General features: G+C 65.9%; 62 protein-coding genes, 2 tRNA genes and 1 riboswitch (1 of these 65 running past the window's edge). Of the genes, 29 read left to right on the top strand and 35 right to left on the bottom strand.

Features of this window, described 5'->3' with window-relative positions; genetic code table 11:
• Window positions 1–157, top strand: partial view of an MFS transporter gene (locus AUL30_RS08470; protein ID WP_062227446.1) — the 3' end only. Its footprint begins 1,001 nt before the window's first position; 157 of the gene's 1,158 nt are visible here — the last part of the coding sequence; its start codon lies off the left edge, out of view; it ends in the stop codon at window positions 155–157.
• On the opposite strand, the gene AUL30_RS08465 is transcribed toward AUL30_RS08470, so the two are convergent.
• From AUL30_RS08465 to AUL30_RS08440, 6 genes are all read right to left on the bottom strand, one after another.
• Window positions 154–1,074 (bottom strand): manganese catalase family protein, encoded by a 921-nt coding sequence (locus tag AUL30_RS08465; RefSeq protein ID WP_062227445.1) that lies wholly within the window; start codon window positions 1,072–1,074, stop codon window positions 154–156. The genes AUL30_RS08470 and AUL30_RS08465 overlap by 4 nt on opposite strands.
• 137 nt (window positions 1,075–1,211) lie before the next feature.
• Complete coding sequence (locus AUL30_RS08460; RefSeq protein ID WP_062227444.1) at window positions 1,212–2,276, bottom strand: NAD(P)-dependent alcohol dehydrogenase; 1,065 nt, start codon at window positions 2,274–2,276, stop codon at window positions 1,212–1,214.
• 117 nt (window positions 2,277–2,393) lie between these two features.
• Window positions 2,394–2,792: a (R)-mandelonitrile lyase gene (locus AUL30_RS08455; protein WP_062227443.1), complete on the bottom strand. Its 399-nt coding sequence runs from the start codon at window positions 2,790–2,792 to the stop codon at window positions 2,394–2,396.
• Between the two features lie 50 nt (window positions 2,793–2,842).
• Window positions 2,843–3,844: a Bug family tripartite tricarboxylate transporter substrate binding protein gene (locus AUL30_RS08450; RefSeq protein ID WP_062227442.1), complete on the bottom strand. Its 1,002-nt coding sequence runs from the start codon at window positions 3,842–3,844 to the stop codon at window positions 2,843–2,845.
• A 141-nt stretch (window positions 3,845–3,985) separates the two neighbouring features.
• Complete coding sequence (locus tag AUL30_RS08445) at window positions 3,986–5,311, bottom strand: solute carrier family 23 protein (RefSeq protein ID WP_062227441.1); 1,326 nt, start codon at window positions 5,309–5,311, stop codon at window positions 3,986–3,988.
• A gap of 114 nt (window positions 5,312–5,425) precedes the next feature.
• The gene (locus tag AUL30_RS08440; RefSeq protein WP_062227440.1) at window positions 5,426–6,334 is read right to left on the bottom strand and encodes an alpha/beta hydrolase; all 909 of its coding nucleotides are present in this window, start codon (window positions 6,332–6,334) and stop codon (window positions 5,426–5,428) included.
• Between the two features lie 103 nt (window positions 6,335–6,437).
• On the opposite strand from AUL30_RS08440, the gene AUL30_RS08435 reads away from it, so the two are divergent.
• From AUL30_RS08435 to AUL30_RS08425, 3 genes are all read left to right on the top strand, one after another.
• Entirely contained in the window at window positions 6,438–8,579 is a 2,142-nt protein-coding gene (locus AUL30_RS08435; protein WP_062227439.1) for a TonB-dependent siderophore receptor, read from the top strand.
• 297 nt (window positions 8,580–8,876) lie between these two features.
• Entirely contained in the window at window positions 8,877–10,598 is a 1,722-nt protein-coding gene (locus AUL30_RS08430; protein ID WP_062227438.1) for a YadA-like family protein, read from the top strand.
• Window position 10,599: 1 nt separating this feature from the next.
• Window positions 10,600–11,058: a hypothetical protein gene (locus AUL30_RS08425; protein WP_062227437.1), complete on the top strand. Its 459-nt coding sequence runs from the start codon at window positions 10,600–10,602 to the stop codon at window positions 11,056–11,058.
• A gap of 74 nt (window positions 11,059–11,132) precedes the next feature.
• On the opposite strand, the gene AUL30_RS08420 is transcribed toward AUL30_RS08425, so the two are convergent.
• The 10 genes from AUL30_RS08420 to AUL30_RS08375 all read right to left on the bottom strand — a co-directional run bounded on the left by AUL30_RS08420 (window position 11,133) and on the right by AUL30_RS08375 (window position 19,175).
• Window positions 11,133–11,831, bottom strand: coding sequence for an NnrU family protein (locus tag AUL30_RS08420; protein WP_083507822.1), 699 nt, complete (start codon window positions 11,829–11,831; stop codon window positions 11,133–11,135).
• Between the two features lie 167 nt (window positions 11,832–11,998).
• Window positions 11,999–12,481: a F0F1 ATP synthase subunit B gene (locus AUL30_RS08415; protein ID WP_062227436.1), complete on the bottom strand. Its 483-nt coding sequence runs from the start codon at window positions 12,479–12,481 to the stop codon at window positions 11,999–12,001.
• A 15-nt stretch (window positions 12,482–12,496) separates the two neighbouring features.
• Window positions 12,497–13,108 (bottom strand): F0F1 ATP synthase subunit B, encoded by a 612-nt coding sequence (locus AUL30_RS08410; protein WP_062227435.1) that lies wholly within the window; start codon window positions 13,106–13,108, stop codon window positions 12,497–12,499.
• A 78-nt stretch (window positions 13,109–13,186) separates the two neighbouring features.
• The gene (locus AUL30_RS08405; protein ID WP_039189151.1) at window positions 13,187–13,411 is read right to left on the bottom strand and encodes a F0F1 ATP synthase subunit C; all 225 of its coding nucleotides are present in this window, start codon (window positions 13,409–13,411) and stop codon (window positions 13,187–13,189) included.
• Between the two features lie 164 nt (window positions 13,412–13,575).
• Complete coding sequence (locus AUL30_RS08400) at window positions 13,576–14,325, bottom strand: F0F1 ATP synthase subunit A (RefSeq protein ID WP_062227434.1); 750 nt, start codon at window positions 14,323–14,325, stop codon at window positions 13,576–13,578.
• A gap of 176 nt (window positions 14,326–14,501) precedes the next feature.
• Window positions 14,502–14,894 carry an AtpZ/AtpI family protein gene (locus AUL30_RS08395; protein ID WP_083507781.1) on the bottom strand — a complete coding sequence of 131 codons (393 nt, stop codon included), beginning with the start codon at window positions 14,892–14,894 and terminating at the stop codon, window positions 14,502–14,504.
• A gap of 27 nt (window positions 14,895–14,921) precedes the next feature.
• Complete coding sequence (locus tag AUL30_RS08390; protein ID WP_244490758.1) at window positions 14,922–16,031, bottom strand: cell wall hydrolase; 1,110 nt, start codon at window positions 16,029–16,031, stop codon at window positions 14,922–14,924.
• Between the two features lie 72 nt (window positions 16,032–16,103).
• Entirely contained in the window at window positions 16,104–17,513 is a 1,410-nt protein-coding gene (gene der, locus AUL30_RS08385; RefSeq protein WP_062227432.1) for a ribosome biogenesis GTPase Der, read from the bottom strand.
• Between the two features lie 45 nt (window positions 17,514–17,558).
• Window positions 17,559–18,299 (bottom strand): tetratricopeptide repeat protein, encoded by a 741-nt coding sequence (locus AUL30_RS08380; protein ID WP_062227431.1) that lies wholly within the window; start codon window positions 18,297–18,299, stop codon window positions 17,559–17,561.
• Between the two features lie 150 nt (window positions 18,300–18,449).
• The gene (locus AUL30_RS08375) at window positions 18,450–19,175 is read right to left on the bottom strand and encodes an SDR family NAD(P)-dependent oxidoreductase (protein ID WP_083507779.1); all 726 of its coding nucleotides are present in this window, start codon (window positions 19,173–19,175) and stop codon (window positions 18,450–18,452) included.
• A gap of 288 nt (window positions 19,176–19,463) precedes the next feature.
• On the opposite strand from AUL30_RS08375, the gene AUL30_RS08370 reads away from it, so the two are divergent.
• From AUL30_RS08370 to AUL30_RS08355, 4 genes are read left to right on the top strand one after another with little or no spacing between them, the layout of a single operon-like run.
• Window positions 19,464–20,483, top strand: a complete 1,020-nt coding sequence (locus AUL30_RS08370; RefSeq protein WP_062227430.1) for an ABC transporter substrate-binding protein — start codon at window positions 19,464–19,466, stop codon at window positions 20,481–20,483.
• The gene (locus AUL30_RS08365) at window positions 20,480–21,301 is read left to right on the top strand and encodes an ABC transporter ATP-binding protein (RefSeq protein ID WP_244490757.1); all 822 of its coding nucleotides are present in this window, start codon (window positions 20,480–20,482) and stop codon (window positions 21,299–21,301) included. The genes AUL30_RS08370 and AUL30_RS08365 overlap by 4 nt, the downstream gene beginning before the upstream one ends.
• Window positions 21,298–22,158 carry an ABC transporter permease gene (locus AUL30_RS08360; RefSeq protein WP_062227429.1) on the top strand — a complete coding sequence of 287 codons (861 nt, stop codon included), beginning with the start codon at window positions 21,298–21,300 and terminating at the stop codon, window positions 22,156–22,158. Before AUL30_RS08365 ends, AUL30_RS08360 begins: the two co-directional genes overlap by 4 nt.
• Entirely contained in the window at window positions 22,155–22,829 is a 675-nt protein-coding gene (locus AUL30_RS08355; RefSeq protein ID WP_062227428.1) for a GntR family transcriptional regulator, read from the top strand. The genes AUL30_RS08360 and AUL30_RS08355 overlap by 4 nt, the downstream gene beginning before the upstream one ends.
• Before the next feature lie 40 nt (window positions 22,830–22,869).
• Here the strand turns inward: AUL30_RS08355 and AUL30_RS08350 are convergent.
• Window positions 22,870–22,944, bottom strand: a tRNA-Gly gene (locus AUL30_RS08350).
• Window positions 22,945–23,433: 489 nt separating this feature from the next.
• On the opposite strand from AUL30_RS08350, the gene AUL30_RS08345 reads away from it, so the two are divergent.
• The 5 genes from AUL30_RS08345 to AUL30_RS08325 all read left to right on the top strand — a co-directional run bounded on the left by AUL30_RS08345 (window position 23,434) and on the right by AUL30_RS08325 (window position 25,536).
• Window positions 23,434–23,871, top strand: coding sequence for a type II toxin-antitoxin system HicB family antitoxin (locus AUL30_RS08345; protein WP_062227427.1), 438 nt, complete (start codon window positions 23,434–23,436; stop codon window positions 23,869–23,871).
• Window positions 23,858–24,343 carry a type II toxin-antitoxin system HicB family antitoxin gene (locus AUL30_RS08340; RefSeq protein ID WP_244490756.1) on the top strand — a complete coding sequence of 162 codons (486 nt, stop codon included), beginning with the start codon at window positions 23,858–23,860 and terminating at the stop codon, window positions 24,341–24,343. Before AUL30_RS08345 ends, AUL30_RS08340 begins: the two co-directional genes overlap by 14 nt.
• Window positions 24,344–24,624: 281 nt before the next feature.
• Window positions 24,625–24,906: a BrnT family toxin gene (locus AUL30_RS08335; RefSeq protein WP_202814488.1), complete on the top strand. Its 282-nt coding sequence runs from the start codon at window positions 24,625–24,627 to the stop codon at window positions 24,904–24,906.
• The gene (locus AUL30_RS08330; RefSeq protein WP_062227426.1) at window positions 24,884–25,165 is read left to right on the top strand and encodes a BrnA antitoxin family protein; all 282 of its coding nucleotides are present in this window, start codon (window positions 24,884–24,886) and stop codon (window positions 25,163–25,165) included. The genes AUL30_RS08335 and AUL30_RS08330 overlap by 23 nt, the downstream gene beginning before the upstream one ends.
• Window positions 25,166–25,248: 83 nt before the next feature.
• The gene (locus AUL30_RS08325) at window positions 25,249–25,536 is read left to right on the top strand and encodes a helix-turn-helix transcriptional regulator (protein ID WP_062227425.1); all 288 of its coding nucleotides are present in this window, start codon (window positions 25,249–25,251) and stop codon (window positions 25,534–25,536) included.
• 147 nt (window positions 25,537–25,683) lie between these two features.
• Here AUL30_RS08325 and AUL30_RS08320 read toward each other — a convergent pair whose 3' ends face one another.
• Window positions 25,684–26,766, bottom strand: coding sequence for a 2'-deoxycytidine 5'-triphosphate deaminase (locus AUL30_RS08320; protein ID WP_062227424.1), 1,083 nt, complete (start codon window positions 26,764–26,766; stop codon window positions 25,684–25,686).
• 101 nt (window positions 26,767–26,867) lie between these two features.
• Window positions 26,868–26,945, top strand: a riboswitch (SAM riboswitch).
• A 51-nt stretch (window positions 26,946–26,996) separates the two neighbouring features.
• Between AUL30_RS08320 and AUL30_RS08315 the strand changes: the two genes are divergently transcribed.
• Entirely contained in the window at window positions 26,997–28,199 is a 1,203-nt protein-coding gene (locus tag AUL30_RS08315; protein ID WP_062227423.1) for an O-succinylhomoserine sulfhydrylase, read from the top strand.
• Between the two features lie 56 nt (window positions 28,200–28,255).
• Entirely contained in the window at window positions 28,256–28,648 is a 393-nt protein-coding gene (gene apaG, locus AUL30_RS08310) for a Co2+/Mg2+ efflux protein ApaG (RefSeq protein WP_062227710.1), read from the top strand.
• A 9-nt stretch (window positions 28,649–28,657) separates the two neighbouring features.
• On the opposite strand, the gene AUL30_RS08305 is transcribed toward apaG, so the two are convergent.
• From AUL30_RS08305 to AUL30_RS08295, 3 genes are read right to left on the bottom strand one after another with little or no spacing between them, the layout of a single operon-like run.
• Window positions 28,658–29,665, bottom strand: a complete 1,008-nt coding sequence (locus AUL30_RS08305) for an Hsp33 family molecular chaperone (protein WP_062227422.1) — start codon at window positions 29,663–29,665, stop codon at window positions 28,658–28,660.
• Window positions 29,658–30,590 (bottom strand): ornithine carbamoyltransferase, encoded by a 933-nt coding sequence (gene argF, locus AUL30_RS08300; RefSeq protein WP_062227421.1) that lies wholly within the window; start codon window positions 30,588–30,590, stop codon window positions 29,658–29,660. Before argF ends, AUL30_RS08305 begins: the two co-directional genes overlap by 8 nt.
• Entirely contained in the window at window positions 30,587–31,798 is a 1,212-nt protein-coding gene (locus tag AUL30_RS08295; RefSeq protein WP_062227420.1) for an aspartate aminotransferase family protein, read from the bottom strand. The genes argF and AUL30_RS08295 overlap by 4 nt, the downstream gene beginning before the upstream one ends.
• 369 nt (window positions 31,799–32,167) lie before the next feature.
• On the opposite strand from AUL30_RS08295, the gene AUL30_RS08290 reads away from it, so the two are divergent.
• Window positions 32,168–32,791 carry a GcrA family cell cycle regulator gene (locus tag AUL30_RS08290; RefSeq protein ID WP_062227419.1) on the top strand — a complete coding sequence of 208 codons (624 nt, stop codon included), beginning with the start codon at window positions 32,168–32,170 and terminating at the stop codon, window positions 32,789–32,791.
• 815 nt (window positions 32,792–33,606) lie between these two features.
• Here the strand turns inward: AUL30_RS08290 and AUL30_RS08285 are convergent.
• The 7 genes from AUL30_RS08285 to AUL30_RS19285 all read right to left on the bottom strand — a co-directional run bounded on the left by AUL30_RS08285 (window position 33,607) and on the right by AUL30_RS19285 (window position 39,340).
• Complete coding sequence (locus tag AUL30_RS08285) at window positions 33,607–34,635, bottom strand: peptidoglycan -binding protein (protein ID WP_062227418.1); 1,029 nt, start codon at window positions 34,633–34,635, stop codon at window positions 33,607–33,609.
• Window positions 34,636–34,639: 4 nt separating this feature from the next.
• Window positions 34,640–35,713 carry a flagellar motor protein MotA gene (locus AUL30_RS08280; RefSeq protein WP_062227417.1) on the bottom strand — a complete coding sequence of 358 codons (1,074 nt, stop codon included), beginning with the start codon at window positions 35,711–35,713 and terminating at the stop codon, window positions 34,640–34,642.
• Window positions 35,714–35,837: 124 nt separating this feature from the next.
• Window positions 35,838–36,662 (bottom strand): inositol monophosphatase family protein, encoded by an 825-nt coding sequence (locus AUL30_RS08275; RefSeq protein WP_062227416.1) that lies wholly within the window; start codon window positions 36,660–36,662, stop codon window positions 35,838–35,840.
• Window positions 36,663–36,762: 100 nt separating this feature from the next.
• A complete protein-coding gene (efp, locus tag AUL30_RS08270; protein WP_062227415.1) occupies window positions 36,763–37,326 on the bottom strand; it encodes an elongation factor P in 564 nt (187 codons plus the stop codon).
• Between the two features lie 96 nt (window positions 37,327–37,422).
• A complete protein-coding gene (locus tag AUL30_RS08265) occupies window positions 37,423–38,415 on the bottom strand; it encodes a tetratricopeptide repeat protein (protein WP_062227414.1) in 993 nt (330 codons plus the stop codon).
• Window positions 38,412–39,092 carry a thiamine phosphate synthase gene (locus AUL30_RS08260; RefSeq protein WP_244490755.1) on the bottom strand — a complete coding sequence of 227 codons (681 nt, stop codon included), beginning with the start codon at window positions 39,090–39,092 and terminating at the stop codon, window positions 38,412–38,414. The genes AUL30_RS08265 and AUL30_RS08260 overlap by 4 nt, the downstream gene beginning before the upstream one ends.
• 71 nt (window positions 39,093–39,163) lie before the next feature.
• Window positions 39,164–39,340 carry a YdcH family protein gene (locus tag AUL30_RS19285; RefSeq protein WP_083507778.1) on the bottom strand — a complete coding sequence of 59 codons (177 nt, stop codon included), beginning with the start codon at window positions 39,338–39,340 and terminating at the stop codon, window positions 39,164–39,166.
• A gap of 226 nt (window positions 39,341–39,566) precedes the next feature.
• Here AUL30_RS19285 and AUL30_RS08255 point away from each other — a divergent pair, with 226 nt between their 5' ends.
• From AUL30_RS08255 to AUL30_RS08235, 5 genes are all read left to right on the top strand, one after another.
• Entirely contained in the window at window positions 39,567–39,770 is a 204-nt protein-coding gene (locus tag AUL30_RS08255) for a YdcH family protein (RefSeq protein ID WP_062227413.1), read from the top strand.
• Window positions 39,767–40,264, top strand: a complete 498-nt coding sequence (gene purE / locus AUL30_RS08250; RefSeq protein WP_062227412.1) for a 5-(carboxyamino)imidazole ribonucleotide mutase — start codon at window positions 39,767–39,769, stop codon at window positions 40,262–40,264. The genes AUL30_RS08255 and purE overlap by 4 nt, the downstream gene beginning before the upstream one ends.
• Entirely contained in the window at window positions 40,261–41,370 is a 1,110-nt protein-coding gene (locus AUL30_RS08245) for a 5-(carboxyamino)imidazole ribonucleotide synthase (protein ID WP_280137390.1), read from the top strand. The genes purE and AUL30_RS08245 overlap by 4 nt, the downstream gene beginning before the upstream one ends.
• Before the next feature lie 128 nt (window positions 41,371–41,498).
• Window positions 41,499–41,624, top strand: a complete 126-nt coding sequence (ykgO, locus tag AUL30_RS08240; protein WP_060603123.1) for a type B 50S ribosomal protein L36 — start codon at window positions 41,499–41,501, stop codon at window positions 41,622–41,624.
• 83 nt (window positions 41,625–41,707) lie between these two features.
• Window positions 41,708–42,358, top strand: coding sequence for a tetratricopeptide repeat protein (locus tag AUL30_RS08235; RefSeq protein WP_062227411.1), 651 nt, complete (start codon window positions 41,708–41,710; stop codon window positions 42,356–42,358).
• A gap of 130 nt (window positions 42,359–42,488) precedes the next feature.
• Here the strand turns inward: AUL30_RS08235 and AUL30_RS08230 are convergent, their stop codons facing one another.
• The 3 genes from AUL30_RS08230 to AUL30_RS08220 form a co-directional block, all read right to left on the bottom strand.
• Complete coding sequence (locus tag AUL30_RS08230; RefSeq protein WP_062227410.1) at window positions 42,489–43,004, bottom strand: DUF1697 domain-containing protein; 516 nt, start codon at window positions 43,002–43,004, stop codon at window positions 42,489–42,491.
• A gap of 124 nt (window positions 43,005–43,128) precedes the next feature.
• Window positions 43,129–44,565, bottom strand: coding sequence for a pyruvate kinase (pyk, locus tag AUL30_RS08225; RefSeq protein ID WP_062227409.1), 1,437 nt, complete (start codon window positions 44,563–44,565; stop codon window positions 43,129–43,131).
• Window positions 44,562–45,032 (bottom strand): DUF1036 domain-containing protein, encoded by a 471-nt coding sequence (locus AUL30_RS08220; protein ID WP_062227408.1) that lies wholly within the window; start codon window positions 45,030–45,032, stop codon window positions 44,562–44,564. The genes pyk and AUL30_RS08220 overlap by 4 nt, the downstream gene beginning before the upstream one ends.
• Window positions 45,033–45,148: 116 nt before the next feature.
• On the opposite strand from AUL30_RS08220, the gene AUL30_RS08215 reads away from it, so the two are divergent.
• Both AUL30_RS08215 and AUL30_RS08210 read left to right on the top strand, forming a co-directional pair.
• The gene (locus AUL30_RS08215) at window positions 45,149–45,454 is read left to right on the top strand and encodes a DUF1244 domain-containing protein (protein ID WP_062227407.1); all 306 of its coding nucleotides are present in this window, start codon (window positions 45,149–45,151) and stop codon (window positions 45,452–45,454) included.
• Between the two features lie 149 nt (window positions 45,455–45,603).
• Window positions 45,604–45,855 (top strand): DUF2312 domain-containing protein, encoded by a 252-nt coding sequence (locus AUL30_RS08210; protein WP_157070038.1) that lies wholly within the window; start codon window positions 45,604–45,606, stop codon window positions 45,853–45,855.
• 51 nt (window positions 45,856–45,906) lie between these two features.
• Here AUL30_RS08210 and AUL30_RS08205 read toward each other — a convergent pair whose 3' ends face one another.
• On the bottom strand, window positions 45,907–46,266 hold the full coding sequence (locus AUL30_RS08205) for a flagellar export protein FliJ (protein ID WP_062227405.1): 360 nt from the start codon (window positions 46,264–46,266) through the stop codon (window positions 45,907–45,909).
• 391 nt (window positions 46,267–46,657) lie between these two features.
• Between AUL30_RS08205 and ctrA the strand changes: the two genes are divergently transcribed.
• On the top strand, window positions 46,658–47,353 hold the full coding sequence (gene ctrA / locus AUL30_RS08200) for a response regulator transcription factor CtrA (RefSeq protein ID WP_062227404.1): 696 nt from the start codon (window positions 46,658–46,660) through the stop codon (window positions 47,351–47,353).
• 103 nt (window positions 47,354–47,456) lie between these two features.
• Here the strand turns inward: ctrA and chpT are convergent, their stop codons facing one another.
• A complete protein-coding gene (gene chpT, locus AUL30_RS08195; RefSeq protein ID WP_062227403.1) occupies window positions 47,457–48,095 on the bottom strand; it encodes a histidine phosphotransferase ChpT in 639 nt (212 codons plus the stop codon).
• 233 nt (window positions 48,096–48,328) lie between these two features.
• Between chpT and AUL30_RS08190 the strand changes: the two genes are divergently transcribed.
• Entirely contained in the window at window positions 48,329–48,907 is a 579-nt protein-coding gene (locus AUL30_RS08190; protein WP_062227402.1) for a DUF1134 domain-containing protein, read from the top strand.
• A gap of 116 nt (window positions 48,908–49,023) precedes the next feature.
• On the top strand, window positions 49,024–49,827 hold the full coding sequence (locus AUL30_RS08185; protein ID WP_062227401.1) for a hypothetical protein: 804 nt from the start codon (window positions 49,024–49,026) through the stop codon (window positions 49,825–49,827).
• Here the strand turns inward: AUL30_RS08185 and AUL30_RS08180 are convergent.
• Window positions 49,790–50,608 carry a TrmH family RNA methyltransferase gene (locus AUL30_RS08180; RefSeq protein WP_306302735.1) on the bottom strand — a complete coding sequence of 273 codons (819 nt, stop codon included), beginning with the start codon at window positions 50,606–50,608 and terminating at the stop codon, window positions 49,790–49,792. The two genes, AUL30_RS08185 and AUL30_RS08180, sit on opposite strands and share 38 nt — an antisense overlap.
• Window positions 50,609–50,720: 112 nt before the next feature.
• Here AUL30_RS08180 and AUL30_RS08175 point away from each other — a divergent pair.
• The 3 genes from AUL30_RS08175 (at window position 50,721) to AUL30_RS08165 (ending at window position 52,173) form a co-directional block, all read left to right on the top strand.
• A tRNA-Glu gene (locus tag AUL30_RS08175) sits at window positions 50,721–50,795 on the top strand.
• Between the two features lie 173 nt (window positions 50,796–50,968).
• Window positions 50,969–51,316, top strand: coding sequence for a hypothetical protein (locus AUL30_RS08170; RefSeq protein WP_062227399.1), 348 nt, complete (start codon window positions 50,969–50,971; stop codon window positions 51,314–51,316).
• Between the two features lie 119 nt (window positions 51,317–51,435).
• On the top strand, window positions 51,436–52,173 hold the full coding sequence (locus AUL30_RS08165) for an outer membrane protein (protein ID WP_062227398.1): 738 nt from the start codon (window positions 51,436–51,438) through the stop codon (window positions 52,171–52,173).
• Window positions 52,174–52,773: 600 nt separating this feature from the next.
• On the opposite strand, the gene AUL30_RS08160 is transcribed toward AUL30_RS08165, so the two are convergent.
• A partial coding sequence (locus AUL30_RS08160) for a virulence factor family protein (protein WP_244490753.1) occupies window positions 52,774–53,417 on the bottom strand: 644 nt, incomplete at its 5' end.

Genomic DNA, 53,417 nt, shown 5'->3' with positions numbered 1-53,417 from the left:
CGCCCTTGGGCAGGCGGTCGGGGCGCCGCTCTTCGGCATTCTGTCGCAAACAAGCGGAAGGCCGGCCGCGCTCCTGTGCGCGGCCGGCCTCATGATTATCGCCATGGCCTGGCGTGTGCCGCTTGCGCGGCCGGGTCCGCCGGCCAGCCTCTCCTAGCGCGATGCCTTGTAGAGCTTGGCCGCGATCTCGTAGAACTCTTCCGGGGCATAATCCGGCGTGAAGGCGGAGGGTACGCCTTCGAGCTGCTGCATCTTGCCGCCCTCCGGCATGCCTTCGACCACTTCCAGCGGGCCGGGAGGATCCCCCGGCAGGGCCACCTCGTCATTGGACCAGATTCCGGAAATTTCCTTGTAGTCGCCCTCGCTCCATGTGTAGAGGCGGCGGTGCGATCCTTCGTCCAGGTATTTCTGGCATTCCGGAATCTTGGCGAGCGGAATGTTCGGGGTCGGCAGCATCTTCTCGATGTCCACGCCTGTCAGCTTCTTCAAAGCCAAGGCGTAGGAATGGGCGTGGACGGAGCCGCGCACCAGGAGATAGCCGCAGACTTCCCGTCCCGTCGGATCGCTCACCGTCTCGTAGACGCGCAGCTTGTGCAGCCGGGCGCCGCATTCCAGGTGGAAATTGTGCAGGAGATCGAAGATGACGTTGCCCGTCGTGGTGACGAAATCATTGTTCCAGGACACGCCGTTCGCATTGACGGGCGTTGCCCCGCCGCCATTCGACAGGAAGGCCGACGCCAGCCTTATATCCTTCATCGCCTCAAACGGCGTCTTGGAAATATCGGGCTCGGCCCCCGAGGCTTTTTTGTCGGGCCCGTTGTTCAGCATGGCCACGCCATTGCTGACCAGTTCCACATGGGCCAGTTCCTCAGCCGTGATGGAGGCGACGAGGCTGTAGAAGGGCCGCAGCTTGTCCTTGCTGCGGAAATTGAAGCTCTGGAACATGTAGTTCCCGAGGGTCGACATTTCCCCGTATTTGCCGCCGAGCAATTCCTGCAAGGCGGCGCCGGCGTTCGGATCGGCCCGCGCGGGCTGCGGCAGTTCCGTGATCAGTCTATCGACGCGCATGAACATGGGCGTGTGCTCCCTTGGATCGTTCGAAGCGAACGGCCCCACGGAACCTGCGTTCCCCCAGCGCTGCCCTTAAGTCCTTGCCCGGCTGTGCAGTTTTGCGCCGGGGCCGGCGGAGGAGCGCCGGCCCCGGTCCCGTATCAGGCCGCGGCGCGGCTGTCCTTCAGGCTCTGCATGTCGATGACGAAGCGGTACTTGACGTCGCTCTTCAGCATGCGCGCATAGGCTGCTTCGATATCCTGGATGGCGATCATCTCGATATCGGAGGTGATGCCGTGCTCTGCGCAGAAGTCCAGCATCTCCTGCGTCTCGGCGATGCCGCCGATCAGCGAGCCCGAGAAGTTGCGGCGCTTCCAGATCACCGAGAAGGCGGCGACCGACAAGGGATCTTCCGGGGCGCCGACCTGGCACATGGTGCCGTCCCGCTTGAGAAGGTTCAGATAGGCGTTGACGTCGTGATCGGCGGCCACGCAATCCAGGATGAAGTCGAAGCTGTTGATATGCGCTTCCATCTCCTCCGGCCGGGTGGAGATGATCACTTCGTCGGCGCCGAGCCGGCGCCCGTCCTCGACCTTGCCGGGAGAGGTGGTGAAGAGCACCACATGCGCGCCCATGGCATGTGCGAGCTTCACGGCCATATGGCCAAGGCCACCCAGGCCGACCACGCCGACCTTCTGTCCAGGGCCGACCTTCCAGTGGCGCAAGGGGGAATAGGTGGTGATGCCGGCGCAGAGCAGCGGCGCCACGGCGGCAAGGTCCAGATTCTCCGGAATGCGGAGCGTGAAGCCTTCATCCACGACGATCGCCTCGGAATAGCCGCCGAAGGTCACCTTGCCCGTCTGCGGCTCGATCCCGTTATAGGTACCGATAAAGCCCTTGTCGCAATATTGCTCGAGCCCGTCGGAACAGTTGGGGCAGGCCTGGCAGGAGCCGACCATGCAGCCGACGCCGGCCAGATCCCCGACCTTGAAGCGCGTGACGGCGGCGCCGACCTCCGACACACGCCCCACGATCTCGTGGCCGGGCACGCAGGGGTAGATGGTGTTGTGCCACTCGTCCCGCGCCTGGTGCAGATCGGAATGGCAGACGCCGCAATAGAGGATGTCGATGCGCACGTCGCGCTCGCCCACGTCCCGCCGCTCGATGGAGGTTTGGGTCAGCGGTTGATCGGCGCTCGATGTTGCAAAGCCTTCACAGACGAACATGGGTGATACCTCGATGGATCGGGTTGAAGCCGGTGCGGGGACCGGATGGCCGGCCGGCGCGGGAATGGCGGGATGGGATGGAATCTGGCGCCCGCCCGGCCTTTGGCAAGGCGTCGATCATTGCCCGCGATATTGGGCCTCGGTCACATGCTCGAGCCAGTCCACCGTCCGGCCCTCCGACTGTTCCTGGATGGCGATATGCGACATCGCCTGCGTCGGCGCGGCGCCATGCCAATGCCGCTCGCCGGGTGGGAACCAGACGATATCGCCGGGCCGCACCTCCTCAATAGGGCCGCCCTCGCGCTGCACGAGCCCGAGGCCCGCGGTCACGATCAGGGTCTGGCCGAGCGGGTGGGTATGCCATGCCGTGCGGGCGCCTGGCTCAAAGGTGACGCAGGCCGCCGCCGCACGGCGGGCATCGTTGGCCGCAAACAGGGGATCGATCCGCACCGCCCCCGTGAACCATTCGGCCGGGCCGCGCCCGGAGTGCTGCGTGCCATTGCGTATGATGTCCATGTCTCGTCTCCGCTTGCGATCCGTTTTTCCGACCCGCAGGAGCCGGCCACCTATTGCACGCTGATGCCCGCAGCCTTGACGATGGCGGCATAGCGGGCCGCTTCCTCATCGATAAAGGCTGCAAAATCCTGTGGGCTGCCCCCGGCCGGCTCGGCCTGCTGGGCGGCGAGCGCATCGGCCAGTTCGGCCTGCGCGAGCGCCGCCACGATAGCCCCGTTCAAGGCTGCAACGACCGGCTCGGGCGTCTGCGCGGGAACGAGGATGCCGAACCAGGTGGACAGGTCGAAGGCCTCGAAGCCACCCTCCGACGCCATGGTCGGCACATCGGGCAGGAAGGGCGAGCGCGCCGCGGTCGTGACGGCAAGCGGCCGCAACGCGCCGGACCGGATATGGCTGGAGGCGGAGGCAAGATTGTCGAAGATGAAGGACACCTCCCCCGCCAGCACGGCCTGCAAGGCAGCAGCCGATCCCTGGTAGGGGACATGGGTGAGCGGCAGGTCGAGCTGCTGGGCCAGGAGCTCGCCGGCCAGATGGCCGGCACTGCCGTTCGAGCCCGAAGCGTAGAGCCGGAAATCCTCGTCCGACCGCAGCCGCTCCACCATCTGCGCGAGCGTGTCGACCCCTAAGTCCGACCGGACCACCAGCACATTCGGGGTCCGCGCCACCAGCGAGACCGGTTCGAAATCGGCCTTCGGGTCGAAGGGCATTTCGGCAAAGAGGCTGGCATTGATGGCATGGGTCGATGTCGCGCCCATCAGCAGCGTCAGCCCGTCGGGCGTCGAGCGTGCCACATAGTCGGCGCCGATGTTTCCGCCGGCGCCGGGCCGATTGTCCACCAGCACCGTCCGCTCGAGTTGGCTTTCGAGCTGGCGTGCCAGAAGGCGCGCGGCGATGTCGAGCGTTCCCCCCGGCGGAAACGGGACGACCAGCGTGACCGTGCCCTCCGGGTACGCGCCACTCTGAGCCATTGCCATGCCGGGCGCCAGAGCAACGGCCGCCCCCGCAGCGCCGAGTTCGAGCAGCCTGCGCCGGCTGATCCGCAGCCTATCCATTCGATCCCTCCCCTTGGGCGCTCCGCCGACGGCCTGGCCTTTGGCCCCCCCCCCGTCGGCAGCGCGTTGAAGGGTCGAATAGCACAGCGGCGGATGATTGCACGCTTAAGTTGATGGGACGGACACAGCCGCCGGCGCGTATCAGTCCTCGCGGCGCGTCGGTCGGGCCCAACCGAGCGCGTGATACAGGATGATCGCGCCGATGGTCGCCGTGCCGATGCCGTCCAGCGTGAATCCGCCCACGTCGAGCTTGAAGTTGCCGGCCCCCAGCACGAGCGCGACACCGACCGTGATCAGGTTGCGCGGTTCGGCGAAGTCCACCTTGTTCTCCACCCATATGCGGCCCGCCGTCGCGGCGATCAGGCCGAAGACCACGATGGACAGGCCGCCCAGGACCGGGCCCGGGATCGTCTGGATCAGCGCGCCGAACTTGGGCGAGAAGCCGAGCAGGATGGCGATGGCCGCAGCCACCAGGAAGACGAGGGTGGAGAAGATGCGGGTGACGGCCATGACACCCATGTTCTCGGCATAGGTCGTCATGCCCGTGCCGCCGAAGAAGCCGGCAAACATGGTGGCGACGCCGTCGCCCAGGAAGGCCCGGCCGAGATAGGGGTCGAGGTTGCGGTCCGTCATGGCGCCGATGGCCTTGATGTGTCCAAGGTTCTCGGCCACCAGGATGACGACCACGGGCGCGATCAGCGTGATGGCGGGCAGCGTGAAGACCGGCGCCGTAAAGCGCGGCCAGCCGAACCAGGCTGCGGCGGCCACCCCGGAAAAGTCCACCGGCGCACCGAGCCCCATCCCATTGGCCAGGAAGAGATACAGAAGATAGGCAGCGGCGCCGCCGATCAGGATCGGCAGGCGCCGCACCATGCCCGGCGCATAGACCGCCACGGCGCCGACGGCGGCCACCGTCAGGATGGCGACCCAGCGGGAAAGCTGGTCGCCGGCCGGATTGGCGGGGCCGGCTCCCGAGGCGCTGGATATGGCGATGGGGGCGAGCACCAGGCCGATGGCCGCCACGATGGCGCCGGTCAAAACGGGCGGCATCAGCCGTTCGATCCAGCGATGGCCGGCCAACATGACGATCAGGCCGATCAGCGCATAGAGCGCGCCGGCCACGATGATGCCGCCGAGCGCCAGCGCGATATTGGGATTGGGAGCGCCGACGGCCGCCCCCGTCGCCGCCAGGACGGGGCCGATAAAGGCGAAGGAGGAGCCGAGATAGCTCGGCACCCGGCCACCCACGGCAATGAAGAAGATCAACGTCGAGATGCCCGAGAAGAGGATCGAGACGTTCGGGTCGAACCCCATGAGGATGGGGGCGAGCACGGTGGAGCCGAACATGGCCACGACATGCTGGAGGCCCAGTATCGTCGTCTGCCCCGCCGGCAGCCGCTCATCCGGCAGGATGCGGCCTTCCGTCTTCAACCGCCAGCGCGGAAAATACCCCTCATTCGAGCGCATTGCCTGTACCCCCCGAAACCCACGGCCCGGCCACGATTCGTGCGCCTTTGCCTCAGCGTTTCGATAGCGGGATCGGCAGGAACTGTCATGCGGCGGCGCCGAAGGCGCGCCCCGTCATGCACCGTTTTGTTCGCTGCCCTGCCCCAACGTGGGCTCCGGCCGGCGTGCGAAGGCAACGCCCACCGCGCGGGATATGGCGACCGGCAGGACGGTCATGTGGGTTTCCGCGGCATGGCTTTCGAACTCCGCATCCATGCCGGCGGCTGCAAGGCGCAGGGCCATGTCCCGCGCCAGCCCGGCGGTGCGCGCCAGCTGAAGGTTGGCCAGGCGTTCCTCCCGGTTGGCCTGCCGCTCCTGGAAGGGGGCAAGCGCCAGGTCCTCGTAGGCGCCGGCCGAAAGCCGGACGGTGATGGTCCGGGGCGGCGTGCCTGCCGCCAGATAGGCGTTCTCCCGCTCCAGGAGGTTGCCATCTTCCCAGTAGATGGTCGGGCTCGCGGCGACATAGGCACGGAACGCGTCCGAGCCGGCAAACAGGACGTGCAGCGCAAACAGCCCGCCGAAGGAATGCCCGAACAGCGTCCGGCGGTTCCTGTCGAGCGGTGCGATCGTGTCGAGGAAGGGCAGCAGCCCGTCCTCGATGAAAGCGTGGAAGCGGTCGGCGCCGCCCGTCCGCACGATCGGGCCGCCGTCCACGAAGGGCGGATATTGCCGGCCGGGCGGCGGGCTCAGATCGAAAGATCGCCGGAGCGGATCGTACCGCCCCTCCGTCGGATAGCCGATGGAGGCGATCACCCCCGGCTCCACATTGGTGCCCTTCGGGTAGCTCGCCTGGACCTCTGCCGCCGCGATGGCGGTATCGATCATGGCATTGCCATCCGTCGTCACGAGCAACGGCCACCCGTGCGGCGGCGGATCGCCGGCCGGCACATGGACGAAGATGCGCCACGGCGCGCCCGCATCCGCCCCTTGCAGATCGTAATAGGACGGGCCGGGCAACTGTCCGGTCGGGAGAGGTCGTGACATTTGCGCACCAGCTTCGAGCAATGATCACCGGTTCGTGTCTTAGAGTTGACTCCGATTGTCAAGTTTGGAACGGGGGTTGTATCGCATCACAGGAACAGATCCCATGCCCCGCATCCGCCGCCGGACCCTCGCCGCCCGCGCCCTCCTCGTCTCCTGCGCGCTGCCGGCCACGCCGTCCTTCGCGCAGCAGGCGATCCAACTCGACACGGTTGTGGTGGACGGCGGAACGGGCGGCCCGGCGGCCGGGACCGGTGTCGGCGGCGGGCTGACCACGGACGGCTATGTGGGCACCGCGGCGACGGTCGGCACCAAGACGGATACGGAGCTGCGCAAGGTGCCGCAATCCATCTCCGTCGTCTCGCGCCAGGCGCTGGAGGATCGCGGCGTCCAGACGCTGAAGGAGGCGCTGAACTACACGTCCGGCGTGCGCGTCGGGGCCTTCGGCTTCGATCCGCGCTTCGACGCCTTCTACATTCGCGGCTTCGACGTCACCTATAATGGCGTCTACCGCGACGGGCTTCGTGAGCTGACCGGCAACTTCTCCATCTTCAAGACGGAGCCCTATGGCCTGGATGGACTGTCGGTCCTGAAGGGCCCGAGCTCGGCCGTCTACGGCAGCGGGTCGCCCGGCGGCCTGGTCGACCTTCTCAGCAAGCGCCCGACGGATACGCCGTTCCGCGAAGTGCAGATGCAGGTCGGCTCCTACAACCGGCTCCAGGCGGCATTCGACGCGTCCGGGCCGCTGGCCGGAAACGAGAACGTCCTCTACCGCATCACCGGTCTTGCCCGGAACGCCGATACCGACCTTGCCAGCGCGCCGGACGACCGGGCCTTCATCGCCCCCGCGCTGACCCTGCGCTCCGAGGATCGCGATACGCAGCTCACCATCCTCGGCGAATATTCGGATTTCAAGACGGGCGGCAACGCCTCCTACGTGAACGAGAACGGTCAGATCACCGGCATTGAGAGCGGCGATCCCGCGTATGGGGATTTCGATCAGCGCCAGGGCCGCATCGGCTACGCCTTCGAACACCGCTTCAACGACAGTTTCACCTTCCGCCAGAACCTGCGCTACGCGCATATCGATGCGGACGTGAAATACACCCAGATCGACGCCCTCCTGCGCGACGAAGGCCTTGCGACACGGTCGGCCTGGCGGATCGTCGACAAGCTCGACTCCTTCGCCGTCGACAACCAGGGCGAGGCGCGTTTCGAGACGGGTCCCGTCGAGCATCTCGTCCTGGGCGGGGTCGAGTACAATCATGTGAAGGTCAACGACCGCATCGGCTTCGGCCCCGCGCCCTCGCTCGACCTTGCCTCTCTCAACTACGGCCAGCAGCTCATCGAGGGCCCGTCCGACTATTACGCGGACGCCACGACGCGCCAGTCGCAGACCGGGATCTACCTGCAGGACCAGGCGCAATGGAACCGCGTCGTCCTGACGGCGGGCGGGCGCTACGACTGGGTCGATACCGATGTCACCGACTTCATCTCCTCAGACGCCTCGAGCAAGGACGACGATTCCGCCTTCTCCGGGCGCGTCGGCCTGACCTATCTCTTCGACAATGGCATCTCGCCCTATGTCAGCTACTCGACATCCTTCGCCCCAACCGTCGGGCGCAGCCTGGACGGAACGGCCTTCAAGCCGACAAGAGGCAAGCAGGAGGAGATCGGCGTCAAATACGCACCGACGGATCTGAACCTGACGCTCAATGCCGCCCTGTTCCGCATCCGCCAGACCAATGTGCTGGCCTCCGACCCGGTCAATCCCGGCTTCCAAATTCAGCGCGGCGAGGTCGAATCCCGCGGCTTCGAGATCGAAGCCACGACAAGCCTTGCCGACGGTTTGAACCTGACGGCCTCCTACACCTATCTGGACCTGACGCTTCTGGCCGGAGACAACGAGGGCAACACGCCCTCCGGCATCCCCGCGCACCAGGTCGCCCTTTGGGCCGATTATACGGTGGGTGATGGCCCGCTGGTCGGGTTGGGGGTCGGCGGCGGCGTTCGGGTGATCGGCAAGAGTTACGGCGACGATACGAACAGTTTCGAGAATGGCAGCCGCGCCTTCGTGGACGCCAAGCTCTCCTACGACTTCGGCGGGCGCTTCCCGCAGCTCGAGGGCGCCTTTGCCCAGATCAACGCGACGAACCTTCTGGATGAACAGGACCCAACCTGCGCCTCCGCCTATTGCTACCTGGACGAAGGCCGCAAGGTCATCGGCACATTGCGCTATCGCTTCTGATCGCGCTCCTTCAATAGTGCCGACAAGTGCGCCGTCGCCGTCACGGCGACAGGCGCCAAGACCCTGACCTTGCGGCCGCCGGATCCGGCATTGCGTCGCAGGTTTGCCTAAAGGGGGCGCCTTGCAGGACGGCCGAAAATCCGGCTGCGTTGCCCGGAAGCGACTATCGGAAAAGTCGAGCCTTCGGCACTATCACCTCAACTCACGGTTCCGTGTCCGATCCGGGCATGGTTCGGTCGCCGGGCTGTTGGAGCCCGGGGGCCGGCATCAGCCTGGGGGAGAACGGGAGGGGAGCCAATGGCACGCGCAAGGGCAGACGCAGAACGCATCCATCGGCTCGCACGCGGCGCACCGATCCGGCAGTCCATCCTGCACCTGACGACGCTCGTCCTTCTGGCGGGCAGCGCCGTACCGGCCAGTGCGCAGGCCATCACCAGCACCGATACGAACGATTTCGTCACCCGCGTCTTCGGCGGCGGCAGCACGTTCAGCGGAACGGTGCTGACCGGCCCGACCTACACGGTCGGCTCGCAGCCCTATTACACCATCGGTGACACCGTCGCGGCGCTCGATTCGCGCATCGACATTGTCGGCGGGGTCGCCTTCTTCGATGCCGCGGGCATCATTGCCTCCTTTGCGGCGCTGGAAGACTTCTACACGGACGTCGAACTGGGCCGCATCGGCCTGGTTCAGCAGGATGCGACGACGCGCGCCATATCCGTCGGCCTTGCGACGGACGGCACAAGCGTCTCCTTCAACGGAACTTCGGGCAACCGTGTGCTCACCGGCGTCGCCGACGGGCTTGTGAGCGCCTCGTCGGTCCAGGCGATCAACGGCGGCCAGCTCTATTCCAGCAACGAGGCGATCGCCGCCGCGCTCGGAACGAGCGTGGGTGCGGACGGGAACATCCTGGCGCCAAGCTACGCCCTGAGCACGGCAACCTATAACAACGTCAATTCCGCACTCCTCGACCTCGACGGCCGCACGGCCCAGAACACGACCGACATCACCGAAATCATCAACGGCACGACGGGCCTCGTCCGCCAGGATCCGACGAGCCGGGTCATCACGATCGGCGGCCAGACGGATGGCGATACGATCTCCCTTGCCAACCAGGGCGGCACGCAGCGCAGGCTGACGGGCGTGGCGGCGGGGGCGGTCGGCGCGGCGTCGCAGGATGCGGTCAATGGCAGCCAGCTTTCCGCCGTCAGCACCAGCATCGTCTCGGCGCTCGGCGGCGGGTCCACCGTGGCGGGCGACGGAACGGTGACGGCGCCGAGCTTCACCGTCCTCAGCCAATCCTATTCCTCGGTCGGGGCCGCATTCGGCGCCATCGACACCGCCCTCGGCAACATCGAAAGCAACAGCCTGTATTTCGCGGCGCAGACGACACGCGGCCTCGCCTTGGCCTCCGCGCCGGAAACCGTTGCGGCCGGTGGCGGCGCCTCGGCCAGCGCGACCAACGCGGTCGCGGTCGGCTCGGGCGCGAACGCCTCCGGCAGCGGCTCCATCGCGCTGGGCGCCCTCGCCTCGGCGTCCGGCACCAATGCGATCGCCATCGGCAACGGAGCCGTCGCATCGACTCCCGGCCAGGTCGCCCTGGGCGGACCGGATGCCACCTATCGCCTGGCCGGCATCAGTTCCGATCAGAGCCTTGCGGCGCAGGAAGGGCCGGTCGAGTTCGTGACAAGCGATGCGTCCGGCAATCTCGCGACCATGAGCATGGCGCCCTTCTTCGACAGTATCGACGCACTCGACGACCGGGTCGACGCGCTGGAGGACGACAACCGCTCCATGCGCGAAGGCGTGGCCATCGCGCTTGCGCTTGGCGGCGTGCAGCTGCCGGCCGATAAGACCTTCGCCCTGTCGGCCAATGTGGGCATGTTCGAGGAAGAAGCCGCCCTCGGCTTCGGCGCCATCGGACAGGTCAGCGAGAACGTCTATCTGAATGGCGGCGTGGGCTTCGGCACCAGCCACGGCACCGTGGCCGGACGTGTGGGCGCCAGCTTTGCCTGGTAGCATGCGCGCAAGGCTTCTCTCCGGCCTACTGGCGGCCCTCCTCATGGCTGCGCCGGGCAATGTCCGAGCGCAGCCGCAAAATGCGATCGGTAGCACAGAGGACGCGCAACTCGTTGCCACGCTGATCCGCGCTGTTTTGATTGCCCTTCACCAGGCCAATGCGACCGGCAACTACACGGTGCTCAGCCAACTCGGCGCACCCAGCTTCACGGTCCGCAACAGCGCGGCGGACCTGTCGCTCGCCTTCGCCGATCTGCGCCGACGCAAGATCGACCTTCAGGCCGTGGCGGTGCTTCAACCGGACATCACCTTCGGCCCCGTCCTCGACGAACAGGGACTGTTGCGCATCTCCGGCCGCTTCGCGACTGTGCCGGAGCCGATCCGCTTCGAGCTGATCTGGCAGGTCGTCGACAAGGTCTGGCGCCCCATCGGGATCGTGGTGACGCCAGACGCCGGGTGATCGGCGAATGGGCGGCGCGGGGCTGGTAAGACGCCACCCGGGGCGTTTCAGCGATGCATCGGCATTCCCGCGCCTCAGACGATCCACCGCCAGATGCCGGCCGCCCAACCGCTCAAGGGTATGTGCGCCCAGGTGGCCACGAGCCAGACGACGATGCCGCCGCCAAGGGCGTGGCCGCCGAAGCCGCCGAGGCGGGTTCGGCCGTCGAGGATGGATGCGAAGGGCCAGTAGCTCGTGCGCGCTTCCCAGGCCTGCCAGCCATTCGGGTCCTGGCCCATCTTCTTGCGATCCTGCAGAGCCGAGCCGACCAGCGCCAGCATGATGATGCCAAGGCACAGGACGATATTCGGCGCCACCGGGAAGACGAGGATATGGGCGACCCCCCAGAGGGCGAAGGACCACATCATCGGATGCCGCGTCACCGCAAACACGCCCCGCGCCTCGGCACGTCCGGCCGCCTGGCCACCCGGCAGCGCCGGATTGCGCACGAGCGAGCCCATGAGCAAGACAGAGGCGATCAGCATGATCACCGTGGCGAGGGCCCAGAGCCCATCACCGACGACCCACATAGGCGGCGTCGGTGGCGCGGCGCGATAGGCAAGGATGACGCCGCCGAGCGTCGCGAAGGCGACGAGAGCGTAGAGGATCGAGAATCCACGCTCTCCAAGCCGCGCGACCAGCGGCTGCCGCAAGGGGTGGGACAGGAGGAGATGGGAGCCGACGAAGAGTATCATCGTCGCAAGGACTGGCACGCTCGCATTCACATCCGTCATCCTTCCGCCGATGGCATCCGGCAGGAAGCCTAGCATTTCGATGTGAAGAAGACACCAAGGCCGGAATCATTCCAGACTTGGATCAGATGCGGGTGCCGAAGGTGCGGACGCGAAAAGGGCGGCTTGAAGGCCGCCCTTTTCGCGTTTCGGTCGATGGGTCGCGATCGTCAGTTCAGACGACGGCGAACCTCACTGATCGAGGATTGCGTCATGCCGGCATCGGAACCGAGGTTCTTGTCACGGATGATGCGCTCTGCCGCGGCAACGGCGATGTTGACGGCAGAGGAGCGCACCTCGGCGATGGCATCGGCCTCGGCCTGGGCGATCTTCTGCTCGGCCGCCGTCGTGCGCCGCGCGACGTATTCTTCAGTCTTGGTCCGCGCCTCGGCGACGATGGCGTCGGCCTCGCGGCGGGCGCCGGCCACGATGTCCCTGGCTTCGACCTCCGCCTCGCGGCGGCGGCGCTGATATTCGGCAAGCTGCTGCTTGGCCTCTTCCTTCAGCTCCCGCGCTTCGTCGATCTCGACCTGGATGCGCTTGGCGCGGTCATCCAGCGAACGGGCGATCGAGCGATGGGCGTTCAGGTACCACAGGAGCACGAAGAACAGGATAAGGGCGACGAGGGCGAAGAAAGTTGCGTCGAAAGCCATGTGTTCCGCCCTCCGTCAGCGAGATTCGCGCACGGCGTTGGCAACATCTTCCTGCGAGATGTCCTTGCCGGTCAGTTCCGTCAGGATGGCCTGGGCAGCCTCTTCGGCAATCGTGCCGACATCGGCCAGCGCCTTCGCCTTGATATCGGCGATACGCGCCTGCGCGACATCGAGCTTGGCCTCGAGTTCGGCCTCGTTGCGCCGACGCTCGTCCTCGGCGCTCTGGCGCGCCTCGTCACGGGCCGTCTGGCTCAGGGCGTGGGCCCGCTCGCGCGCTTCCGCCAGTTCCTGCTCATAGGCGGCCTGCGCCTCGTCGGCATCGGTGCGCATGCGCTCCGCCGCTTCGAGATCGGCCGCGATCCTGTCCCGCCGCCCTTCGATCACGCCTGCGAGGCGCGGCACGATGGTGCGCGAGAGAATGAGGTAGAGGATGCCGAAGGAGATCGCCAGCCACAGGATCTGCGATGCGAAGAATTCGGTTTCCAGCGGGGGAAAACCCGCGGATTCATGCACTTCGTGGCCTTCCAGGAACTCGGCCTCCGGCGTCGGAGGCGTCGGGCCCGAATCGAGCGGCGGGTTGCCGGCCGGCTGGCCTTCCGTCTGTGCATAGGCTTGGCTGATGAACATCTCTCACCCCGGTCCATACGAGCCGGCCGCCTCGATCAAGGCAAGGCGGCCGGAAGCACAATCCTCGTCCAGATTGACTTAGACGAAGAGGAGAAGAAGCGCGACCAGGAGCGAGAAGATGCCCAGCGCTTCGGTCACGGCGAAGCCGAACACGAGACGGCCGAACTGGCCATCGGCTGCCGACGGGTTGCGCAGGGCGCCCGAAAGGAAGCTGGAGAAGATGTTGCCCAGGGCGAGGGCCGTACCGGCCATGCCGAAGCAGGCGAGACCAGCACCGATGTAGCGAGCGGCTTCCGCGTCCATGTGAAACTCCTGTTTTGGATCGTGCGGGAAAAATCCGCGACCGTGGCCGCGAAAGTCGAAGGGGTTCTAGACCATCCGGACCGGTTCGTGAACTGCCGGATGGTCCGTATTCTCAAAGTTTCCCCACCGGATGCATCGCGATCCTGTGAGGGAACCGGACTTTCTCAGTGATGCGGGTGAACCGCGTCGTTGAGATACATGCAGGTGAGCACCGCGAACACGTAGGCCTGCAGGAACGCGACGAGGAACTCGAACGCGGTCAGGCCCATGGTCATGAGCAGCGGCAGGATCGCGCCTGCAATACCGATGGCGCCCAACGAGCCGAGGGACACCACGAAACCGGCAAACACCTTGAGGGCGATATGGCCCGACAGGAGGTTTGCGAAGAGACGAATGGACAGCGAGATCGGGCGGGAGAGGAAGGAAATGACCTCGATCACCACCACGAAAGGCACCACCGCCGCCGGGACGCCCGACGGCACGAAGACCTTGAACCAGCCGAGCCCATGCTTGGAGATGCCGTAGATCACAACGGTCGCAATCACCAGCATGGCGAGGCCGAAGGTCACGATGAGATGGCTCGTCACCGTGAAGAAATAGGGGAACATGCCGAGCAGGTTCGCCACCAGCACGAACATGAAGAGAGAGAAGACGAGCGGGAAGAACACCATGCCCTTCGCGCCCGCTGAATCCCGCAACATGTTGGCTATGAACTCATAGGCCATCTCCGCCACGGATTGCGTCCGGGTCGGGATCTGGCCGCGGCCGCTCGTGGCGACCCACAGGAAGCCGGAGGCCACGGCAACCGTCACCACCATGAAGAGGGAGGAATTGGTGAAGGAAAGATCGAGCCCACCGATCTCGATCGGCACGAGCCGAGAAATCACGAATTGATGAAGCGGATCGTTCGCCAAGCTTCTGGTCCTTTGTCGCTCAGGCAATGCGATACGCGCGGTATCGCCCTGCCCCAATCGTCCGGTGTGGTCACGGGCGGTGCTCGTATCGGCTTTCGGCCTGGGGCTTACAGCTCAGCCTCCGTGCGGGCGACCTTGCCATAGCGTCACAAGCACGGCTTCGCAACTCCCTTCGCCTATTTGCCGGCATCCTCCATGCCGGAATCCGCCGCTTTTTTGTCCTTTCCGACCGATCGGATGACATTGGAGACGCCGGCGACGAAGCCGAGCAGCAGAAACACGATCAGGCCGAAGGGTCGCGTGTCGAAAGCATAGTCGATTCCGTAGCCGATCAGCGCGCCGACGACGACGCCCGCAATGAACTCGGAGGCGATTCTAAGGCCCGCGGCCATGCCGGACAGTCCGCCGCGCGGCGCGAGGGCCGAGGGCGGCGGGGTCTGCCGGGCGCGGGCGGCATCCAGCCGTTCGGACAGGCGGTCGCGCCGATCCTGCCAGTCCGGCGCTTGGGCGGAGGAATCACGGTGCCGATCGGGCCCCTGGCCGGGGGAATTGCCGCCATTGTCGCTCATGCTGCGTCCTCCGCCCTGTGGCGCGGCTCAGCGCCAGCCGCCATGCTCGGTCCGGTAGAACACATGAAGCCCGATCTTTTCCACCTTTTCCATGGTGCGCGCCCAGCGTGGGCGCACATAGGTGGCGTGGTAATGGGTCGCCGACCCGACGTCCGGCAGCCAGGTCTGGCCGGTCGTGACCGCCATGGCGATCCGCTCGGCCCGCTCATAGGCGCGCTTGTTGGTGATGCGGTCGGGCCGCCCATCGCAGGCGAAGGAAAACTGGCACCGGTTGCGCCAGTGGCGGTTCTGATACACCACGCCGCAGATCGTATCGGGATAGGTCGGATTGCGGACCCGGTTCAGGATGACCTGGGCCACTGCGGCCTGTCCGCGCTCGGATTCGCCCCGCGCCTCGAAGTAGATTCCGGTGGCAAGGCAGGTCTGCTCCGCGCTGCCGAAGGCCTCGGCCGGCAGGGGCGTCGCCGCCCAGGCATGATCGTCGTCGCCGATCGGCGGAACGAAGGCGAAGGTCTCGTCCGCCACCGGCGGCGGCGTGGGCTTGAGCAGCGCGTTGAAGCGGGATGATGCGCTGGGGCCGGACGCCGGCGCATAGGCAAGTTCGAGCCCGTCCTGCGGCGCATTGGCCACCGGGGTCACGGCCTCGTCTTCATCGATCATCGCCATCTGCGTGTCGACCGTATCGCGCAAGGGGTTGCCGGAGCCTTCGAAGCGCGACAGGGATGCCGTCTCCACCGCGTAGTCGGCCGGAAGGCCCGACATGGCCGTCAGCATGGTCAAGTCGCCTTCGGCGATCTCGCCGGACAGGCGGGGGCCCGACCGGGCGATGCGCCCTGTCGAGAATTGCTTGAGTTGCGCGTAGCGTGACAGGACGCGCCCGCCGCGTTCGGCCGGTTGCGAGACCGGGCGCATGGCGGCGGCACGCTCGCCGATCTCGATGCGCTCGGCAGCGGCAAAGGCCGCGCGCGCCAGCTCGAAGGGCAGCTCGCCGCGCTCCGAAACGGCGACGGGCCGCTCCGTCGCGAGCACGCCGGCACAGGCGACGAGAAGGCCGGCTGCCAGGCGGAAAGCATGCCGGCCGGCCGCAAGGCGGCGCACGCTCCCCTGCCCGTGACCCCGTCCGCACGCACGCCCCATGACCATCTCCGGCTTGTTCTATCCGGCGATGATCATCCTTCATTAACCTTAGCGAGCCGTTAACAGGGCCTGTCAGAAGCGCTTGCGGCGCCCGGCATAGGGGTTGTCCGGCTTGCGCAGATGCAGGCGGATCGGCACCCCGGCCAGGCCGAACGTCTCGCGCAGGCCATTGACGAGGTAGCGTGTGTAGGCGGCGCCGAGCGCTTCGGGACGCGAGGTCGAGACGATGAAGGTCGGCGGCCGCGTCTTGATCTGCGTCATGTATTTGACGTTGATGCGCCGCCCGGCCACGGCCGGCGGCGGATGATGCGCCACGACCCGCTCCAGCCAGCGGTTGAGCCGCGAGGTCGAGACGCGCTGGTTCCAGGTTTCATGCGTATCGACGATGGCCTTCATCAGCCGGTCGAGCCCCTCGCCCGTCTCGCCCGAGATCGCCACCGCCTTGACGCCGCGCATCTGCGGCAGGAGGCGCTCGGTCTTCTCACGAAGGTCGGCCAGGACCTCCTGGCGGTTTTCGACAAGGTCCCATTTGTTGAAGGCCAGCACCGGCGCCCGCCCCTCGCGCTCGATCAGATCGGCGATCTGCAGGTCCTGGCGCTCGAACGGCACCGTGCAGTCCAGGACGACCACCACGACCTCGGCGAACTTGATGGCCCGGATCGCATCGGCGACGGACAGCTTCTCCAGTTTTTCCTGGACCTTGGCCTTGCGGCGCAGCCCGGCCGTGTCGAACATCTTGATCCGTCGGCCGCGCCATTCCCAGGAAACCGAGATGGAATCACGCGTGATGCCGGCTTCCGGGCCAGTCAACAGCCGGTCTTCCCCGAGGAAGCGGTTGACGAGTGTGGACTTGCCGGCATTCGGGCGGCCCACAATGGCGATGTTCAAGGGTTTCGTCGCGTCGTAGCTCTCGACGGGCTCGCCATCCTCATTGAGCGTCACGTCGACATTCGATTCCGCTTCCGGCACAACGTCCACGTCGAAGGCATCCGGCCCGAGCGCGGCGACGATAGCGTCGCGCAGATCCCCCATGCCTTCGCCATGCTCGGCCGAAATGGCCACGGGCTCACCCAGGCCAAGGGCGAAGGAATCGTAGAAGCCGACATCCGATCCGCGCGCTTCGGCCTTGTTGGCCACAAGCACGACCGGGCGGCCGCCGCGGCGCAGCAGCTCACCGAAATGGGTGTCCTGCGGCGTCATGCCGGATTTGGCATCCACCACGAAGAGCGACAGATCCGCTTCGCGGATGGCCGCCTCCGTCTGCGCGCGCATCCGCCCTTCCAGCGTCTCGCCGCCGGCCTCTTCCAGGCCGGCCGTGTCGATGACGCTGAATTCGATATCGAGAAGGTGCGCGTCGCCCTCCCGCCGGTCGCGGGTCACGCCGGGGCGATCGTCCACCAGCGCCAGCCGCTTGCCGACGAGACGGTTGAACAGGGTCGACTTGCCGACATTGGGCCGGCCGATAATGGCGATGGTGACCATGGGCGTCTTCTCCCCGGCGTTGATGGGCGGCGTTGAGTGGCAGCGTTACTGTGCGCCGTCCGCGGGCGCGGGCGCCTCGCCCGTCGCCGGGGCGGTGGGCGCGGCAGGGTCACCCGCCGGCGCGGCGGCGCCGGTGCGCGCCTCGATCAGTTCCTGCATCATCCGCGCGCGTTCGGCGAGCGCCGGCGGCGTGGCGAAGTCGTCCGCGAGCTGGTCGAAGAAGGGCGCGGCCTCCTCGACCTGGCCGGCCTTCCACAAGGACAGGCCGATGGCCTCCAGGGCGGGGTGGCGCATCGGCTCGTCCTCGGCGGACAGAAGCTCGACACGGCGGCGGACATCGTCCGGCGTTCCGGTGTCGACCAGGATGTAGCCGGCCCGGATGGCGGCGATATCGCGCAGGGCGCGCGGGGCGCTGCCATCGGCCGCGACGGCATCGTAGCTTTCCACGGCGCCGGCAAGGTCCCCGGCCTGCTGGCGCGTGCCCGCAAGCTGCATCCTTGCAAGGGACGGATAGCCGGCCGTGCCGGAATCGGCGAGTTCGGCCAGCGCCGCCTCCGCTCCGGCAAAGTCACCCTTCTCGATCAGGGCCTGTGCGGTGATGAGCCGGTCGCCGTCGGCGGCGGCACGTTCGGCCGCGATCCGGTCCCAGACGACATAGGCGATCGTGCCGAGGATGATGGCGGCCACGAGCGCGATGATCACGACGCCGTAGCGCCTCCAGATCGACCGCATGCGCTCCTGCCGGATTTCCTCGTTGACTTCACGAATGAAGGTGTCGTTGCTCATGGGGCACGTCGTCCAATGGATTGACTATCGTGCCGAGGGCGCGGCGCGGCGCGCGTGCCAACTCGGACGGAACTGCGCGTCCTGTGACACAAAAGCCCGTCCGGCGCAAAGCCGCGTTGCGCCGCGCCCGCCCATGGGTTGGCGACAGCCTCAGGCGTAGTTGCGCACGTCGTCGAGTTCGACGGAGCCGAAGCCGGGTTTGCTCAAGTAGGCGAGGATACGGCCGGCGGCCTCATCCGGGGTCCAGAGTTCGCCCCGTTCCTTCAGCCCGCGATAGCGATCCACAGTGGGAAAATCCTTGGCGCGGATTCCGGCCTGCATGGCGGTATCGATCACGCCCGGTGCCAGTGCGACAGCGCTGGCGCGCCCCGACGTGCGGCCGGCATATTCGGCATTGACGGCGCGCACGAAGCCGTCGAGCCCGCTCTTGCTGGCTGTATAGGCGCTCCAATAGGGCGTGGCGCGCCGCGAAGCCCCGGACGAAATCGCCAGGATGCGCCGCTCCGCCGGCCAATCGGCCGTCGCCTTCAGGAAGGCGCCCGTCAAGGCCATCGGCGCCGTCAGGTTCAATGTGACATGGCGCTGAAGCTCTTCCGGCAACAACGCCTCGACTGCCCCGATCGGGTCCGCCGTACCGGCATTGAGGATCAGGAGCGCATCCTCCACGCTGTCCGATGGCAGGGCGGCGAGCCAATCGACGATGACCGCCGTCCCGAAGCCAGGCTCTGTCAGGTCGCAGGACACGCCCTCCCACGGGCAATCGGCCGGCACCGCGCTACGGGACACCCCCAGGACCCTGTAACCCGCTGCGATAAGCCCCCGCGCCAGCGCCATCCCCAAACCGGCCGTTGTGCCAGTCACCACTGCGATCTTCATGCCGCCCCTCCCCCTGTTTACGGCAAATTGAACCCCAGCCACGCCTCGGCCACAACCAAATATCTACATTGCGCCGCACTATACATTTTTGTGATTGACCTCGATCGCGGACTATCCTGATGTTGAATGCCTTAATTACAAGGCTTCCGCGGCCCGAGCCCGCTGCTGCAACACAGCAAGACAGCACAGAACATATATTTTCGGGCTCCCTATGCCTTTTCATGCATAAAGCCTGTGGTAGCGTTCTTGTCGGAACCCGGGAAAACGGGTCTGGGGAGGACTATCAACATGCTGCGACTTACGAGTGTCCGGCCACTGGCCGGCGCATGGCTTCTTGCATCCGCCGCTCTTCTGGGCAGCGCCGGGGCACAGGAATTGACGCCGATCACGGTCGTCGTGCCGAACCCGTCCGCGCTCAACATCTTCCCGCTGCATGTCGCAGAGGCGGAGGGCTACTTTGCCGAAGAAGGCCTGGACGTGACCGTAGAAGCGGTGAACGGCTCGGCATCCGTCCTGCAGACCCTCGTGGCGGGGCAGGCGCAGATCGGCCAGCCAGGCCCCGGCCCGCTCCTGGCTGCGCGTGAGCGGGGCGAGGATGTCGTCTTCATCTACAATTACTGGCCGAAAAGCGTCTTCGGGCTCGTGGTGCGGGACGAAGCGGAGATCACCGACCCTTCGCAACTCAAGGGCAAGCGCATCGGCGTCGGAACGGCGGACGGGGCGGAAGTCGGCTTCACGCGCGCCATCCTGGCCAGCCACGGCATGCAGGAAGGGACGGATTACGAATTCCTGACCGTGGGCGACGGCGGGACCGCCGTCGCGGCCTTCATGAACGAAGAGATCGACGCCTATGCCGCGGCAGTGGCCGACGCAGCCATCATCGAGGCGCGCGGCATCGACCTTCGGGAGATCACGCCGGAAGAGTTCCTTGCCTATTTCGGCAATGGCTGGGCCGTCACCCGCACCTATCTCGAGGCCAACAAGCCAGTGATCGAGGGCTTCGGGCGCGCCATGGTCAAGGGAACGCGCTTCGGGCTCGATCCGGCCAATACGCAGAAGGTCCTGGAGCATACGACGGCCGCCAACCCCCAGGAAGGCGAGGACACGGCCCTTGCCGGCGCGCTCCTGGAGACGATGCGGGACCGTGTGACGCCCTTCGACATGAGCCACGGCTTCGGCTACCAGCCGCCCCGCCACTGGGAGCTCTGGCAGGAAGCACAGGTTGCGACCGGCGCGCTGAAGGGCCCCCTGCCCGACATCACCGCCGCCTACACCAACGATTACGTCGAAGGCTGGAACGCCGAATGATGCCGGCCGTTGGGCAGCGCGTTCCGGCGAGCGCGGACATTCGGGCCGTCGAGGCGCCGGTCTACGCGCTGTCGAACGTGTCCAAGACCTACGGGCGCGGCTCCATTCGGGCGCTCGACCATGTGGACCTGCACCTCGACCGCGGCAGTTTTTCCTCGGTCATCGGCCCATCGGGCTGCGGCAAGTCCACGCTCCTGAAGATCATGGCGGGTTTGACCCCGCCATCGTCCGGGAGCGTCATTTTGAACGGGCGGCCGGTCACCGGCCCCCGTCGCGATATCGGCATGATGTTCCAGCAGGCGACGCTGTTTCCCTGGCGCACGACGCTCGAAAACATCCTGCTCCCGATCGAGATTCGTGACGGCGCCGCCGCGGCCAAGGCCAAGGCGCCGTCCGCCCGGGCACTCCTGGATCTGGTGGGGCTGAAAGGCTTTGCGGATATCTACCCGGACAAGCTCTCCGGCGGCATGGCGCAACGCGCCGCCATCTGCCGCATGCTGGTGACGGAGCCCGATGTGCTGCTCCTGGACGAGCCGTTCAGCGCGCTGGACGAGTTGTCCCGCGATTTCATGAACATGGAGCTGCAGCGCATCTGCCTGGAAACGCGCGCCACCGCCTTCCTGATCACCCATTCCATTCCCGAGGCGGTCATTCTGTCGGATGTCGTCTACGTCATGTCGCGCCGGCCGGGCCGCTTCGTGGAAACGATCCCGATCGATCTTCCGCGGCCGCGCACGCTGGACATGCTGACCGAGCCGCGCCTGGGCGAGCATGTCCGCCATATCCGCGCGCTGCTTGACGAAGGGGGAGTTCATTGACCGACACACGTCTTGCCGGCTCCGTCACGCCGCCCGAAACCATCTGGCGCGAGGAGGTTCCGCTTCTCGACCGGATCCCCCGCCCCATCGGCATGGTGCTGGTGCTCGCGGCCTTCCTTCTTCTGTGGCAGGGGGTGCACGCGCTCGGCATCTTCTCGCCCATTATCCTGCCGGGGCCGGCGGCGGTCGGCCGGGACATCCTCTTCGTCGGCAGCAACCTTGCCACCGGCGGTTATATGCTGACCGCACTCTGGATCACCTTTCAGGAGGTGATGCTGGGCTTTGCCATCGCCATGGCGGTCGGCTTCTTCCTCGGCGTCGTGGTGGGGGAATCCAGCTTTGGCGAACGGGTGATCCTCCCCTATCTCGTGGCCATCGACACGATGCCCAAGGTTGCCTTCGCGCCCCTGTTCCTGGCCTGGTTCGGCTTCGGCATCTCATCCAAGGTGGCGCTCGCCGCCTTCATCGCCACCTTCCCCATCGTCGTCTCGACCGCAGCGGCGCTGCAGATGTCGGACGACAATGCCCGCATGCTCTTCAAGACCATGGGCGCCAGCCGCTGGCAGACCTTGTGGCGCATGAAGATTCCTCTGGGCCTGCCGCAGATCTTCACCGGACTGAAGATCGCCTCGGTCGGCGTCATGGCAGGCGCCATCACCGGCGAGTTCCTGGGCGGCGGCAAGGGCTTCGGTGAGTTGATCCGCGTCGCGGCATCGCAGCTCAACACGCCGCGCATCTTCTCGCTCATCCTGTTCCTGAGCCTGATGGGCCTTGCCCTCTTCTGGTTCGTCTCCTTCGTGGAACAGCGCTTCGTCTTCTGGCGGCGGCGCAGCGGTGCGGCGGAGCCGATGCGATGACGGCGCTCCTCGACAGCGACAAGCTCACCTCCGCCACCGCCGTCTACGGCAAGATCCGGCGGGACATCCTGACGGGCGAGATCGCGGCCGGGCAGAAGCTGCTGATCGACAAGATGGCGCAGCGCTATGAATGCGGCACCAACCCGGTCCGCGAAGCGCTCAACCGCCTGTCCGCCGAGCGGCTGGTGGACCGCCGCGAACAGCGGGGCTTCTACGTCCCGCCCCTCTCGCTGGAATCGCTGCGCGAACTGGTCAGGACGCGCTGCTGGCTGGAGGGCCGGGCCCTGGAGGAATCGATCGCCAACCGGACACCCGCCTGGGAAGAGGGCATCATCGTCACGCATTATCGCCTGGCGCGTACGCCCATCCACCTGGCGGAGGATGGCGGCGACAATCGCGAATGGGAGGGCCACCACCGCGCCTTCCACGATGCGCTGATCGCCAATTGCGGCTCCACCTGGCTGCTTGCCTTCTGCCACGAAATGATGGACCAGGCCGTCCGCTACCGCTTCGCCTCCATGTCCACCTGCTACCCGCGGCGCGACGCGGAAGGCGAGCACACGGCCATCATGGAAGCGGCGCTGGACGGGGATGCACCAAACGCCGTGCGCCTGCTCAGCGAACAATACATGCTGACCCTGGCTCGCCTGGAAGAACACGCCTGGTCGTGAGCGCAAAACGCCGCCGGCAAATCCTGTGATCTGTGTGGACTGGAGCGGGCGATGGGGATCGAACCCACGACATCAAGCTTGGGAAGCTTGCGTTCTACCGCTGAACTACACCCGCGTCCTGGCTGTAAGCCCTACAACACCGCCCTTTGAGCCGCAAGAGGGTGCGGCTCGCGGAACGGAACAAACGGCGCGAAAAGCTGGCTTTCGGACATAAAGTCCCAAGGAAAGTCCCAAGGTTTTACACCTCCCTTCCCCGCTGCGTGGCCGGGCTTTGCGGGGCCGCAGCGGTCCAGTTCCGCCGCATCCGCCATAGCTTGCGGTAGCTTGGCAGCGCGTTACCGCGCCAAACTGCGAAGCGCGGACATACTGTTTTCGGCACGCCTCTTCTGACCCGTCAGTCGGCTGCTCGCATCAGAAGACAGGCTGGGAAAGAAGAGCGCCAGCACCTTCGCTTTTCGCGGCCGACTCTTGTTCAGGTCAGCGAGCGGGCATCCGGCGCAAGCTATACGTGCAACGTTCACCGCAACCTACATTTGCTGGCGAATTTGAACCCGCTCCATCAGCATCGAACAGTGATTGAAGCAAATGGGCAGCATGCCGTTCGATGAAGTTTCTCTATCCCCTGCACCTCGATCCAGAAGATGATCCAAACGATGGCTTCGTCGCGCAGTTCCGTGACGTGCCGGAGGCCATCGCCGGCGGTAGAGACCGGACTGAGATCCTACGCATCGCTTCGGAGGTGCTGGCAGCTGCCCTGCGCCTCTATGCGAAAAGGGGCGCGGCGATCCCAGAGCCCAGCGCCGCTCGACCGGGCGAAGTCTTGGTAACGATCCCCGCGCACGATGCCTACAAGATTGCGATTATGCATGCTTTTGCCGCATCTGGCATGACATTGGCTGCTTTTGGGAGAAGCCTCGGTCGGGTTGACATGGATGTGCGCCGGATCCTCGATCCCTCTCACCCAACCAAGATCGCAACGTTGGAAGAGGTGCTCGCCAAGCTCGGGCGACGAGCCATTATCGAGTTCGATGATGCGATATGACCGTGCCTATCATGCGCTGCTACGACGCGAGGGCAACGTTACGATCGTCACATTTCCTGATCTGCCGGAATGCAACACCTTTGGTGATGACGAGGGCGACGCACTGATCAGCGCACGCGAAGCACTGGGACTTGCCTTGCGACTGCGTCTGAAGGACCGCGAAGACCTTCCGCCGGCGCGGTTTGACGGCGGTATCGAGGTGTCACCCCCCGTCTTCGATACGCTGAAGCTTGCTGTCATCCTTGCCTTTACCGATAGCGGCATCCGCAAGACCGAACTGGCGCATCGGATCGGCAAAGTGGAAACGGAGGCGCGGCGCATTCTCGATCCGATGCATCACACCGAGCTGCCTCTGCTGGAGGCAGCGCTGGCGGCGCTCGGAAAGCATGCGGTCGTGACGCTGCGGGACACAGCACAAGCCGCGCGACTGCCGGCGCCGCCCGGATCGCTGTGCTTGAAGCCAGGATCGTAGAAGTCGGCATATGGGACTTAGAACTCTGCTAATCGTGGATCTTTGGGGCGTGACTTCCGCCGCGAAGTCCGGCAGCACGTGGACCGTTCATCCGAGACGAGAATGGAGAATTCGTTCGGCTTGCGCAGGGGTGACGCTCTTGATGCGGCCAATCTCTTTCGCTGGAGCCTTCATATTGCGGCAGGCTCAATTGGGGCAGAGGCGAGACGGTCCCTGAAGAATATCCAGAATGGAGATGTAGCCACAATAAGCTGTTGCCCTTAGCTTTCTGCAGGTACAAAATGCATATCAGAATTGAGTTCGACCCCGGAAAGAGTGATCGCAACGAGACCGAGCGCGGCCTTCCCTTCTCATTGATTGCCGAACTCAACTGGTCGTCGGTGCAGGCTGTCGAAGACACATGGAAACCGTACCCGGAACGACGCTTCGTCGGTGTCGGGTTCATCGGCCAGCGGCTGCACGTGGTATGCTTCACGCCGATCGGCGGCGGCATCCGCGTCATTTCGTTCCGTAAAGCCAACGAAAGGGAGATTCGCCGCTATGAGCAACAGGCCATTGACTGATGAGGCGGGCGAAGTCCGCGAGCTTACCACCGCCGACCTGAAGCGCATGAAGCCCGCCAACGAAGTCCTGCCGGCAGAACTTGCTTCAATCCTTCCAAAGCGCAATCCTGGCCAGCGGGGCCCGGCAAAGCGTCCAACAAAAGAGAGCATCACCCTTCGTCTCGATCCCGACATCGTGGAGCATTTTCGAGGCACGGGCCGAGGTTGGCAGGGCAGGATCAATGAAGCGCTGAAGGTCGCCATCGGCCGCAGTTCGTGAACAATGGGACTTCTCCCCCTACGCGATATCGACCCATGCGGTAGGGTCTGCGACGGAATGGAAACCATCCTGGACGATGCGCAATGCTGACTGCAGCGAACGACCTGGCCGATATCATCGCCTACGACCGCGCCATTGCGGAAGGCGGAGAATCTATTCCGGCAGCGTACGTCAAGCGCATGATCGAAGGCGAAGTGCCGCTGCGTGTTTATCGCGATTTGCGGGGCCTGACCCAGGCTCAACTGTCGGAAAGCTCCGGGGTCAATCGCGTTCAGATCGCCGACATCGAGGCAGGCCGGAAATCCGGGTCGGTCGATACGATTAGGAAACTTGCCGGCGCCTTGTCCGTGAGAATCGACGATCTGATCTAGTCTTGTCCGAAGCCGGTAGCGGCATCGGCAGGAGCAGATGAGCGCGCCGGGCCGGCTGCGCATCGCGTATCCGACATGCAGAAACCATGCGATCGTGATGCCGCCCGAGACAGGATCAGCCGGACGAGACGGCGTGCGACCGCCCCGCTACACGAAATGCTTCGACAGCTTCAGGCCCTGCGCCTGGTAGTTGGAGTTGAGATCGGCGCCGTAGAGCCGCTTCGGGCGCGTGGCCATGCGTTCGTAGATCAGGCGGCCGACGATCTGGCCGTGCTCCAGGATGAACGGCACTTCGTGGCTGCGCACTTCCAGGACGGCGCGGCTGCCGGCGCCGCCGGCATCGCTGTGGCCGAAGCCGGGGTCGAAGAAGCCGGCATAGTGGACACGGAACTCCCCGACCAGCGGATCGTAGGGCGTCATTTCCGCCGCGAAGTCCGGCGGAACGTGGACCGCTTCCTCCGAGACGAGGATGTAGAATTCGTTCGGGTCGAGCACCAGGACGCCCGAGCGGCTGGCATGGAGCGGCTCCCAGAAGTCGAGCACCGCATGGGCCGCGCGGCGGTCGACATCCACCACGCTCGTATGCCGCTTGCCGCGATAGCCGATCAGGCCCTGGGCATCTCCCCGCAGATCCACCGAAAGGGCAATGCCGCCACCGGATATGTTGGCATCCGCCGTGCTGGTCAGGCCCGACCCGGCGTGGAGGCTCACCAGTTCCTCGCCCGTCAGGGTCGCCCGGCCGCGCCGGAAGCGGATCTGGCTGAGGCGCGAGCCCTGCCGCACCAGGACGGGGAAGGTGCGCGGCGAGATTTCCAGATAGAGCGGCCCGTCATAGCCGGCCGGCACCTTGTCGAACTCCTGCGCGCGGTCGGTGATGACGCGCGTGAAGATATCGAGGCGGCCCGTGGAGGATTTCGGATTGGCCGAGGCCCGTACATCCTGCGGCAGGGACAGGCTTTCCATGAGCGGGACGATATAGACGCACCCCGTTTCGAGGACGGCGCCCTCCCCCAGTTCCACGGTGTGGAGGGAAAAGCGGTCCAGCGCCTCGGCGACGCTGCGCTGACGGCCCGGCAGGAAGCTGGCGCGCACGCGGTGCGCACGGGCGCCGAGCCGCAGGTCCAGACTGGCCGGCTGGACCTGGTCCGGATCGAACGGCCTTTGCGCCACGATCCCGCCCGCAGCGTTGAGAGCCGCGATCTCCCGATCCGGCAGGATACCCTGTTCCATCGGCCTCGAACCCCGGCTGACCCAATAGTGCCACCCGCGCATAAACGATGCCGCCCCTTGTGGAAAGCCCCGTTGACGAGGTGGCCGAACGGGAATAGTAGGCTTTGGCTCGTGGTGATTTTGCCGGCCGGCTTGCAGCCACGTAAAACAAGTCGCTAAAGGGCCGATCTCCTCGAGGACCGGTCGTTCGCGCCTATTCGACCAAGTCCGGCCGCCGTTCGAGGATTATCATGGCCGCGCAATCGCCATCCGCTCGCAAGACGTACCGCCCCGCGACGCAGCTCGTTCACTCCGGCACTGTGCGCTCCGGCTTCGGAGAGACGTCGGAAGCCCTCTTCCTGACGCAGGGCTTCGTCTACCCCACGGCGGAAGCGGCCGAGGCGCGCTTCAACGGCGAGGATCCCGGCTTCATCTATTCGCGCTATTCCAACCCCACCACCCGCATGTTCGAGGAGCGGATGATGGAGCTGGAGGGCGCGGGCGACGCGCGCGCCACCGCATCGGGCATGGCGGCCGTCAGCGCCGCGCTGCAATGCGCCGTCAAGGCCGGCGATCACGTGGTTGCGGCCCGCGCCCTGTTCGGCTCCTGCACCTACATCGTACAGACGGTGCTGGGCCGGGCGGGTGTGGATTGTACCTTCGTGGACGGGCGGGACCTGTCGGCCTGGCAGGCCGCGGTGCGTCCCAACACCCGGCTGTTCTTTCTGGAAAGCCCGACCAATCCGACGCTCGAAGTCATCGACATTGCGGCGGTGGCCAAGATCGCCCATGCGGCCGGCGCCATTCTGGTGGTCGACAACGTCTTTGCGACGCCCCTCTTCCAGAAGCCGCTGGCGCTCGGCGCCGACGTGGTCGTCTACTCCGCAACCAAGCACATAGATGGCCAGGGCCGGTGCCTCGGCGGCATCATCCTGTCGTCGGCGGAATGGATCAAGGAAAACCTCCACGATTTCTTCCGGCACACCGGGCCGTCCCTGTCCCCCTTCAATGCCTGGGTTTTGTTGAAGGGCTTGGAAACCCTCGCCCTGCGCGTACGCCAGCAGACCGAGAACGCCGCCCGCATCGCCGAACTCCTGGCGAGCCGCACGGACAAGGTGGCCCGCGTCTTCTATCCCGGCCGGGCCGACCATCCTGACGCCGAGATCATCGCGCGGCAGATGACGGGCGCATCTTCGCTCGTCGCCTTCGAGCTGAAGGGTGGCAAGGAAGCCGCGTTCCGCGTTTGCAACGCGCTCGGTATCGTCAGCATCTCCAACAATCTGGGCGATGCGAAGAGCATCATCACCCACCCGGCCACCACGACGCATGCGAGCCTGTCGCCCGAAGCGCGGGAAGCCGCCAATATCGGCGAAGGGCTCCTGCGCTTTTCTGCCGGCATCGAGGATATCGACGACCTTCTGGAGGATTTCGACGCCGCGCTGGACAAGGCCTGACGGCCGCGCCGCAGGGACGATCCGCGATGCGGGACGAAGGACACGGGACCGATACGATGTTCCAAGCAACGACGGCCGGCATCACCGTCACGGTGACGCCGGCCTATCTGGAGGACCAGTCGGACCCGAATGCCGGCCGCTGGTCCTTCGCCTACCGGATCGAGATCGCCAACGGCTCCGAGGAGACGGTGCAGCTGCGCTCGCGCTACTGGCACATCATGGACGGGCTCGGCCGCGTGCAGGAGGTGCGGGGCGCCGGCGTTGTGGGCGAGGAGCCCATGCTGGGCCCCGGCGACAGCTTTACCTACGGTTCCGGCTGCCCGCTGCCGACCGCAACGGGCTTCATGCGCGGGCACTATAATTTCGAGCGGAGCGACGGCACCTTCTTTCAGGTCGCCATTCCGCCCTTTCCCCTGGACATGCCGGGTGCCGATCGCGTGCTGAACTGAGCGGGCGGGCTACTCGCCCTTGCTCTGCGCAATGTCCTCTGGCGTAAAGCTGTAGCCTTCGCCGCAGAACTCGCAGGTCACGCGGATCAGGCCGTCATCTTCCACGCTCTCGGCCAGCTCGTCGGGCGCGAAATTGGCAAGCACGCCGGCGATGCGCTCGCGCGAGCAGGAACAATCGTCCCGGACGGGCGTGGCAGGGAAGACGCGGACGCCGCGCTCGTGGAACAGGCGGAACAGAAGCCGCTCCACGCCAACATCGGGATCGGCCAGCTCGGAATCGTCGATCGTGTCGACAAGGGCGAGCACTTCCGTCCAGGCATCGTCGAGTTCGAACTCGTCGTCCAACGCGCCCTCGGGGGCATCGCCGCCGGGCAGGTCCGGCATACGCATCCGCTCGGGGGACTGCGGCAGGAACTGCGCCACGATGCCGCCGGCCCGCCAGCTTTCGGTAAAGCCGCCGCCCTCCGCCCGCTTGGCCATGCGCGCCACCGCCAGCCGGACCGTGGTGGGGATCTGCTCGGACTGGCGGAAATAGCCCTCGGCAACCTCCTCCAGCGAAGCGCCGGCCAGTTCGACGATGCCCTGGTAGCGCTGGGTATGCGGGCCCTGATCGACGGTCAGCGCCATGATGCCCTTGCCGAGCATGTCCTGCGGCAAAGTCCTGCCGGCGCTTTCTGCTTCCGTCACGCGGGCCGGGTCGAAGCGCGCATAGGCGCGCACGCTGGACGGGGTGGAGAAGTCAACCACCAGAAGGTCCACCGGGCCGTCCGTCTGGGTCTGCGCCGTGAATTTGCCATCGAACTTCAGCGACGTGCCGAGGAGGACGGTCAGGACGATCATCTCCCCCAACAGGCGCGATACCGGCTCGGGATAGGCGTGGCGCGCGAGGATGGCGTCGACCATGGTGCCGAGTTGGACCGCCCGCCCCCGCGCATCCAGCGCCGCGACCTCGAAGGGGACGACGGCATCGTCGCCTGCAAAGCCGAAGGCGCCGAGTTCAGCGTCCGTGTCAGCCATGCGCACCTGCCACGCCGAAGCACCAGGCCAGCACGGATTTCTGCGCATGGAGCCTGTTCTCGGCCTCGTCGAACACGACCGAGCGCGGGCCGTCGATCACGGAGTCGGTCACTTCTTCGCCGCGATGGGCGGGAAGGCAGTGCATGAAGATGGCGTCCGGCGCCGCATGGCCCATGAGTTCGTCATTGACCTGATAGGGCAGGAAGACGTTCTCTCCCCTGGCCGTATCCTCGCGGCCCATCGACACCCAGCAGTCGGTGACGACACAGTCCGCACCGCGAACGGCGGCGACCGGATCGTAGGTGGTGGTGATGTCGCCGCCTTCGGCGCGCGCCCGTGCCAGGAAATGCGGGTCCGCCTCCGAGCCTTCCGGCGTGGCGATCCGCAGCGAGAAGCCGAAGCGCGGCGCCGCCTCGATGAAGGAGTTGAGGACGTTGTTCCCATCTCCGCTCCAGGCGAAGGTGCGCCCGCGCACGGGGCCGCGCTTTTCCTCGAAAGTCAGGAGATCCGCCATGATCTGGCACGGATGCGTATCGTCCGTCAGGGCGTTGATCACCGGCACCGTCGCTGCTTCCGCCATTTCCATCAGGCGGTCATGCGCCGTGGTGCGGATCATGATCGCATCGACATAGCGCGACAGGACCCGCGCCGTATCGCCGATCGTCTCCGCCCGGCCGAGTTGCATCTCCGTTCCAGACAGGAACAGCGTCTCCCCGCCGAGCTGGCGCATGGCCACGTCGAAGGAAACGCGCGTGCGCGTGGAGGGCTTCTCGAAGATCATGGCGAGCATGCGGCCTTCGAGCGGACGGGGAGCGGACCGTCCCATCGCCTTGCGGGCTGCGGCATCGTCCAGGATCAGGCGCAGTTCGGCCGGATCCGTGGCCGAAATGTCCAGAAAGTGGCGCCCGGCCTTCGGCTGGCTCATGCTGCAGTCTCCTTGCGTGCGGCCCGCACGGCCTCTGCCGCGGCGTCCAGCCGCGCAAGACCCTCGCGGACTTCGTCCTCCTGGACGTTCAGCGGCGGCAGGATGCGCACGACATTGTCGCCTGCCGGCACGGCCAGCATCAGATGCCGGCGCAGCTCCAGAATGAAATCGGTGTTGGGGGTGCGCATCTTGAGGCCGATCAGCAGCCCCTCCCCGCGCAACTCCTGGAACAGGTCGGGGAAGCGGTCGATCAGTCCCGAAAGACCCTGCCGGAACTGAAGCGCCCGGTCCCGCACGGCATCGAGGAAACCGTCCTCCAGGACGACATCGAGCACGGCGTTGCCCACCGCCATGGCCAGCGGATTGCCGCCATAGGTGGTGCCGTGCGTGCCGGGGGTCATGCCGGCCGCGGCCTCCTGCGTGGCCAGGCAGACCCCGAGCGGGAAGCCGCCGCCGATGCCCTTGGCGCTCGCCATGATGTCCGGCGCCACGCCCGAGGCTTCGTAGGCGTAGAACCGGCCCGTCCGCCCGACGCCCGTCTGCACCTCGTCATAGATGAGGAGGAGATCGTTCGCGTCGGCCAGCCGCCGCAACGCGCGCAGGAACTCCGGCGTGGCGCTGCGGATGCCGCCCTCTCCCTGGATCGGCTCGATCAGGATCGCCGCCGTCTGCGGCGTGATGGCCGCCTCCAGCGCATCCAGATCTGCGAAGGGGACCTGGTCGAAGCCTTCCACCTTCGGGCCGAAGCCTTCCAGATACTTGGCCTGGCCACCGGCAGCGATCGTGGCCAGCGTACGGCCATGGAACGCGCCCTCGAAGGTCACGATCCGGTAGCGCTCCGGGCGGCCGTTGACATATTGGTAGCGCCGCGCGGTCTTGATCGCGCATTCCAGCGCTTCCGCGCCGGAATTGGTGAAGAAGGCCTGGTCCGCAAAGGTCGCCTCGGTGAGCCGGCGTGCCAGCCGGTCCTGGCCCGGAATGCGGAACAGGTTGGAGGTGTGCCAGAGCGTCTCGGCCTGCGCCTTCAGCGCGGCCACCAGATGCGGATGGGCATGGCCCAGCACGTTCACCGCAATGCCGCCGGAAAAGTCGAGGAAACGTCGGCCGTCCTGCGCAACGAGCCAGGCACCTTCGCCGCGGGCGACGTCGATGTCGGCACGGGCGTAAGTGGCATAGAGCGGCGAATGCGGTTCGGTCTGCGTTGCCATGGTGACGGGTCCATGTGAGCGGCGAAGGTTCGGCAAAGAACCGGGTGGCCGGCCTGCCCGCATGGACGGGCCGTAGACGCTTCCGTTGAACGAAAGAGGATGTTTGCCTATACCATGGTGCGGGCAGGAATTGTCAATCGAAGCCAGGGCGCCCATATGCAGCCTAAGCTGGGGATATCTCGACTTTTGATTCCTGTGACACTACAGAGCACTTGTCAGTGACTCTGACCATTTGTTAATTTGCTCTGACACCAGATTTCGTACGGCCAGCCTTTCACCTCCCAATAGATGTGGTGAGGATCCGGGGTCTTCCCACCCCTGGGTCGAGGCGATTGGATTCGGCCGTCAGTCGCAATGAAAGGACCTGCCATGAGCTGGACGGACGAACGCATCGAGACGCTGAAGAAGCTTTGGGGCGAAGGACACAGCGCCAGCCAGATCGCAGCGGAACTCGGCGGCGTCAGTCGCAACGCGGTGATCGGCAAGGTGCACCGCCTCAAGCTTGAAAGCCGGATCAAGGCCCCTGCCCCGCAGGCGGCGGCACCGGTGGCTGTCGCTCCGGCGCCGGCTGTGCCCGCTCCCGCTGCCGCTGCGCCGGTCGTTTCCAAGGCGCCGGAGGTTCAGCCCGCTGCCGTGGTGCGCAACGCCGCGCCCGTGGCTGAATTGCGCGAGGCGCCGGCCACGCCGCGTATCCTTCCCGCCCAGGCTGCAGCGCCGCAGCAGCCCATGGCCCGCACCATGGGCGCCACGGCGCTCAAGATGGAGCCCGCTCTCGTGGTGGAAGAGGAACGCCGCAGCGCGGATGTCCTGCCGATCTCGCGCAATCTGACGCTGGTCCAGCTGTCCGAGCGCACCTGCAAATGGCCGCTGGGCGACCCGCTGTCGCCCGACTTCCGCTTCTGCGGAAACTCGTCCGGTGAAGGCAGCCCTTACTGCAAGTATCACGCCCGGATCGCCTTCCAGCCGGCATCGGAGCGTCGGCGCGTTCGCTGATCATAGCCGAACAGGCAGATTGTTCCGAACGGCCGGCGCTTGCGTCGGCCGTTTTCGCATGCCCGCGTTTCACGGTCTTGCCACCGCTGCATCATGCCGCCTTTGCCGGGATGCGCATTCACCCGGTCAGCGCATGTGTCGGCTGCTTAAGCATGCCCATCTCGCGTGTATGCTTGTAGCCGCCCTATCGTGCCGCCCCGGCCAGGATGCACCTCCGCACGGTCGCCGCATGTGTCGACCGCTCCGGCAAGCCCGGTTGCTACATTTCCATAGCCGCGCATCGTGCCGCCCTTACTGGCGTGCGCCACCACACGGTCGGCGCATGTGTCGGCAGGCCACTAAAGCATGCCCGTTTCGCAAATCCTTGCAGGCACCGCATCGTGTCGCACTTACTGGGGTGCACCTTTACAACGTCGGCGCATGCGTCGGCTGCTTAAGCAGGCCCCGCTTCGCACACGCCTATAGGCACCGTATCGTGCCGTTCTTGCAGGAACGCGCCTCCACACGGTCGGCGCATGTGTCGGCCGCTTCAGCAAGCCCGCTTGTCACACTCTTATAGGTGCCGCATCGTGCCGCCCTTGCGGACATGCGCCTCTAGACGATCGGAGCATGCGTCGGCTGTTCAAGCATAGCCTTTTCGCACACTGAAGGCCGTCGCATCGTACCGCCCGGCTGGTACGCAACTTCACATGCCAGATCGCCGAGAGCAAACGCCTGGACGTTCCGGGGTTTGGCGCATTGGCCGCTACTGCTGGAATGCAGCCGCACCACGTGTGCCGGGACCGCCCCGTACCGCGTGACGCCTGTGAGCCTTCTCAGCGCTCGGTCAGCTTGAACTCGATACGACGGTTGCGATCCCGGGCCTCCGGGCTGTCGCCGGCTTCCAACGGCTGGAACTCGCCGAAGCCGGTGGCTGCCAGCCGGTTGGGCGGCACGCCTTGTGAAATGAGATACTTCACGACCGCCCCGGCGCGCTCGGTCGACAATTGCCAATTGTCACTGAAGCGTCCGCCCGTGATCGGCACATTGTCCGTATGGCCGTCGACGCGGATGATCCAATCGATATCGGACGGGATCTCGCGGTTCAGATCGACGATCGCAGCCGCCAGCTTGGACAATTCCTCCTCGCCGATGGATTGGAGGACATCCGAGCCGGAGGGGAACAGCACTTCGGACTGGAAGACGAAGCGGTCACCCACGATGCGGATATTGTCGCGATCGGACAGGATTTCGCGCAGCCTTCCGAAGAAGTCGGAGCGGTAGCGGTTCAACTCCTGCACGCGCTGCGCCAGGGCGACGTTCAACCGCCGCCCCAGATCGGCAATCCGGGTCTGGCTTTCCCGATCGCGGGATTCCGATGCCCCAAGCGCATCCTCCAGTGCCGCGATCTGCTGGCGCAAGGCCGAAAGCTGCTGGTTCAGAAGCGTGACCTGATTGCGTGCCGCTTCCGAAATCTGCTGTTCGCTCTGCAATTCGCCCTGGAGCTGGCCGATGCGGGCATCGGCCGCGGCAGCGCCGCCGGCACCGGAGTCCAGCGCCGTCTGCAGCCGCGAGCGCTCGCTCTCGGCCGATTGCAGAGAGGCCTGGAGCGCGGCGATTTCGTCCTGGAAGTCGGAGCTGCTGGAGCGCTCCAGCGCCAGAAGCTGGTTCAGCTCGGCGATCTGCGAATTGAGCTGCTGCAGGACGGTATCCTGGCCCGACAATTCGCGGCTCAGGAGGAACTGAGCAATCACGAAGACCGACAGAAGAAACATGATGGCCAGGAGCAGGGTCGACAGCGCGTCGACGAAGCCCGGCCAGTAATCGATGCTGCGTCGTGAGCCGCCGCGGCGGGGCAAGGGCATGAGGTCAGCCCCTTTCCTGCCGCTGCAGGGTCAGCGCCAGGCGTTCGAGGGTGCGCCGCAGCTCCTGCTGCTCATGCGCCTGCGTTTCGACGAAATCGCGCATCATCTGCTGTTCGGTGCGCATGTGCTGGACAAGGCCCTGGATGCTTTCGGCAAGGCTTGCCATGGCAGCGCTGGAGCGTGGCGCGGCGCCCTGTTCCTGCACCAGCCGGGACAGGCGATCGGCCAGGATCTGCATATCGGCGGAAGCCGGCCCGGCCACCGCGCCCACCGGTGCGGTGGCCGCAGCGGGAGCTGCGGGCGCAGCCGGGGCCAGCACCGGATCGCCGCCGGCGTCGGTCACCGTCGCCAGCCAGTTTTCCAGCTCCGTATAGAAGCGGTTCTGGGCCCGGCCGATCTGCAGATCGAGGAAGCCGAGGACGAGGGAGCCCGACAGACCGAAGAGCGAGGAGGAAAAGGCCGTCCCCATGCCGGCCAGCGGTGCAGACAGGCCCTGCTGCACCGAATTCAAGACGGTCGCCGCGTCGGCCGCCGTCGGGTCGAGGGACTGGATGGTGGTGGATATGGAGCCGATGGTCGTCAGCAGGCCCCAGAACGTGCCGAGCAGACCCAGGAAGACCAGGAGCCCGACCAGATAGCGGGAAATGTCGCGCGTTTCGTCCAGGCGTGCGGCGAGCGAGTCGAGGATCGTGCGCACAAGCTGCGCGGGCAGCGGCTGGCCGATGCGCCGGCCGGCCAGCAAGGACTGCATCGGCGCCAGAAGAACGGGCGAGCGGACGTCGTCCGCCTCGTCCGAGCCGTCGCGGTAGAGGTTGATCCAACGGACCTCGCGCGACAGGCGCAGGATCTGCGCCAGCGCCAGGATCACGCCGACGGCCAGCACCCCGGCGATCAGCCCGTTCAGGCCCGGATTGGTTATGAAGGCGGCGACGATCTGCCGGCCGAGGATGAGGGCGACGAAGCCGGACAGCGCCAGAAAGACGATCATGGTCCAGAAATAGACCATGGGGCTGGACAGGCGCTCGGGCATGATATGCGCCGGCTTCTTGTCCTCACGCGGCGTACTCGTCACCTGCATCGGCGGCTCACCCGGTTCTGGAGCCGCGCAGTGGCGGCCATGGTCCCTAAAGCTTGTACCTTCCCGGCCGGCGAAGCTCCACCGCCCGCCGGCAACTTCCCACGGTTTTTGCGCAGCCGCCCGGTCAGGCGCTGCGACCGGCCGCGCGGCGATAGGCTTCGTCCGCCTTTTTGAGCTCCGCCACCATGGCGCGCAGGATCAACTCGTTGCCGCATGCAAGCTCGCCCGACATATGGTCGAAGCGGCCGCCATCCATGGCGCTGACGAAACCGCCCGCCTCGCGGACGATGATTGAACCGGCGGCGATATCCCAGGGCAGGACGTTGCGTTCCCAGTAGCCGTCCAGCCGGCCGGCCGCCACGTAGCACAGGTCCAGCGCCGCCGCGCCCATGCGCCGCACGCCCGAGCTTTCGCCCATGATCTGGCGCATTTCATAGAGGAACTGGCCATGGCCGGCCTTGCCCAGGAAGGGAATGCCCGTCCCGAACAGGGCTTCGGGCAGCTTCTGCCGGGCCGCCACGCGGATGCGCCGGTCGTTCATGAAGGCCCCGCCACCGCGCTCGGCGGTGTAAAGCTCGTCCTGGACCGGATTGAAGACCACCCCGGCCACGATCTGCCCGTCGCGCTCCAGCGCGATCGAGACGGCGAAGATCGGGATGCCATGCAGGAAGTTCGTCGTGCCGTCGAGCGGGTCGACGATCCAGCGGTGCTGGCTGTCCTTGCCCTCGATCGCGCCGCGCTCTTCCATCAGGAAACCCCAGTCCGGGCGGGAGCGGGACAGTTCCTGGAAGACGATCTCCTCGGCCTTGCGATCGGCGGCGGAGACGAAGTCGGCAGGCCCCTTCATGGAGACCTGGAGATTCTGCACTTCGCCGAAATCGCGGATCAGCGAGCGCCCCGCCTTCATGGCGGCCTGCGTCATCACATTCAGAAGGGCGGAACGGGCCATGATGTCGTATCCTGAGAGAAGCGGCGCCGGCCGCGCGCGATACGGTGCGCGGCGCGGCCGGCGGGTGCCTTGAAGCCTTTGGCGGGCGAAGCGGCGCGCGTCAGTCGGCGCGGCGGATATAGGTGATTTCGTTCGTATCGACGATGATCCGCTCGCCCGCTTCGATGAAGGGCGGGACCATGACGCGGATGCCGTTTTCCATCGTCGCGGGCTTGTAGGAAGAAGCCGCCGTCTGGCCCTTCACGACCGGATCGGCCTCGGCGATCGTCAGAACGACCTGGTCGGGCAGCGAAATGCCGATCGGGCGCTCCTCGTGGCTTTCCACGGTCACCTTCATGCCGTCCTGCAGGAAGGCCGCGCGGTCCCCGACGAAATCCTTCTGCAGCTCGAGCTGCTCATAGGTTTCGTTGTCCATGAAGACCAGCATCTCGCCCTCGGCATAGAGGAACTGGTAGTCCTTCTGTTCCAGGCGCACGCGCTCGACGGTTTCGGAGGCCCGGAAGCGCTCGTTCAGCTTGGTGCCGTCGATGAGGTTCTTGAGCTCGACCTGGTTGAAGGCGCCGCCCTTGCCGGGCTTCACATGGTTGGTCTTGACGGCGGCCCACAGGCCACCATTGTGCTCGATCACGTTGCCGGGACGGATTTCGTTGCCATTGATCTTCATGGGGTCGCTCGACGTTTGCAAAGAACCGGGGTGCGCCCGCACGGACGGCCCCTTTGCTGGGCTGAAGACCACAAAACCGCTTGTGTTACAAGCCGGTCAGCTTGCCCCGAAGCGGTTCGCCGCCTCGAGCGCGGCTTTCTGCTCCTGCGCTGGCAGCGATCGGAAGAAATTGTCGAGCGCGGGGTCCGCGTTGCGGGCCCGCCGGGCCAGGACGGTCCACTTGGCTGCCTCGGCGCGGTCGGCGGCAACGCCGATCCCATCCTTGTACAGGTGGGCGACGCGGTTGACGGCGATGGGGTTGCCGCGGTCGGCCGCGGCCTTGAGCCAGCGGAAGCCGTCATGCGGGGCCGCCGGGCCGCCCCGTCCGTTGATAAGCCAGATCCCGAGTTCGATCTGCGCCGTGTCATGGCCCTGCCGTGCCGCCTCGCGCAGCCAGAAGCGGGCGGTGATGTCGTCCCGCGCAGTGACACCGCGGCCGTTGGCATAAAGCTGCGCCAGGGCATATTGCGCATCGGACAGGCCGGCATCGGCCGCGACCTCGAAATAGCGCAGCGCATCGGCAAAGCCGCCCGTGGGCGCCCCCTGAATGAGCATCTGGCCGTAATTGAAGGCCGCCAGCGGCAGGCCGGCATCGGCGGCACTGTGCATCAGCGTGCGCGCTTGCGCCGGATCACGGGCCACACCCTCGCCCTGCAGCAGCATCAGCGCATAGCGGAACTGCGCTTCCGGCCGCCCGGCCTGTGCGCTCAGCCGGTACCAGCGGGCGGCGTTCTCGACATCCAGGGGCACGCCCTGCCCGCGCAGCGACAATTCCGCCACCAGCGACTGGGCGGCCGCATCGCCCATATGGGCGAGCGGCTCGGCGATGCGAAAGGCCGACAGGTAGTAACCCTTCTGGTAGGCGCTGAAGGCGGCGAGCATGTCGGCGCCGCCGGTCACCGGGCTGTCCAGCGGGCTGGGCAGAGCGGGCCGTTCCACGCGGGCGGCCGTCTCGTCCGCCGCCAGCGCCTTGGGCGCCGCGCCCGCCGACAGTGCAGCGAGCGCAAGGGCAAGGAGCGCAGGAACTGGGGCCGTCCGCGGCTGCCTCATGCCACAGCGCTCCCCTCCGCGCCATTGCGCAGCACCGCGTCGAAGACAGCATTCGCCGCGGCCACGGCCGCCGCTTCCTGACCCTGGACGCCAAAGACGGCGCGCGACAGAAGGATGAATTCGGCCCCGCTGTTCGCAGCATCCTCCAGCGTGTCGAGCGACGCGCCGCCGGCCAGGATGACAGGCAGTTCCACGATGTCGGCCCACCAGGAGGCCAGCGCCAGGTCGGCGGCATCGGCAGCATCGCCGGCTTCGGCCCCGATCTCTCCGAACAGGATGTAGTCGGGCATGCGCTCGCCGGCTTCCAGCGCTTCGTGGCGCGTGGCAAAGCCGGACGCCCCGACGATCTGGCGCGGCGCAAAGCGGGCGATCGCCTCGCCCAAGGCTTCGAGATCGCCGCCGCGCACATGCAGGCCATCGGCCTTCACGCGGCCAGCGCAGCGCGTATCGTCGACGATGATGGCCGCCGCACCGGCATCCTGCGCCAACGGCACGAGACGCTCGGCCAGATCCTGGAAGGCGGCATCGCCGCGTCCCGCCGGGTCGATCAGGACGCTCGCCACATCCCCGCCCGACAAGGCGCGCGCCAAGGCGCGCTCGCCGGCATCGCCATCGGGCAGGAGAGTGGTCGCCAGCACGAGGCGCGGGCGCACGATTTCGACGGTCGGTTTGGTCACGGGAACACTTCTCGAAAATAAAAACGGCGCCATTTCGGCGCCGCTCAGTGTCGCATCTTGCGGGCTGCGGATCAATTCGCCGCAGATGACCGGAGACGTTCGATCTCGTCCTTGAGCATGAGCTTGCGGCGCTTGAGTTCGGCCAGCTCCTCGTCCGAGCTCGCCGGACGGGTGCGGAGCGCCGCGATTTCGCTGTCGAGTGCAGTGTGACGCTGTTCCAGCGTCTCGAGATGCGTCTCAAGGGACATTCAGGACTCCTTCGTGTTTCCTCTCGCTGCGGCGGGCCGTACCGTGGCCGGACCGTGCCGTACGCCGGAACCGTGCCGACCGCATCGACGACCCTCCCATAAGCTTGGGTCGGCGGGAATGGGGTGCAAGATCATTCTTTGAGAATTTTGTGACGACTGGTATTTGCTGCGACAAGGGCGTGCCGCAGCCGTGGCGCGCGGCAGCATTTGTCAGACCGGGGGACAGATGGCGGATCAGGAACAGGCATCCTTGCGACTTCAGGTAGCAAGGCTGCGGCAGGACCACGCCGATTTCGATGCGGCAATCGATGCGATGGAGACGACCGGTTGTGACCGGTTGCAGATCCAGCGCATGAAAAAGAAGAAGCTCGCGGTCAAGGATCGCCTGCAGGACCTGGAGGACCAGATCCTGCCGGACATCATCGCATGAGCGCGCCCGTGTCGATCATCATGGGAAGCCAGTCCGACTGGTCGACCATGAAGCATGCCAGCGAGACCCTCGACACGCTCGAAATCGCGCATGAAAGCCTGATCGTCTCGGCCCACCGCACGCCGCAGCGCCTCTACGACTTTGCCACCGGCGCCCGGGCACGGGGCGTGAAGGTGGTGATCGCCGGGGCCGGCGGTGCAGCGCACCTGCCCGGCATGACCGCGGCCATGACGCCGCTGCCCGTCTTCGGCGTGCCCGTCGAAAGCAAGGCCCTGTCAGGACAGGACAGCCTCCTGTCCATCGTGCAGATGCCCGCCGGCATACCGGTCGGCACGCTGGCGATCGGCCGGGCGGGCGCGATCAACGCGGCCCTGATGGCCGCCGCGGTTCTGGCCCTCAACGATCCCGCCCTTGCCGAACGGCTGGATGCCTACCGCCAGCGGCAGACGGAAACGGTTGCCACGCACCCCGTGGACGGGGAGCCGGCACGGTGAGCGAGACGACGGCCCCGACCTCCCCCCTGCCCTTCGGCGCGACGATCGGCATCGTCGGCGGCGGCCAGCTCGGCCGCATGCTGGCATCGGCCGCAGCGCGCCTCGGCTACCGCACGGCGGTGCTCGATCCGGACCCGGACTGCCCCGCCGCCCAGACTGCCAACAGCGTGGTGGTCGGCGCCTACGGCGATGCGCAGGCTCTGGCGGAACTGGCCCGCCGCAGCGATGTCATCACCTTCGAATTCGAGAATGTGCCGGTGGAGCCGCTCCGCCGGCTCGAGCGCATCAAGCCCGTCCACCCGCCGGTCGCCGCCCTGGAAGTGGCGCAGGACCGGGTGACGGAAAAAGCGTTCCTGAACGGCATCGGCATCGCCACGGCGCCCTGGCGCGCCGTCGACGATGCGGCCGAGCTCGAGCATGCGCTCATCGACCTTGGCACGGACGCCATCCTGAAGACCCGCCGGCTCGGCTATGACGGCAAGGGCCAGATGCGCCTGGCCCATGACGCTCCGACCGAGGGCGTCTTCGAGGCGATCGGCGGCGTCGCGGCGATACTCGAAGGGCGAATCGCCTTCGAGCGCGAAATCTCGATCATCGCGGCGCGCGGCGTCGATGGCAGCATCCGCGCCTTCGACCCGGCCGAGAACGTTCACCGCGACGGGATCCTGCATTCCAGCACCGTGCCGGCCGACGTGTCCGGCGCGGTCGCACAACAGGCCGCGCGGATCGCCGGCAGCATACTGGAGCGGCTCGACTACGTCGGCGTTGTCGGGGTGGAGTTCTTCGTGGCCGCCGATGGGCAGCTTCTCGTCAACGAGATTGCGCCGCGGGTCCACAATTCCGGCCACTGGACCGAGGCGGCCGCCACGATCTCGCAGTTCGAGCAGCATATCCGCGCGGTGTGCGGCCTGCCGCTGGGCGATCCGCGCCGGCACAGCGATTGCGTCATGGAAAATCTTATCGGGGATGCGGTCGAGCGGGCAGCGTCCCTCTGTGCCGAGCCCGACGTCATGCTGACGCTCTACGGCAAGGCGGAGGCGCGCGCAGGCCGCAAGATGGGCCATTTCACTCGGATTCTGCCGCGCCAGGCCCCGCGCGGAGATTGACAAGCACGCTTGGCGCGTCTATCCCCTGCGCCATCCAAAGGCGCTTCGGGAACGGGGCGCCATTTTTAACGCGACGGCATGATTTAGGATTGATCGTCGCCTGTCCAACATACCGACGGTCGAGTGTCATGAAGATCAAGAATTCCTTGAAGTCGCTCAAGGGTCGCCACCGGGCAAACCGCATGGTCCGCCGCAAGGGGCGCATCTACATCATCAACAAGCAGGCCCCGCGCTACAAGGCGCGCCAGGGCTGACGCTGGCAGGCCGGCCCGGCTTTCTGTCGGGGCTGCCCGCAAAGTTGCTTTGACGAAGCGCATGAGCGGTCTAATATCCGCGCATGCGCTTCGTTTCGTTTCTGCCCCTTCTGTGCCTCTTCGCCGCCGCAGCGCCTGCCGCGGCACAGGAGGCTGCTCCCCGCGCGGCACCGGAGATCGAGGCGATCGCACCGGACGGCCTGCTGCCGCCCGATGATTCTGCGCCGCCGCCAGCCATCGCCCCGATCGACAAGCCGGCGCGCCTCGATGCGCTCTTCGACGATCTGCGCCGGGAGCCACACCGCGCCCGTGCCGAGCGCATTGCGCGGCAGATCCAGTCCATCTGGAACGACAGCGGCAGCCCGACGGTCGATCTTCTGCTCACCTGGTCGGAAAAAGCGATTTCGGACGACAAGCTCCCCGTCGCCTTCGATCTGATCGAAGAGGGCGCCGCGCTGCAGCCGGAGAATCCGGAAATCTGGAACCGCCGCGCCATGCTGAATTTCCGGCGCGGCCAATACGGCCTGGCGATTGCCGATGTGACACAGGTCCTGGCGCGGGAACCCCGCCACTACCCTGCCCTGCTCGGCCTTGGCGCCATGCTGGAGGAGCTCGGCCGCGACAGGGCGGCGCTGGAGGCCTATCGCCGCGCGCTCGACGTCTATCCCACGCTCAAGGATGCGCAGGACGCCATGGCGCGGCTGGCCGACAAGATGGCAGGCGAAAGGGCGTGAGCCGACGGGTTCGACGGCCCGCCCTACGTACGCTTTGATCACGCACGGTCGATAGAGCGGCCGACCTGTTGGCAAGACTGCCGCAACGCTGACCACGGAACGATGATCCGCTCCGCTGCCGATACTGGGTTCACGCGCGCGGGGCTGCCATAGCGGCAAGCTTGCCGACCGTCTTCATGTTCCGCGCCGTCCCGTGCTTTGCGCCCGGTATGCGAAGCCGGGAGCCGGACATGCCGTCCGGATAGAGCACGAACATCTCGCGCCGTCCCACCCGTAGCTGTTCGTTCCGGAGTCCCGTCACGCCCTCCAGCGGATCGACAGGCAGCGGCCCGTCCACGAAGAGCGCCATGACACGATTGCCCGGCGCGTCGCAAAACGGGTTGCGAGCGAGCGTGTCTGCCATCTCGGCCGCACTCCGCACGATCACGCCGACTTGCCTGCCGGCATAGGCCTGCAGCCGATCCTCGAGCGCCGATCGCACGCGATCCTCCGGCGCATCGCTTTGAAAGACGACATTGCCGCTGGCGATATAGGTTCTCACTGACACAAACCCGGCCGCCTGACACATCTGCGCCAGCGCTGCCATCGGCAACGTGCCGGTACCGCCCACATTCACGGCGTGAAGCAGGGCGCAATAGACCGTCATACCGGGTGCCCCGATCCTGGATCGACCGTGCCGCGTGGCAGGCGCCGAGGGCAAATCCTGCTGGACGGCGCCTCACCCCTGCAAACGAACCCTGCGGCCCGTTTGCAGGAGTGCGAGCCGCCGGTCAGACGGCGGAGAGGCCGTCGGAGCCGATATAGGCGATGCGCAGCATGTTGGTGGCGCCGGGGGTGCCCAGCGGCACGCCGGCCGTGACGATGATCCGCTCGCCCGGGCGGGCATGGCCCTGTTCCACGGCGACGCGGCAGGCCTTGTCCACCATGCCTTCCAGATCGGTCGCATCATCGGCCAGAACGCAATGCACACCCCAGGCAAGGCACAGCCGACGCGCCGTGGCGACCTTGGGCGACAAAGCGAGAATCGGCAGAAGCGGCCGCTCGCGGGAGGTGCGCAGCCCCGTGGTTCCGGTGGAGGTGTAGGTGACGACAGCCGCCACGCTGAGCGTCTCGGCCATCTGCCGTGCGGCCAGGGAGACGGCATCCGCGCCCGTGGCTTCCGGCTGGGAGCGCTGTGCCGAAATGATGCTCGCATAAAGCGGGTCGCGCTCGATCTGGCAGGCGATGCGATCCATCATCTCCACGGCTTCCACCGGGTAGTCGCCGGCTGCCGATTCGGCCGACAGCATGATCGCGTCGGCGCCCTCGTAGACAGCGGTGGAAACGTCCGAAACCTCGGCGCGCGTGGGCACCGGCGCGGTGATCATGGATTCCAGCATCTGCGTGGCCACGACGACGGGCTTGCCGGCCTTGCGGGCCGCGCGGGTGATGCGCTTCTGGATGCCCGGCACCGTCTCGAGCGGCAGCTCGACGCCGAGATCCCCGCGCGCCACCATGATGGCGTCGGACATTTCGATGATCTCGTCCAGCCGCTCCACGGCCTGCGGCTTCTCGATCTTGGACAGGAGGCTGGCGCGGCCGCGGGCGACCTTGCGCGCCTCTGCCAGGTCTTCCGGGCGCTGGATGAAGGACAGGGCGATCCAGTCGACCTCTTCCTCCAGGACGGCGAGAAGATCGGCGTGGTCCTTCTCTGTCAGGGCGCCGGTGGCGAGCGTGGTATCGGGCAGGCTGACGCCCTTGCGGTTCGATATGTTGGTGCCGGCCACGACGACGCATTCGATGCGCTGCCCGTCGGACGCCACGGCGCGAAGCTGCAGACGCCCATCATCGATCAGGAGGCGATGGCCCGGACGGACCGCTTCCAGGATTTCGGGATGCGGCAGGTAGACGCGTGTCGCGTCGCCCGGCTCGGGATTGCCGTCCAGGGTGAAGGTCTGACCGGCCTTCAGTTCGACCTTGCCGTCGGCAAAGGTGCCGACCCGCAGCTTCGGGCCCTGAAGATCCGCCAGAATGCCGATGGGCCGCCCCACTTCGCTTTCCACCTTGCGGATGCGGCGGACCAGCTCGCGCATCAGATCATGGCTGGAATGGCTCATATTGATGCGGAACACATCCGCTCCCGCCTCGAACAGCCGCTTGATCATGACCTCGTCGGAGGAGGCGGGACCCAGGGTGGCCAGGATCTTTACATGGCGATTGCGCTTCATTGCTCTGCACTGCTCCCGCTTGGGGTTTCGGTCAGCTGCACCATCCAGCTGCCTTGCTGGCCGGTGTCATACTCCCGAAAACCCATTTCCTGAAACCCGCGTGCAAAACAATCTTTCACATCGACGACGCGAAACTCGTTCTCGGCGATGCACATCTGAACATCGCCGGCCCAGCGGCTGCGCCCCTGGTCGTCCTCGGCATAGAGGTAGTAGAATCGGGACTTGAGATTGCCTTCAACCACCGATCGACAGGCGGAGGGCGGGATGCGCCACCAGCCTTCGCTGATCCACCCTTCGGCATCCCGGTAGCCGATCGCCACGCCTACCAGGGTCTGCGTGCCGTTGCAGACGCGGAAGTCGGCGCGCGCGGCCGACGGTGCGGCCAGGCTGGCCGTGACCGCGACGCCGGCGATGATGAGGCCATTCCGCACCGTGCCGCGCCATGCTTCTGTCACCCGGAAAGACATAAGTACAACCTCCACGGTAGAGGACCGGGCGGCGGACCCTCTGGCCGCGCCGCCTCAACGTTGAACCGGCGTCGGCGACACGAGTATCGACCGACGGCATGAAAGGAAAGAGCGAGATGGACGAAAGCACGAAAACGCGAATCGCCTGGGAAGCCGCCGCCTTTCGGCGCCTGCGCCAGCATTTGATGGAGCGTACCGACGTTCAGAACATCGACCTGATGAACCTGACGGGATTCTGCCGCAACTGCCTTTCCGACTGGTACAGGGAGGCAGCCGAGGAATCGGGCGTTCCGATGACCAAGGAAGCCGCACGCGAAAATTTTTACGGCATGCCCTATGACGAATGGCGCGCCCGCCACCAGACGCCGGCGGAGCCGGCGGCCAGGGACGCCTTCGAACGCAACCGCCCGAAGGGCGAATAGCGGGCCATCAAGCATATCGTAACCAATCGCCGTCATCGACGGCGTTCTCGTCGCGCGGCTTTTCTGCTATCGGCACGCCAACCGAAGACCGTATACGGGCCGCCCCGCCGCGACGCGCCCGAACCATGGAAGTATAAGGAACGCGAATGATGGATTCCCCCGCAGATACGAACGTGGCCGGCGAAGAGCTGCGCTCCTTCGTGGAGCGCATCGAGCGGCTGGAGGAAGAGAAGAAGACGATCAGCGACGACATCAAGGACGTCTACGGCGAGGCCAAGTCCCGCGGCTACGACGTGAAGGTGCTGCGCAAGATCGTCTCCCTCCGCAAGCAGGACGCCAACGAGCGTCAGGAACAGGAAGCGATACTGGACCTGTATCTCCAGGCGCTGGGCATGTCCTGAGCCCATGCCCGCCGGCCCCGGGCAAGAAACGGGGCCGGGCGACGGGCATCGTCAGGCCGTGGCCCGGCGATCGTCCTGGCCAAGATCACGCAGTTCGAGCTTCTCGGCATTGGCGTATTCGGCCTCGGCCTCGTCCAGGGCCAGGCGCGCGGCGTCAAGCTGCACACGCAGCTCCTGCACCGAATTCATCAGATTGTCCCGCCGCACCCGCGCCGCCTTGGCGAAGGTCGGATAGGCGAAGTGGGTGATGTCGGTGATGCCGGAGCGCTTCTCCTCGCTCGCGATCTGGGCGTCCAGCTCGGCGGCCATGCGCTCGAACTCGGCCATCATCAGATCGAGCTGATCGACCTGCCGACGCTTCTCCCCGAGTTTGAAGCGTGCGAGGCGCACGAGATTTTCACGCTTGGCCATGCGAATCGTCCCGGTTCTGGGGCGTCGGCCGGTTTGACCGTCGCCGGTTGTTCACTCCGCGCCACCGGCCTCGGACAAGGCTCGGCCGATAGGACTTAACGGTCTGTTTACGCGCACCGTTAATCATAGGTCTTAGTCTTTAAGGCCGGGTAAACCGCGCCGCCATGCCGCTCCAAAAGGGCAAGCAGGGCAGCGCGAATGCCCTGCGGGGACGGACCCGGCGCCGGCGCGGATACGCGTTTGGGTTGTTGGGAATCAATGAATTCAACCCGTTCCCGACCGGGTCTTAAGAGGATTGTTAACCAATCCATGTCACGGTTCGGAAAACTGGATGAATCAGACCTTAATTCGGCGAGGGCCGCCCGGCCGAATTGACTGAGAGGGGAACTGGATGCGCGTTCTTTTGATCGAGGATGACAGCGCGATTGCTCAGAGCATCGAGCTGATGTTGAAGTCCGAGAGTTTCAACGTGTACACCACCGATCTCGGTGAAGAGGGCGTCGATCTCGGCAAGCTCTATGATTACGACATCATTCTCCTGGACCTGAACCTTCCGGACATGTCCGGCTACGAGGTTCTGCGCACGCTGCGCCTGGCCAAGGTGAAGACGCCGATCCTGATCCTGTCCGGCATGGCCGGCATCGAGGACAAGGTCCGGGGCCTGGGCTTCGGCGCCGACGACTACATGACCAAGCCGTTCCACAAGGACGAGCTGGTGGCCCGCATCCACGCCATCGTGCGCCGGTCCAAGGGCCATGCCCAGTCGGTCATCATCACCGGCGAACTGACGGTCAACCTCGACGCCAAGACGGTCGAGGTCAACGGCCAGCGCGTCCATCTGACCGGCAAGGAATATGCCATGCTGGAGCTTCTATCGCTCCGCAAGGGCACGACGCTGACTAAGGAAATGTTCCTCAACCATCTCTATGGCGGGATGGACGAGCCCGAGCTGAAGATCATCGACGTCTTCATCTGCAAGCTGCGCAAGAAGCTCGCTACGGCGACCGAGGGCAAGAATTATATCGAAACCGTCTGGGGTCGCGGCTACGTGCTGCGCGACGAAGAGGGCGAGACGCAGGCCGCCTGACCGGCGCTGCCGTCCGCGAGCCAGGCTGACTTACAAAAGAAGGGCGCGCGACCCAGCCGGTCGCGCGCCCTTCTTCGCGTCTGAGGATGGCCTTCGCCGGCCTTCAGCCGAGGCGACCCGATACCGTGAAGACGGCCGTGTCCCCCTCCTGCCGGAGTTGGACGTCGAGCCCGGTCTCCTGCGCCAGGAGAAGGGCGTAATAGGGCTGCACGCCATGCGCATCCACGGGCTCTTCGTCGCGCCCTTCCAGAAGCGCCACGAAACGTGCCGGCACGCGCAGCGGCTGGCCCTGCGCCGTCAGGACGATGTCGACATCTGGCCCGACGGAATTGAGGTCGATCGTCACGGACGGGCCGCGCGGCACCGAGGCATTGGCCACCAGGAGCAGGTTCAGGATCAGCTTGGCGATGTTCTTCGGAACATAGGCACGGGTGCCGTTCCAGGTCAGCTCCGCGCGTTCGAACTCCATGAAGCCCCGCGCCACCGCCTCCGCATCGCCAAGATCGATCTCGGCCGCGGTGGAGCCCGATGCGCCATAGGCGATGCGCGCGAATTGCAGCTTGGCGACCGCGCTGCGTGTCGATTTGCGCACCAGGCCCATCGACTCCTCGTCATTGGGGAATTCGTCGAGGAGCTCCAGCCCGCTCTGCACGGCGCCGACCGGCGAGATGATATCGTGGCACAATCGGCTCGCCAGGAGTGCGGCCAGATCGGGCGCGGACAGCGGGGGCAGTTCGTTCATGGGCGGGAGGGTCCCTTTTTCTCGTCTTGTCTTCGGCGGCGCGACTGCTGCGCCCTCGGCGCGCGAATCGCCTTTGGCGCGAAACTAGAGCCTTTCCGCGCCCGAGGGAACAAACCGGCCGGGCCGGTTCCGGCGGCACCCTCAATAAAATGAGGTATGGTACGTTAGCGAAATAAAAACCTTGAGGTGTTTCCCTTTCAGTCAGGCTTGAACGATTGAAAAGGAAGCGCGCGATGGTCTCGATCCTGAGGCAGCTTCGCCTTTTCGGCGCAATGCTTGCGGCGACAATATTGGTTGCATTCGCGGGTCCTGCCGCGGCGCAACAAAGCAACGGCTATTCGATCGAAGAGGTCGTGGCGCAAGGCCACAACTTCTTCGGCACGACGGCGGGCGGCCTCGCCTCCGTCGTCGAACATGCCTTCCAGCAGAACGGGGTTCCCAACGGCTACATCCTCGGCGAGGAAGCGGCGGGCGCTTTCATCGGCGGCCTTCGCTACGGCGAGGGCACGTTGTTCACGAAGAATGCGGGCGAACACCGTGTGTACTGGCAGGGGCCGTCCATCGGCCTCGATGCCGGCGGCGACGGCGCCCGCATGATGGTCCTGGTCTACAACCTGCCATCGATCGATGCGATCTATGGCCGGTTCGGCGGCGTCACCGGCAGCGCCTACCTTGTCGGTGGGCTGGGCATGACCGTGCTCCAGCGCGACAACGTGACCCTCGTCCCCGTCAAGACGGGCGTGGGCGCGCGGCTCGGCATCAATATCGGCTACCTCAAGATCACGCCGACGCCGACCTGGAACCCGTTCTGATACGAACGGACGTGCTGCAGGGCGAACCGCGGGGACTTGCCCCCGAAAGAGCCGGATGGCACCAGTGGGGCGCCCATGCGGGCGCCCTTTTCGCCGTAGATGAAGAGTTGTGACCCATGCTTGCCCCGGCGCTGATCTTCATTCTCGGAGCCCTGGTCGCCACGCTCGGCGCCCTCCTGATGGTCCCGCTCGTCTGGCGCAAGGCCCAGAGCCTGGCCTGGCGCGAGGCCGAAGCATCCCTGCCCATGAGCCTGCCGGAAATCCGCGCAGAGGCGGACAAGGTCAGGGCCGAGGCTGCGATGCGCATTCGCCAGCAGGATATCCTGGCTGATACGGCCAGGGAGGAAGCGCGTGTCGCTCGGGCGCAGGCGGGCCGGCTTCAGGCGCGGCTGGTCGAAGCGGCGGCGCCTTTGCCTCTATCCCTCGATCAGGCTGCCCGGCCCGATCCCGCCGCCACGCTGGATGCGCTGCGCGCAAGCCCCCCGGCCAATGCCGACGAGATCGAGGCGCTGAACCGCCGGCTCGAGACGATGGACGAGGATTCGGGCGAGCAGCGGCTGCTGCTGGCCGCAGCGCTCCTGCGGATCGAACAGCTGGAAGCTGAACTCGTGGCCGCACGTCGGCAGGCCAGGCCCGCGCCGCGGCCTGCGCGGGATATGACAAGCATCCTGCAGGATGGCCGCTTCCGCGCGGAAATCGAAGCCCTGGGGGCCATGCCGGACGACCCGGCCAACCGTGCCGCCATCCGCGACAAGCTGGACGACATCGCCGTTGCGGTCACGGTTCTTGCGGCGAAGGACAGCCCCCCGGGGTCTGAGCTCGACAGGCTCCTGACCGCCGCCGCCGCATCCAAGGAGGATGTCACCGGGCGCCTGGGCGGGCTTATCCTTCGTCAGGCGCAGCAGAACGTTCCGTCGTAAACACATGATGCAGGGCGATCGCGGCCGCCGCCGCGACGTTCAGGCTGTCGAGCCCGCCGGACATGGCGATGGACAGGCCCTGACATTGCGACAGGACCGATTCCGGCAGCCCCTCCCCTTCGCTTCCGAAGAACAGCGCGCACCGCGCCGGCGCTGCCCATCGGTCCAGCCGCTGCTCGGCAGCCGGGGTCAGGGCCATGCAGGCATAGTCAGCGGCCAGGAGGTCGCGGACGATCTCCTCCGCCGATCCGCCGCGCCAGAAGGGTACCGTCAGGACCGTCCCGACCGAAACCCTCAAGGATTTGCGATAGAGCGGGTCGCAGCATTGCGCATCCAGGATGATCGCGCGGACACCGAAGGCGGCGGCGTTGCGAAAGATGACGCCCATATTGTCGTGGTTCGACAATCCGCAGGCCACGACGATGGTCCCCCGATCCGGCAAGGCCCCGGCGCCGGCCCCGGCCCCGCGCACTGCGCCGGAGCGGCGCCCCTGCGCCAGAATGCCGCGATGGACGTGAAATCCTGCGATCGTGTCCATGACCGGCTGCTCGACCACATAGACGGGCGCCGACATGGCGATGCCTGCATAGCGACGCGCAAACCCTTCCTGCCTGTGGCGGGAGACGAGAAAGGCGACGGGCGCGAACTCTCTTGCGCGCAGGAGGTGGTCGATGACAACCACACCTTCAGCGATGAAATCGCCCTGGCGCACCAGATCGCGCTCGCGAATCTGCGCGAAAGGAGCCAGGCGCGGGTCATCCGCGCGATCGATCGCCACCATGTCCATGCCGCCTGATGGCCCATCCCGGCACGGCGATCAAGCAGGCGCGAAAAGCCCGGCGAAGGACTTGCCAAGCCGAAACGTTCCATCTATATCGGCCCAACACCGACGGGCGCCCATCGTCTAGCGGTTAGGACGGCGCCCTCTCACGGCGCAAACAGGGGTTCGATTCCCCTTGGGCGTACCACCTCTATCCTTCCTCGTTCGTTGATGGTGCTATCCGGTGCGCTGCCGACACGCGCTCCGGTTCCGGCCGTTTCTGTTCCAGCCACGCGTCTCTTCCCTCGCCGATCTCACGCAGTGCTATCGAATCGGCGCGATCCACTCTATCTGGAGTTTAGAACAAAAGGAGAACACGCCATGCCCTCGGGACGATCCTACCAGCGCGATCTGATGGCGCCCGACGGCGCCTATACATGGCTGCAAAAGAAGGTCTTCGTTGCCCTGCGCATGGGGCTGCAGGACATCCCCGTCGACATGCGGCGCTGCTACGCCGAATTGAAGCTGAGAGGCGGCACGACGATGGACGCCATCGCCGTCCAGCAGCGGATCGCCGACCACCTGACCATGGCCGTTCTTCAGAGTGTCGCCATTTCCGAGCGCGCAGATGTGCCTGTCGGACACTCCGCCCGCTGCAATGCGCGAGACCCCGAGCCGATGGAAGAGGCGCCTACCCGAACGTTTTTCAACCCACGATCCTCCGTTTGATGCAGGGCAGCAACACACGCTATTTTCAACCAAAGGATATCCTTCAAAGGTTATTGAATCTTAAGAGATACGGTGACATCTGCTTGTCGTGAAATCCGCAGAACAAAGGGTTATCCACGATGCGCATCTTCAAACTCACCATGTCGGCTGCAGCCTTCTCGCTCGTCGCCATCGCTTCGGCGCAGGCCGCGGACGTCGTCTTCGAAGAGCCGACCGCTCCGGTCGCCCCGGCGCCTGTCGCTGCCTATGACTGGAACGGCGCATATGTGGGCGCCTTTGCCGGCGGCGCCACGGGCGATGCGACCATCGATTACACCTATACGGGCGCGCCCGCGTCCAACGAAGCGAAGTCGGACCTGTCGGGCTTCCTGGGCGGCCTTCAGGCCGGCTACGACGTGCAGTTCGATCAGCTCGTCGTCGGCGTCCGCGGCAGCGTCGCCTATTCCACTGTCAAGGCCAAGGTGACACTGGACGGCACGACCGACGTCCCGCTTGAAGACAAGTTGACTTATCTTGCCACGGCCGGCGCACGCGTGGGCTTCGCGCTCGACCGCTTCCTGCCTTATGTTCATGGCGGCGCCGCATTCGGCTCTTCCAAGGCCAGCTACACCACAAGCACCGAAACGAAGCTCGACGACGTTTCGAAGATCGGCTGGACGGCTGGCGTCGGCGGCGAATATGCGCTGACGGACACGGTCTCGATCGGCGCCGAATATGGCTATGTCGACCTCGGCAAGGACAAGATGGACTTCGCCAAGGGCGCCACGCTGGCATCGACGCTCGGCGCGGCCAATCTCTCGGCCAACGAAGACCTAACGCTCCATACCTTCAAGGCTTCGGTCAACTACCGCTTCTAAGACGGCCAGTCTGCAAAGAAGGGGCTCCGCCATGTGCGGGGCCCTTTTCGTTTGTTGACCCCTGATCGGACGCATCCGGCCTTGTCACGCCGTCTGACGGTAAAGCCAAAGCTACAAGCTTGCTTCACACGATAGCGATGCTCCGCTCGGCATGGGCTACCGGTCCCGTACAGTGATCGAACAGCCGATAAGAGACAGAGCCGATCAATGGCGGCCAAGCTGCTCGACCAACAGATAAGCCCTTGCCCGTCAGCGCCCTTGTCCCGTCTCCTCGGTTCGTTACAACGCAGCCGAGTATAGGCTGTGCAACAGCTCGCGCCTGCAATACGCGTTCAGCGGCCGGCGCCGTTGGCCCGGCGCATCTCGCAAGACTGCGTAGCGTGCAAGCCGCGAACACCCCGGCTCCGCGATCCATTTCTTCATTCACCGCTGACTGGCCAAGCATGCTGCTTACGCCTGAAAGCCCGGCAAAGGGACGGGTTGGCATACGGTAGGCCACCGACCCGCTTGCCGGTCCCGTCCAGCACCGCGCCATCGCAGTGCCTGTAAAAAATTTCTACAAACCCGTGCCCGCCTGCAGGCGGCTGGCTGGCCCGTCGGTCAGCTCTTGCCGCCCAGGATGATCGCCCGCAGCTTGGCGGCCAGGGCGTCGTAATCCTCGTCGAAATGGTGGCCGCCGCCGGTCTCGATCTTGCGCGCCGTGGCGATAGAGGGCGCCGTGCAGGCGGTTTCGTCGTCTTCTTCGCCATAGACGCAAAGAACCTTGTCCTGGGGCAGCGCCGCCACGGCGGGAACGACCTGCTTCTCGCCCGTCGCCATGCCGAACCAGCCGCCCACCGAGATTTCGAAGCCGGTCTTTTGACCCGGCGCCAGAAGGGCGATCAGATCGGTGCGGTCGCGCCAGGCCTTGGGTATGCTCGGCCAGGCGAAGGGCAGCGTATCGGCACCGAAGGAATAGCCCATGATGGCCACCGGAACGTCCTTCGGAATCATCGCATTGTCCAGGATGGCGCCGATATCGTCGCCCATCTGCTGCGGCGTTTTCTCGGACCAGAAGTAGCGGAGCGAATCCACCCCGATGACGGCGATCCCGTGCTGGGCGAACCAGTCGCCGATGGACTTGTCGAGATCCCGCCAGCCGCCATCGCCGGAGAAGAACAGCGCCACGGCCTCCGTCTTGCCGGCCGGCCGGGACGCGATGATCGGCATGGCGGTCGCGTCGCGCTCAGCCAAGGCAAGGGCGG

It is taken from the genome of Aureimonas frigidaquae (assembly GCF_001463905.1).
In the GTDB taxonomy this organism is placed as follows: domain Bacteria; phylum Pseudomonadota; class Alphaproteobacteria; order Rhizobiales; family Rhizobiaceae; genus Aureimonas; species Aureimonas frigidaquae.
Note: the sequence above shows the minus strand (reverse complement) of the source record. Positions and strands in the feature narration are given on the sequence as shown.

Bases quoted from the DNA above. Each gene is read 5' to 3' on its own strand.
- AUL30_RS08465 (WP_062227445.1), bottom strand. From the start codon at position 1,074: ATGTTCATGCGCGTCGATAGACTGATCACGGAACTGCCGCAGCCCGCG.
- AUL30_RS08460 (WP_062227444.1), bottom strand. From the start codon at position 2,276: ATGTTCGTCTGTGAAGGCTTTGCAACATCGAGCGCCGATCAACCGCTG.
- AUL30_RS08455 (WP_062227443.1), bottom strand. From the start codon at position 2,792: ATGGACATCATACGCAATGGCACGCAGCACTCCGGGCGCGGCCCGGCC.
- AUL30_RS08450 (WP_062227442.1), bottom strand. From the start codon at position 3,844: ATGGATAGGCTGCGGATCAGCCGGCGCAGGCTGCTCGAACTCGGCGCT.
- AUL30_RS08445 (WP_062227441.1), bottom strand. From the start codon at position 5,311: ATGCGCTCGAATGAGGGGTATTTTCCGCGCTGGCGGTTGAAGACGGAA.
- AUL30_RS08440 (WP_062227440.1), bottom strand. From the start codon at position 6,334: ATGTCACGACCTCTCCCGACCGGACAGTTGCCCGGCCCGTCCTATTAC.
- AUL30_RS08435 (WP_062227439.1), top strand. From the start codon at position 6,438: ATGCCCCGCATCCGCCGCCGGACCCTCGCCGCCCGCGCCCTCCTCGTC.
- AUL30_RS08430 (WP_062227438.1), top strand. From the start codon at position 8,877: ATGGCACGCGCAAGGGCAGACGCAGAACGCATCCATCGGCTCGCACGC.
- AUL30_RS08425 (WP_062227437.1), top strand. From the start codon at position 10,600: ATGCGCGCAAGGCTTCTCTCCGGCCTACTGGCGGCCCTCCTCATGGCT.
- AUL30_RS08420 (WP_083507822.1), bottom strand. From the start codon at position 11,831: ATGACGGATGTGAATGCGAGCGTGCCAGTCCTTGCGACGATGATACTC.
- AUL30_RS08415 (WP_062227436.1), bottom strand. From the start codon at position 12,481: ATGGCTTTCGACGCAACTTTCTTCGCCCTCGTCGCCCTTATCCTGTTC.
- AUL30_RS08410 (WP_062227435.1), bottom strand. From the start codon at position 13,108: ATGTTCATCAGCCAAGCCTATGCACAGACGGAAGGCCAGCCGGCCGGC.
- AUL30_RS08405 (WP_039189151.1), bottom strand. From the start codon at position 13,411: ATGGACGCGGAAGCCGCTCGCTACATCGGTGCTGGTCTCGCCTGCTTC.
- AUL30_RS08395 (WP_083507781.1), bottom strand. From the start codon at position 14,894: ATGAGCGACAATGGCGGCAATTCCCCCGGCCAGGGGCCCGATCGGCAC.
- AUL30_RS08390 (WP_244490758.1), bottom strand. From the start codon at position 16,031: ATGGGGCGTGCGTGCGGACGGGGTCACGGGCAGGGGAGCGTGCGCCGC.
- der (WP_062227432.1), bottom strand. From the start codon at position 17,513: ATGGTCACCATCGCCATTATCGGCCGGCCCAATGTCGGCAAGTCGACC.
- AUL30_RS08380 (WP_062227431.1), bottom strand. From the start codon at position 18,299: ATGAGCAACGACACCTTCATTCGTGAAGTCAACGAGGAAATCCGGCAG.
- AUL30_RS08375 (WP_083507779.1), bottom strand. From the start codon at position 19,175: ATGAAGATCGCAGTGGTGACTGGCACAACGGCCGGTTTGGGGATGGCG.
- AUL30_RS08370 (WP_062227430.1), top strand. From the start codon at position 19,464: ATGCTGCGACTTACGAGTGTCCGGCCACTGGCCGGCGCATGGCTTCTT.
- AUL30_RS08365 (WP_244490757.1), top strand. From the start codon at position 20,480: ATGATGCCGGCCGTTGGGCAGCGCGTTCCGGCGAGCGCGGACATTCGG.
- AUL30_RS08355 (WP_062227428.1), top strand. From the start codon at position 22,155: ATGACGGCGCTCCTCGACAGCGACAAGCTCACCTCCGCCACCGCCGTC.
- AUL30_RS08345 (WP_062227427.1), top strand. From the start codon at position 23,434: ATGAAGTTTCTCTATCCCCTGCACCTCGATCCAGAAGATGATCCAAAC.
- AUL30_RS08340 (WP_244490756.1), top strand. From the start codon at position 23,858: ATGATGCGATATGACCGTGCCTATCATGCGCTGCTACGACGCGAGGGC.
- AUL30_RS08335 (WP_202814488.1), top strand. From the start codon at position 24,625: ATGCATATCAGAATTGAGTTCGACCCCGGAAAGAGTGATCGCAACGAG.
- AUL30_RS08330 (WP_062227426.1), top strand. From the start codon at position 24,884: ATGAGCAACAGGCCATTGACTGATGAGGCGGGCGAAGTCCGCGAGCTT.
- AUL30_RS08325 (WP_062227425.1), top strand. From the start codon at position 25,249: ATGCTGACTGCAGCGAACGACCTGGCCGATATCATCGCCTACGACCGC.
- AUL30_RS08320 (WP_062227424.1), bottom strand. From the start codon at position 26,766: ATGGAACAGGGTATCCTGCCGGATCGGGAGATCGCGGCTCTCAACGCT.
- AUL30_RS08315 (WP_062227423.1), top strand. From the start codon at position 26,997: ATGGCCGCGCAATCGCCATCCGCTCGCAAGACGTACCGCCCCGCGACG.
- apaG (WP_062227710.1), top strand. From the start codon at position 28,256: ATGTTCCAAGCAACGACGGCCGGCATCACCGTCACGGTGACGCCGGCC.
- AUL30_RS08305 (WP_062227422.1), bottom strand. From the start codon at position 29,665: ATGGCTGACACGGACGCTGAACTCGGCGCCTTCGGCTTTGCAGGCGAC.
- argF (WP_062227421.1), bottom strand. From the start codon at position 30,590: ATGAGCCAGCCGAAGGCCGGGCGCCACTTTCTGGACATTTCGGCCACG.
- AUL30_RS08295 (WP_062227420.1), bottom strand. From the start codon at position 31,798: ATGGCAACGCAGACCGAACCGCATTCGCCGCTCTATGCCACTTACGCC.
- AUL30_RS08290 (WP_062227419.1), top strand. From the start codon at position 32,168: ATGAGCTGGACGGACGAACGCATCGAGACGCTGAAGAAGCTTTGGGGC.
- AUL30_RS08285 (WP_062227418.1), bottom strand. From the start codon at position 34,635: ATGCCCTTGCCCCGCCGCGGCGGCTCACGACGCAGCATCGATTACTGG.
- AUL30_RS08280 (WP_062227417.1), bottom strand. From the start codon at position 35,713: ATGCAGGTGACGAGTACGCCGCGTGAGGACAAGAAGCCGGCGCATATC.
- AUL30_RS08275 (WP_062227416.1), bottom strand. From the start codon at position 36,662: ATGGCCCGTTCCGCCCTTCTGAATGTGATGACGCAGGCCGCCATGAAG.
- efp (WP_062227415.1), bottom strand. From the start codon at position 37,326: ATGAAGATCAATGGCAACGAAATCCGTCCCGGCAACGTGATCGAGCAC.
- AUL30_RS08265 (WP_062227414.1), bottom strand. From the start codon at position 38,415: ATGAGGCAGCCGCGGACGGCCCCAGTTCCTGCGCTCCTTGCCCTTGCG.
- AUL30_RS19285 (WP_083507778.1), bottom strand. From the start codon at position 39,340: ATGTCCCTTGAGACGCATCTCGAGACGCTGGAACAGCGTCACACTGCA.
- AUL30_RS08255 (WP_062227413.1), top strand. From the start codon at position 39,567: ATGGCGGATCAGGAACAGGCATCCTTGCGACTTCAGGTAGCAAGGCTG.
- purE (WP_062227412.1), top strand. From the start codon at position 39,767: ATGAGCGCGCCCGTGTCGATCATCATGGGAAGCCAGTCCGACTGGTCG.
- ykgO (WP_060603123.1), top strand. From the start codon at position 41,499: ATGAAGATCAAGAATTCCTTGAAGTCGCTCAAGGGTCGCCACCGGGCA.
- AUL30_RS08235 (WP_062227411.1), top strand. From the start codon at position 41,708: ATGCGCTTCGTTTCGTTTCTGCCCCTTCTGTGCCTCTTCGCCGCCGCA.
- AUL30_RS08230 (WP_062227410.1), bottom strand. From the start codon at position 43,004: ATGACGGTCTATTGCGCCCTGCTTCACGCCGTGAATGTGGGCGGTACC.
- pyk (WP_062227409.1), bottom strand. From the start codon at position 44,565: ATGAAGCGCAATCGCCATGTAAAGATCCTGGCCACCCTGGGTCCCGCC.
- AUL30_RS08220 (WP_062227408.1), bottom strand. From the start codon at position 45,032: ATGTCTTTCCGGGTGACAGAAGCATGGCGCGGCACGGTGCGGAATGGC.
- AUL30_RS08215 (WP_062227407.1), top strand. From the start codon at position 45,149: ATGGACGAAAGCACGAAAACGCGAATCGCCTGGGAAGCCGCCGCCTTT.
- AUL30_RS08210 (WP_157070038.1), top strand. From the start codon at position 45,604: ATGGATTCCCCCGCAGATACGAACGTGGCCGGCGAAGAGCTGCGCTCC.
- AUL30_RS08205 (WP_062227405.1), bottom strand. From the start codon at position 46,266: ATGGCCAAGCGTGAAAATCTCGTGCGCCTCGCACGCTTCAAACTCGGG.
- ctrA (WP_062227404.1), top strand. From the start codon at position 46,658: ATGCGCGTTCTTTTGATCGAGGATGACAGCGCGATTGCTCAGAGCATC.
- chpT (WP_062227403.1), bottom strand. From the start codon at position 48,095: ATGAACGAACTGCCCCCGCTGTCCGCGCCCGATCTGGCCGCACTCCTG.
- AUL30_RS08190 (WP_062227402.1), top strand. From the start codon at position 48,329: ATGGTCTCGATCCTGAGGCAGCTTCGCCTTTTCGGCGCAATGCTTGCG.
- AUL30_RS08185 (WP_062227401.1), top strand. From the start codon at position 49,024: ATGCTTGCCCCGGCGCTGATCTTCATTCTCGGAGCCCTGGTCGCCACG.
- AUL30_RS08180 (WP_306302735.1), bottom strand. From the start codon at position 50,608: ATGGTGGCGATCGATCGCGCGGATGACCCGCGCCTGGCTCCTTTCGCG.
- AUL30_RS08170 (WP_062227399.1), top strand. From the start codon at position 50,969: ATGCCCTCGGGACGATCCTACCAGCGCGATCTGATGGCGCCCGACGGC.
- AUL30_RS08165 (WP_062227398.1), top strand. From the start codon at position 51,436: ATGCGCATCTTCAAACTCACCATGTCGGCTGCAGCCTTCTCGCTCGTC.